Here is a 56870-nt window from a genome sequence, read left to right as displayed (position 1 = left end):
GTTCATATGGGTCGCGACGCAGGTTGATAATCAGAGGGATACGAAGCTCTGTCCACGGTTCGATCCATGCGCGCAGGGTTGCCCATGCTTTCTGCTCAAGGAAGATCAGCTTCCAATCGTCAAAACGCAATGCCGTAAGGTCGCCATCATCCGAGAAATAGAAGATTTCACGACGTGGGCTTTCAGCCGCCTCACCAGTCAACAACGGTAAGATGTTGTATCCATCCAGATGCACTTTGTAGTCACGGCCCATAGCAGCCGAGCTATATCCGGCTTTCAGCTTTTCTTTGATATCTGCGTCACCGGCGACCGCCAGATAGGTTGGCAACCAATCCATATGATGCACGATTTCGTTTGTGACGGAACCGGCTTCGATTTTGCCAGGCCACCGCACCATCGACGGCACACGCCAGCCACCTTCCCAGTTGGTGTTCTTTTCACCCCAGAATGGCGTTGCGGCCGCGTCTGGCCACGTGTTCATGTGCGGGCCGTTGTCGGTCGAGTAATGGACGATCGTGTTGTCGGCGATGCCAAGCTCATCCAGTAAATCCAGCAATTGGCCGACATGCATGTCATGCTCGATCATACCAGCAGTGTACTCGTCTGCCACTCCGCCAAAGATCTCGTTCGCCTGGGCGCGCATTTCGTCTTTGACATGGGTTCGGAAGTGCATGCGAGTACCATTCCACCAAACATAGAAGGGTTGACCCTGTTCGTTCGCGCGCTTGATGAAATCAATTGCCGCAGCGACCGTTTCTTCGTCAACCGTCTCCATACGCTTTTTAGTTAGCGGGCCGGTGTCTTCGATTGTTCCATCGGCTTTGGACTTAATGACGCCTCGGGGACCGTAGGCTTCGCGGAACGTGCGACCGTCAGCAAGAACAGCATCACCGGGGTAGTCTTCATTTTCCGGTTCTTCTTCGGCGTTCAAATGATACAAGTTTCCGAAAAACTCATCAAAACCGTGGTTTGTGGGAAGATGTTCGTCCTTATCGCCAAGGTGGTTTTTTCCGAACTGCCCGGTTACATAGCCGTGGTCTTTCAAAAGCCCAGCTATGGTGGGGTCTTCGACCTGCATACCCAAATCGGCACCCGGCAAGCCAACTTTTGACAATCCAGTCCGGAATACCGACTGACCCATAATGTAGGACGAGCGGCCGGCCGTACAGGATTGTTCGCCGTAATAGTCGGTGAAGATCATGCCTTCCTTGGCTACACGGTCAATATTCGGAGTTTGATACCCCATCAGTCCCATGGTGTAGGCTGAGATGTTGGACTGGCCAATGTCATCGCCCCAGATCACCAGAATATTGGGCTTTTGGTCTTGCGCCCAAGCTGGCAGCGCCAAGGCCACGGCGAAAGTCGCCACAGCAATCCGGCGAAGCCCAATTCGCCAATTCATGGTCGTCAAACGTGGTGGTGACATGGTTTTCTCCCGATCTATATGGGTCGAAGGACCCAAAGAGTCTTGTTGAAAAAAAAGGTTCAACATAAGGAAATTGAACCATTTTAGAAAATTTGCTCGACCTTTTGGCAGAGTAGCTCGTGAAGGAATCGAACTCTTTTACTGTATGGTAAAAGGTGGACTTTAAATTTATCATATGATCACATTGGAAATTACTAATGTTTGATAAAGTTAATAATATGAACCTCTTGCGGGAAGCCACTTGGTTTGCCGAGCGCTCGCAATGTTTCCAGGAAGATTTATTGAACTGCGGGATGGTGCGGGCGTTTGAAACTGGTGAAACGCTGTACCATCACGGTGATCCGGTCAATGGGCTGTACGCTGTGTTGGATGGTGGGGTTTTATTGGCTGTTCCGGCAGATGATGGGCAGGACTTAGTCTTTCACCGCCAAGGAGTTGGTTTCTGGTTTGGTGATCTGGCAATGTTCGCGAACTCATTCAGATTGATGAGTGTAGTGACAACTTGCGAGACTACAGTACTGTTTTTTCCAAGTGCGCGGATCAATAGCCTTGTACAGAAACATCCGGACTATATCCGAGATTTCTACGCATTGACCCACTACAATATGCGGACTGCTTTGAGGGTTATTGCCAACCTTCTTGTAACCGGGGCCGAGAAAAGGGTGGCTCTTCGTTTGCTTCATCTGGACGAGGGAACGTCCAAACACGATGGCTGGATCATAGTATCTCAGGAAGAATTGGCAGAGATGGTGGCTGTTTCCCGTCCTACGCTACACAGAAGCCTACACCGATTAGAGGATTTGGATTTAATTGAAATCGGTTACGGCCGCATCTTGATAAAAGACAGGGCGGCCCTGTTTGCAAATTGCCAAACCTGAACTCAAGGATTTAGCGGCGGAAGTACCGTCGGTTTACGCATTGTGCTCTTTGACAACGAGCCGATAGCCGCGATGGCACCTGACCAATCCGGCTCAGCACCCGATTTCGTTGCAGCGTATCTTGTTGCGGATATCGCAGCCAAGTGGCGTTCCATGACACTGGTGTCAACCGTTTCCACCGTGCGCGACTTCCATAAATCCAATGCTGAATAGGCTTTTGACAGGTCCTGTTCATTTAGCGCAGTTCTTAGTTGCGCTAACGCGAACTCCGGCGACGCATTGTAGATTTGTGCTTGCACCTTGCGCCTGCGTCGATACCACGGAACCAACAAACGAAATACGGCAGCCAAGATTAACGTAAAAAATATAACGTAGGGAGTGACCTGCAGGAGGTTCCGTACGTCAAATTGTTGCTTGGCTGGCCCCGTCAATTGCAGGTCTATTGCTGGTACCTCGGCTGTTTCAACACTGTCGGATTCAAGGTTGTACCAACGCAAGGTTACAGGCGGCAGCGTCGTTTTCCCTGCTGCTTGGGCAAGATAAACCACCTCGTCAACGCGCTGGCCCGAAAGGATTCCACGGTCCTCGGATTCCGAAAACCGCGGGTCTTTCGGGTAAGCCTTCAGCAGCGGATCGTCCGTATCCACCAAAAGCGGGGGTATTAGTATTGAGCTGGTTCCATAAATATTTGCCGTTAACTTGCGCGTAATGGCGTCTCCCGCATGTAGTTCGGAAGGCCCTTCAATGTCTTGGTTTAGTTCAAAGCCGTTGGCGATGATCAGCGGGTCCAACCCTTGTGCGCCTTCCGGCACTTCGACTGACAAAGAGATTTTCGGAAGCGTTACGGTGCTTTGCACGGGCTTGTTCGTGTCAGGATCCGCAAAAGTGACTTCGACATCTTGCTCGCCAAAATCCAATTGGCCGGGTGTCAAAGGGTAAAGTCGATAACTGCGCTGGACCCCGGACCAAGTTTTACCATCAACTGTGTCACTTACTGGGCCCGAGGCGCGCTCAGGCAAACGAACCAGTAGATTTTCTTGTTCAAGGGACGGAAACACCGGCGGGGACGGCATGAAGGTTGGAACAAGAACTTTCACACGAACCAGGGCGGGTTGGCCGACGATAACACTTTCTTCTGGAACTTCGACAGACACGCGTGGTTCACCGGAGCTTTCCGATTGTGGTAGCGCGACTGATGGAGCGACCAAACATATAAGAAAAACCAAATATCTCATTGTTTTTGAGCCTGATTGTCCAGAAGGAAACGGTTGCGCAAGAAATCCTGCATGTCAGTGTCAATCGCACTGATCCATTGATCCGCTGGCAACGGAGCAGACCCGTCTACCGGCGCTTGGGCGGTCGTATCTTGGCCGCGTCCATCCTCATTATCGAAAACGGTGTCGTCCGCTCCGATACCTGCTTCTTCTCCTGTGTCGGACTGCTCTCTGGTGGTTTCAACATAAGCAAGAATAGCCTGTGAAACTTCAAGGTTGTGTTGTGCCTCAGGCCAGCCTGGTTGCCTCTCCAGAGCAGTTTCGAACGCGGAAATTGCAGGCCGGTATTCTCGGTTTCGAATTCTTGCCAAGCCTTCTGCAAATGCGGCCTCTGGGGTGTTTAACTGGGTCAAAACGGTGATCGCCTCGGGGTATTTTCCCGCTTTCAACAGTGCATAACCTTGGTGGTACGGGTCTTCGAATAGGTCAGCAGCCTTTGCAAACTCTTTGTTATTCAATGCGATTTGCCCCTGTTGATCCGGTGTCAGGAACCAATCTCGCCAACCTTCGGCCTGGGCTGGACCTGACGGAGAAGCTAAATAGCAAACCAGCAATACCCATTGTATTACCCAACCGCGCCTGAACCACAGCAAACACATCAAGGCCGCGGGCCAAGCAAAAATCCACCCCTGATCGCGCCATTTCACAAGGTCGTTGTCGTCCAGCGCGTTGGAATAGGCAGACTTGATAAACCTTTGTAATTGCCTGATGTCTTGATCATCGTTTGAGAATTGAACAACTTGTGCACTTTCAAGATTGTCCAATTGAACGATTGTGTCACCCTCAGGAAGCATGGTCAGAAACAAAAGCTGGGCTTCGGTTGTTTTCATGTTTTGCAGCTGCGACGGCTCTATATCATCCAAGACAAAAAGGATGGCTCCTGCCGTTGTGTTGCCTTTCAGTATGTCTTCGCCAATTGCCAAAGCGTCAGTGGCTGAATCCCCGTCTTTGGGCATGACAGCCGGTTCCAAACCTTCAAGTAAGGGGCGTAGGATATTGGCGTCCTCAGTCAAAGGGGCTACGCGGTGCGGTGACCCGGCATAAGCCACGAGCGCGGTCTGAGCAACGGCGCGAGCGTTGATGAGATCGGTGATTTTGAACTTTGCGCGCTCTAACCTGGAGGGCGTTAAGTCAGAATTCTCCATACTTTCCGTTACCTTCAGCGTAATTACTAAAGGAGCGGTATCAGCAATCAATGGGTTTTCCATTCGAGACCAGGTCGGGCCTGCCGCAGCCAATACAATAAATGCGCTCGCTATCATCGCGATGTCAGCTGGGTAAACTCCGCGGGTTTCTGCAGCGCCAACCCGCAACGCTTCTGCAAGGTGCGGGGCGATACTTTCCGAGAAATCCTGTTTCTGTGATTTCTTGGGGCGGGTTATCCCCCAAAGAAAGAGGACTGGGATAAGAAAAAGCAGCCAATACGCTCGAATAAAATGAAATTCCGCCAGTGCCTCAATCATTGGGGCCACCTGCGGTGCTGAAAAACGCTGAGATAGGTTGAGATAGCAAGTATCACAATCACCGCGGCCAACAGTGGGTATTGACCGAGGTTTTCCCTTGGGCGGAAACTTTGTGTTTCTACGATCCTTGGGTTTTGCGCATCGATCTGCTGGTAGACGCCGGTTAGGGCGTCTTCATCGTCTGCAAAAAAGTACTGGCCACCGGTGCGTTCCGCGATATCCCGCAACGCCTGAAGATCTACACGGTCTTCTCCGGTCGCGCTCGGATCGCCGACGCCAATCGTGTACACGACAACACCTTTTTCGGCCGCAATGGCGGCTGCATTGATCGGGGTCATCCTGCTGGATGTGTCAGCTCCGTCGCTTAGGACGATCATCATACGCAGATCAACGTCGCTGGATTCGAACGTACGAATGCCCAAGCCAATAGCGTCACCAAGTGCGGTGTTGGGACCTGCCATTCCAACCGTGGTCTGATCAAGAAAGCCGTTTAAGCTTTTGGTATCCTGCGTAAATGGGGCTTGTATGAAGGCTCTGGTGCCGAAGACTATCAAAGCCATTCGATCACTTTCACGTTCGGATATGAAAGTGCGCATGACATCTTTCACAGCCTCCAACCGTTGTTTCGGCGTGCCGTCGGTTGACGTGAAGTCTCGCTGATCCATTGATCCTGAAATATCGAGCGCCAGAACAACGTCGCGCGCGGATTTTTCGAGTGTTATCGGGTCAGCCAGTCTTTCAGGTCGCGCAAGTGCCAGTACCAGAAGAAACCAGATTAGTATGATTGTAAGCTTGGGTAGTCTGGCGCGATTGCGTATCGACGAACCGGACCGCGGCTCTATGCCACTCGCTTTAGCCACGCGGCGGAAAAAGGGTATTCGGATCGAAGCCGCTTTTTCGCGATATGGCGGAGCGAACCAATAAACGACCGCAGGTACCGGTAAAAGAAGGAAGGCCCAAGGCGCAGCGAAGGAGATCATCAGGACACTCCTTCAACACGATGTGTTTTTATCCATTTTTTCGCAATTTCAGCGACTTCTGGGTCATTCCTCGTCGTTTTGTAGGGCGCTTCGGTAAGAACATGTCCTAGGGCATCGGGAAAGACCGCAGCCGAAGATCGGTTCAGGAAATCAATCCACTCTCGACCATAAAGACCTGCAACCAGCGAGCGCGGATATACCGCCAGTGCCGTTCGGCGCAAAACGTCGGCAATTTGGGCTACATCGCCTTGAGCGTCTTCAATATTTGCTAGAGCCAATCGGCGGTATGCATTCAACTTGCGGCGCCGACGTATCAGTAGCGCCGCGCAAAGAACTGCAAAGATTAGTAAAACCGCCAAAATTAACCACCCCACGGTTTGCGGTGTCATCGCGATCACCTGTGGCTCTGGCGCGGGTTTCAGCATGTCCAGCAGTTCGACAAGGGACTTGCCTTCGACGTCGGCACTCATCTCGGACCTCCGCCATGACCGAACAGTTTCAGAAGTTGTCCCAGCGCTGGTTCAGCAGTTGTCAGCGGAACGGTGGGGAACCCATATCTTAGGGACCATTTGGACAAATGGGCTAAACGATCTTCCATCGCCTCTCGGATTCGTTTTGCCAGTTCGGGGGTCGAGCCATCGATTTCGATCTGCTGTTCTCCGTCCGAGACGGTCAGCCTTGCCTCGCTCGGAACTGTATGTGCGCTGGGATCAGAAATGTTAAACAGGATCAGGTCGTTTGCGTGTGACAGTCTGCGAAACAGGCTTTCCGAGTTCTGGTCCATACCGTCGAAATCAGAAAATACGCAGACAAGCGCATTGGTATGAGCGATACGCGCTGCCTGCTTCAAAACTTCGTTCAACGTAACGGACGTTTCGAACCGCAAATCTGCATTCAGATTGCAGTTCATGGCTCCGACAGAAGTTAGAAATCGCATAAGCGCAGCCGCACGTCTTTGAGGGCGGTGTTCTGCTAGACCAGTGTCACCGAACACAATACCTCCTACGCGGTCGCCCTGCGCCAATACTCGATGCGCTGCGATTGCTGCTGCCTCTGCGGCCACAACAGATTTCATGAATTCCTTGGTTCCGAAGAACATCGAAACCCTTTGATCAACCAACAACAGGACAGGGCGGTCACGCTCTTCGGTGTAAACGCGGACGTGGGGGGCACCTGTTCTGGCGGTAACTTTCCAGTCAATAGTTCGAATATCGTCGCCGGGCAGGTAGTTGCGCAGTTCTTCAAAATTAAGACCGCGTCCGCGCAATCGCGAGGAATGCCGCCCGTTCAGGATCGAACGGGCTGGTTGTTTTGGCAGCAAGCTAAGCCCGGTAGACCTGCCACCAAGTTGCAGCAAGTGCTGCGCAGTCACATGGATGCGGGGATCAGAGGGATATGTGGCGTTTCGGGCCACGGCGCCAGCTTAGGGCAGGGCCACAAGGCGAAGAATTTCTGCGACAACATCGTCAGCCGTTTTCGCCTCGCCTTCGGCTTCGAAACTAAGTGTAATGCGGTGTCTGAAAACGTCATGCGCGATGGCCCGGATATCAGCAGGGTCGACATAGTCGCGCCCGTTCATCCAGGCGTGCGTACGACCGCATTTGTCAAGTGCCAGCGAAGCGCGCGGGCTTGCACCTATCTCGATCAAGTTGGCCAAGTCCTCGCTGAACTTGCCTGGTGTTCGTGTCGCGTGCACCAGATCGGCCATATACCTGTCCATTGCGTCTGACACATGTATTTGTCCAATTTCCGCCCTTGCGGTGAACACAGCGTCTTGAGGGATCGGCGTAGGAGCTTCGGTTCGGGATGAAGAAGCGGTGGCGTTGTCTTCACCGCGCACAAGCCGAATGACCTCGACTTCGTCTTCGACGGGTGGATAAGTGATCTGTACGTGCATAAGGAAGCGGTCCATCTGCGCTTCGGGCAGGGGGTAGGTCCCTTCTTGCTCGATGGGGTTCTGGGTTGCCATCACTATGAATAACGGGTCCATCGTGTGGGTCGTACCCGATACCGTGACCTGACGCTCTTCCATGGCTTCAAGCAACGCGGCCTGAACCTTTGCCGGCGCCCGGTTAATTTCGTCCGCCAGAACAATATTGGCAAAGATGGGGCCCGGCTCGAAGCGGAATGTTCCGCCGTCCGGCGTTTGTTGAAACACTTCAGTTCCGGTGACGTCAGACGGCAAAAGGTCTGGAGTAAACTGAATTCGGCTGAACTGGGCATCCAAATTACGGGCCATTGCTTTGACGGCTCGGGTTTTCGCCAAGCCTGGCAAACCTTCGATTAGCAAGTTTCCGTTCGCCAAAAGTCCGATCAACAGGCGGTCGATCACGTCGGACTGGCCGATTATAGACTGCCCCATCCGAGATTTCAGATCATTTATTTGATTGTGTGCATTCATTGCTTGTTCCAGTTGAAGCTTCATGCTGCAGGGATGCAATTGGGATAGTAACGGTTGCTCGGAATTGCGCTGTTCTAGCATTAAGTTAGCAGCCCGCCGCGTTTCGTTCCACTATGGAATTCTTGCCCTGAGGCGGGCCAGATTAGCGGACAATTCAGAACGAACTGGTCCAAGGTGTGGCTTGTCCCGAAGCGTTTTTACCCAGTGTTCGGGCGGCTGTTTTCCCCCTCCGCGGCTCCATGTCAGGGATTTGAGGATGATCTGCGCATTTGCATCCAGAGCGTCCGGTATTTCATACCCATTTAGCGTTGCCCAAACGCCGCTCCATAGGCGGGCAACTGACCACGGGTTGTAGCCGCCGCCACCTAAAACAAGGAACCGCGGCGCCAATTTCTGCAAACTCGACACTGCCCTCCAATGCGCATTATTGGACAAGGTCAAACGCGAGAGGGGATCTTCGGCCACAGCATCGGCACCGCATTGAAGAAGGATGGCTTGAGGGCGAAACGCAGCGGCGGCGGGTAGTATCAGCTCTTCCAGGATGGCAAAGAACTCGTCGTCATTGAGGCCCCGAGGAACGGGCAGGTTGAAAGCCGCTCCTCCCGCAGTGTCATCCAGTGTTCCACTGAATGGCCAGCGGCGCTCTTCATGAATTGATATCATTCTGACCTTAGTAGAACCGTGGAACGCAGCCTCGACTCCGTCGCAATGATGGGCGTCGATATCGACGTAGACTATCCGGCTCAATCCGTGACGGATGAGGGACTGAATCGCCAAGACAGGATCATTGAGGTAGCAAAACCCGTTGGCTCGGTCGGATAGACCGTGATGAGTGCCGCCGGCAGGGTTAAAAACAATACCGCCATCGCGGATTAGTTCCGCACCCAGCATCGAACCACCGGCAGCGGTAGCTGGTCGACGATACATCTCGGGGAAAACCGGGTTGGACAGGGTGCCCAGCCTGTGTTTTTGTCGGGTTTCGTCTGATACGAATTGCGACGCCTCTGCCTTTTGCAGCGCATCGATGTATTCAGGCGTATGAAACGCGTGCAGCGCTTTTGGTTTGGCGCAGGGGCTCACGCGATAATTTTCAGCCTTTAGCCAGCCCAACGCGCGACACAGATCAATAACTGTTGAAACGCGGGGAATCGCTAGCGGATGTTTCGCACCGTAGGTGGACTTCCGAAAGATTTCGGCACCAATGAAAAGAGGGTGCTGCATCGCTTCAGGTTTCTGTGTTGCCCTGATCATCCCAAATCCGACCGTCCAGCGACATCAAAACCGCGATTGGGCGCAAGGCGGGGATATGGCTGAATACGATCAGGATACAGACCGTTAAAGGCACACTCAGGAACGCTCCTATCATGCCCCAAACTGTTGTCCAGAAAGTCAGAGCCAGGATCACGAGGAAGGTCGACATATTAAGTGACCGGCCCAGCATCGCCGGGTCAAGGAAGTTGCCGATAGCGAATTGAATCGTCCCGCAACCGAATACGATGATCAGGAAAGGGCCGATGGTTTCGAATTGAACCAATGCAATCATGGCCGGAAACACCACCGCAATAATTGACCCGATTGAAGGGATGAAGTTCAGTGCAAATGTCAACACGGCCCATGTTTCGGAATATTCTAGGCTAAGAACTCGGAACACCGAGTAACTGATCCCCGCTGTAATTAGACTGATGAAGGTTTTCACGCCCACATAGCGTTGAAGGCTGAACGAGATCGCATCCAGCACCGCAGCGAACTCGGCACCGGTTTTTGGGTTCCCTGCGGCTAGCCGGATTTTCTTGCGAAAGGCCAGTCTTTCGGCCATCAAAAATGCGACGTAAAGGCTGATCAGGAAGAATTGGTTCAGCAGTGATGTGGCGCTGCCCAGCAGTACGCGCGCGACATAGGTCATGTCGATATTGATCAGATTGTCGCGTATGAAGGTTGTTACATTGTTGCCCACAAGTCCGGTGATCCGATTGACGGCTCCGTCGAATTGGATTTCGTAGTCGCTGATCGAGCGTGCGAACTGCGTCGCCTGACTGCCCAGAATATACATGATCATGAACAACCCTGCCAAAACCACGGTAACGCCTGCAATATTGGCTAACCAGACAGGCGCGCGGGTCAGGGCGATCACCCGGTCGCTAAGCGCTATGATCAGAACGTTGATCAAGAGGGCCATGGTCAACGGGATTAAAAACGCCGCCCCCGCATAAAGCGCAAGCACTGTCAGTGTCGCCACAATGGCCGCGTCGCGCACGACCGCCAATTTTAAACGTGGCGAGGACGTGGAGTTTTCTGGATCCAGGGTCATTCAGCTGCCTGTGACGTTGCAGGTTGGATTACCTTGATCCTGCACAGACCGGAAAATTATGCAATGCATCCAGATGTTTGGGTAAGTTAATTTGCCCATTTTGGGGTTTTGACGGTTCTGTGATCGCGTTGGGCGGGTTAGGCTTTGATCATGATTTCTCAAGTGATTCCTTCGCTGAGTCGCCCAATCCAGGCTTTGTGGCTGGCAATTGGACGGTTCGGTGGCAAAAACGGCCTTGTCATGAGCAGCCATGTCGCCATGTCGTTGATGTTGGCACTGTTCCCATTTGTTCTGTTCACAGTGGCATTGGCCGGGTCCTTGTCACAAGGTTATGTCACCGAAGAACTGATCGAATTGATCTTTGGCGCATGGCCCAAGGATGTAGCCGATCCCATCGTATCCGAACTTCGCGCAGTGCTAGAGCAATCGGGGTCGGGCGTGATTACTTTGGGCGGCCTTTTGGCGATCTTCTTTGCCTCGAACGGGGTGGTTGCTGTCAGGGCGGCTATGAATCAGGCTTATCATGATCAAGACAGTTGGCCATTCTGGAAAACGCGGCTGCTGTGCCTTGGTCTGGTGATCATCGGTGGGGCTACAATTCTGGCTATCGCTGCAGTCGAGGTCATCTTACCGGTTTACACCAAACTGGTTTCGGAAAAGACAGATGTAAACGTATCGCATTGGTTGTCCGTGGATCGCCTGCGCTGGACGTTTACCGTCGCCGTTCCAGCGGGAACTGTCTTTTTGGCGCATTTGATCCTGCCGACACGGCGTCATTCCTTGTCACAAATTCTGCCTGGGGTCTTGTTGACTTTGGCGCTTTGGGCCGCGGGCGGATGGGGCTTTTCAATCTACATCAGCCAATTCGCATCCTACAGTGCCACCTATGCAGGTTTGGCCGGAGCGATGGCTGCCCTGATCTTTTTGTATCTGTGCGCGGCAATCCTGATATTGGGCGCGGAATACAATGGCGCGCTCATGGATTTGCAAGTTGGCGATGATGGGGACCAACCGTGAAAGCTCTTTGGATTATCCTTGGTCTGATGCTGCCGACCTTTGCCGCAGCCCAGGTGCCCGTCTATGTCGGTTCCGATCAATGCAAAGATTGTCACGAGGCTGAGGCCGCGGCGTGGTCGCAATCTCATCACGCCTTGGCCTGGACAGATGTGGAGGACGGTCATGTTGTTGCAGATTTCAATGGTACGCAGTTCGACCATGATGGGATGTCTGTCCATTTCTCCGATGACGGCGAACTGCGCGCCAGGGTCACGGAGAAAGACGGGGTATCAAACGATTACACGGTATACTCGGTAGTCGGTATCGAACCCCTGCAGCAATACCTGTTCGAGACCCAACCGGGGCAATTGCAAAGCTTTGATGTCGTTTGGGACACTGAAGAAAACCGTTGGTTCCACTTATACCCCGATCAGGACCTGCCGCCCGATGATGGGTTGCACTGGACCGGCCCCTATAAAAACTGGAATGCGCGCTGTGCCGAGTGTCACGCCACTGGCTTTGACAAGAACTATGACGCGGGAACGCGCTCATATGCGTCTACCCAGGCGGAAATCGGGGTTGGATGTGAAGCATGCCATGGGCCAGGCTCGGCGCATATTGACTGGACGAACGGGCAGGGGGGCAGCCCCGACCTGACGGAATATGGCTTCACGATGGAATGGGGCGCGGGGCAGACTGAGGCTGAGATACAGCAATGTGCCGGTTGCCATTCCCGCCGCGAGGCGCATGGGGATGGCAACCCGTTGCCGGGCACGGCGTATCACGATGCCTACAACCTGGCGGTTTTACGGCCGGGGCTCTACCACCCGGATGGCCAAATTCTGGACGAGGTCTACGTCTATGGCTCATTCCTGCAGTCGCGAATGTACGCGCAAGGGGTCGGCTGCATGGATTGCCACGAGCCACATAGCGCGATGCTTAAGGCCGAAGGAAACGGGCTGTGTACGCAATGCCATTCGGTTGCGGGGAATGACCGCTTTCCGACCCTCGCCCGCGCAGAATACGACACGTCTGCGCATCATAACCATCCCGATGGCAGCGCAGGGGCACAGTGCAAATCGTGCCACATGATTGAACGGGTTTACATGGGCGTGGATGGCCGTCGCGATCACAGTTTTCGCGTCCCGCGTCCCGATCTGGCACTGGGTCAGGATGCCTGCACCGATTGCCATACGGATCAAAACCAATCCTGGGCTGCCGCACAAATAGCCGATTGGTTTCCGAAATCGTCTCACCGTGGTCCCCAATATGGAACTGTATTCAACGCTGCAATGACGGGGCAGGCCGAAGGACCATCGGCGCTGTTGGGTATTGCGGGTGATCAGACGCAACCGGGTATTGTCAGGGCGACAGCCGCATATCTATTGCAGAACTACGGCTCGGCCGAAGTTGCTGCACAGACTGCAGGACTGCTGTCTGACCAAGATCCTTTGGTCCGCGCGAATGCTGTGGTGTTGCAACGTTCCGCCGAGCTTCGCGATCAGATTGAGCGGCTGGAACCTTTGTTGTCCGATCCGCTGTTGAACGTGCGTATTGCTGTCGCCAAAGAGCTTCTGACCATTCCGCAACAAGCCCTGACCGCAGGGCAACAGTCAAAGGCGGGTCAGGCGATGGCAGAGTGGCAGGATGCCATTTCCAATCGGCTGGACTTTCCAGAAACCCATATGGTGCTGGGCGGGATGGCTTTGACCTTTCGGAACGCGCCAGCGGCCGAACGCGCCTTTCGCGAGGTGATACAACTGGATCCGCAGCGAGCTGAGGCATGGCCCATTCTGGTGCAACTGGTCCAACTCAACAGCGGAACTGAAGCGGCTCTGGACGTCCTAAGCCAAGGGTTGGACCGGGTACCCGATCACCCGGATCTGCTGCAACTGCAAAGGCAGTTGACCCGCTAAAACGGCACCGCTTCGCCTGGTTTCGGCCATTTTCGCGGCAAATTTCACCTGTAACAGGACGGGGCGGGTAGAAAACCCGTTGTGTTAAAAGGTGCCCCATGTCCGACAAACCGGTCCATACGTCGCAACTGCAACGGCCACTTTCCCTCTCCCAACGGATCGAGGAGTTGCGAACGCGCAAGCCGGAATACCTGAACCATGGTGAGGCGCTGTTGATGCAGGGGATTGCTACGGCGTCGCTGCGTCAACAGGTACTGGCGGGTGATTTTATTTCGCTCGAAGATTAAGGTCAGCCACGAAAGCCTGTTGCTACAACAAATTTTTCGGAACTGTCCGACCGTGAAGCGGGCGGTTTTACGTTGGCGACCTTGTTGAACTTCTGTTTTAGCAATTTTTGCAAGTCGCCTTCTGCGCCCCCGGCAAGCACTTTGGCCACAAAGGTTCCACCTTCCTCAAGAACATCAAAGGCGAAATAGGCGGCGGCCTCGCACAACGCCATGATACGCAAATGGTCTGTCTGCTTGTGCCCTGATGAGGCTGCGGCCATGTCCGACATAACCACATCGGCCTTGCCGTCCAACCACTCTTTGACTTTGTTGTCCGCGTCGTCTTCCATGAAGTCCAAAACGTGGGCGATCGCACCTGCGACCGGTTCGACCTCTTGCAGGTCCACACCCAGAACTGTCCCGATGCGCTTACCGCTTTTCTCACCCAGCGCATTCACTCGTTTGACGGCGACCTGCAGCCAGCCGCCGGGAGCACAGCCCAAGTCAACGACACGAGCGCCGGGGACCAAAAAACGGAATTTGTCGTCCAGTTCCAATATTTTGAACGCCGCGCGCCCCCGGTACCCCTCGGCCTGCGCACGCTTGACATACGGATCGTTCAACTGCCGCTCGAGCCAGCGGGTCGAGCTGAGTTTGCGTCCTCGGGCGGTCTTTACCTTAACCTTCAGATCGCGTTGTCCGCGTCCCGAGTTGCTTTTTCCAGTCGGTGTTTTGGCCATGTGTGGTCTCCTGAAGACTGGGGGCGTTTACCGGCTTGGTCTAGGGTTATCAAGTTGATCCTGTCGGTGCGTCCATCAATAGCAGATCGGGCCAAGGAGAAGAAACACCAAAGCCCAGCCAGCCCAGACCGTTTGCCCCCGTGGACAAAACGGAGGACTTCGGAACTTCAGGGTGCGAAACCTCGTTCAAAAACGCCAGCGCATCCAGACCTTGGTTGTAGGGCACTGACAGCGCAATTCCCCCTATGGCCAGAGCATAATGCGGTAGGGTGTTTGCAATCTGAAAACCGGGGCAGAACACGTCAAATCCGGCTGCTTCCAGACAACAAATAGTGGTTGCTGCGGTCGATGTGCGATAGGCTAGGGCAACGACGGTCAGCGGCATCGAAGATATGGTCCTAAAAAGGTCCGTCTTCCAACACACCGTCCGCGCTCATTTGCGCGTACAGCAGACCTTCGCGCAGTCCGCGATCGGCTACCGAAAGACGGTCGGTGGGCCAGCAGCGCAGCAACGCCTGCAAAATGGCCGAGCCCGACATGATCAAAGCCTGTCGGTCATCGCCGATCCTTGGGTCACGGCGCCGCCCCTGAGGACCAAGCTCCAGATACCCGCGTATCACCTTGTCAATCTGATCGCTTGTCATACGCAGACCGTCCACTTTGGTTCGGTCATAGCGCTTTAATCCCAGATGTGACGCGGCAACAGTTGTAACCGTTCCGCTGGTGCCAACGATCTGGAAGCCCTCCCGTGTTTGCTCGTCCTTGTAAGGGGCAAAATCTGCAAGGTTTTCCTCGAAAAACCAGCTCATAAGCGCAAAGCGGGCCGAGTCGTCTTCGACATCGTTGAACTGATCGCGCAGGGTTGCGACACCCAAGGGAACACTGATCCAGTCCACAACTTTGGCAGACGGAAAGGGGTTGTCGGCGGTTTGAAACCCATGATGCAGTCGCATGATCGCTGCGGGCCTATCGCGGCGCAACACCGAAGAAAGGTCGATCCACACAAGTTCTGTCGAACCGCCGCCGATATCAACGACCAGCAACTGCTCGGTCTTGGTCGACACAAGCGGCGCGCATGAGATAACGGCCAGACGGGCCTCTTCTTCGGGCTTGATGATCTCAAGGGTCAGACCGGTTTCCCGTTTGACCTGTCGGATGAAATCGCGCGAATTCTTGGCGCGGCGGCACGCTTCGGTGGCAACCAGCCGCATCCGTTTGACTTTGTTACGTTTCAGCTTCTGCTGGCAGATGCGCAATGCCTGAATGGTGCGCGCCATCGAAGACCGAGACAGCCGTCCGGTCCGTTCGAGCCCCGCGCCAAGCTGCACGGATTTCGAGAAACTGTCGACCACATGAAAGCCGCTGCCCTTGGGCTGGGCGATCAACATGCGACAACTATTTGTACCCAGATCCAGCGCTGCGTATAGCGCATCGGGATCGGGCCTTGCCGGCGCGGGGCTTTCGACCGCTTTCGGGAACGCGCCCGCACCTTTGGGACGCTTGGGCGCCATTCGTAACGCCCTCCGATTTTCGAGTTACCCCGACCATAGGTCGCGTGTTCTGATCGCGCAAGACACTCATTATAGTGATGAGAATTTTGATATGCGTGAACGTTGAACTATTCGTTACAAACCCGCTATCCCATCGTGAGCCAAAAGGTCGTTTGAAATACGCCTTGTGTCGAAAACCGACCGACTTGTGCCCATATAGAAGTCTAGAACCGGTCCATCTGGTTAGGAGGAATCAACAGCGATGCCTGACGTCACCATCGTATACTGGCGCGATATTCCCGCCCAAGTCATCGTCGGCAAAGGCCGGCGGGGCGCAAAGCGGCAATTGGAGGAGCGGTTCGAGCAAGCGATCGACCGGGCGGCCATGAAGGTGAACGCCAAGGATAGCGATGCCTACCTGGCCGAATGGCGCAAAGCCGAGCCTTTTGCGGTTGAGGGCGATCCGTCCGACATCGCCGAGGCCGAGGCAGCGCGCTTGGAAGCTGAATATGATCAGGATCGCATCAAAGCTCTGATCGCGAATGATGGTTGGGCATGAGCCCGAGATCTTTATGGGAGGCCACGATGGCTCTGTTGAACTTCAAGAAACGTGCTGCCGTCGAAAACGGCCCTGTGAACCCGACCGTCGAAGCCTTTTTGAAGGGCTACTCGATTGAAGTGATGCCCCGCACTGCCGAAAAGGTCGAAGACTTCAAAGCGCTGCTGCCAGAAGGCACCCGCGTCTACATCGCTCATATCGAGGGCACGCCTATCGAGGACATGGTCAAGACGGCCAAACGTCTGGCCGATGACGGCTATCCGGTCATGCCGCATTTTCCTGCGCGGATCATCAAGGACGCAGCCACGCTGGAAAACTGGATTTCGATGTATCAGGGCGAAGCGGGTGTTGAGCAGGCTTTGCTGCTTGCTGGCGGTGTCGAAAAACCACATGGCGATTTCGAAAGCTCGATGCAGTTGCTGGAATCTGGCCTTTTCGACAAAGCTGGTTTCAAACGCTTGCACGTGGCTGGCCACCCCGAGGGTAACAAGGACATCGACCCTGACGGCTCAACCAAAAATGTCGATGACGCGCTGCGCTGGAAACAGAAATTCAGCGAAACGACGGATGCCGAAATGGCGCTGGCCACGCAGTTCGCCTTTGATGCCAAGCCGATCATCGCATGGGCGGATGGCTTAAAAGAGGCGGGCATCGACCTGCCGATCCATATCGGTATCGCGGGTCCGGCCAAGCTGCAGACTCTGATCAAATTCGCTATCGCGTGCGGCGTTGGTCCCTCGCTGAAGGTGCTGCAGAAACGCGCCATGGACGTGTCCAAGCTGCTGTTGCCCTATGAGCCTACCGATGTTCTGAGCGAGTTGGCCAACCACAAGGCGGCCAACCCCGATTTCAACATCACCAACGTACACTTCTTCCCGCTGGGTGGCATCAAGACCAACGCCACCTGGGCGATCAATAACGGTGGCGCTTCGGCAAAACCTGCAAACTCCTAAGGAACGGATATGACCCGTACAGTCGTAGAATCAAAAACAAAAACCGCCGTTCTGGGCTTTGATGAACCCTTCTGCGTGATCGGTGAACGGATCAATCCCACCGGCCGCAAGAAACTGGCTGCGGAACTGGAAGCGGGCGATTTCTCCACTGTCGAGAAAGACGCCATCGCGCAGGTTGCAGCAGGGGCAACCGTTCTGGATATCAATGCGGGCGTCGTCTACAACTCGAACCCCAACCCGAACGAGACCGAGCCGCCGCTGATGACCAAGATCGTCGAGCTGGTGCAGGGTCTGGTCGATGTGCCGCTGTGTATCGACAGCTCGGTTCCTGGTGCGCTTGAGGCGGGCCTTGAGGCGGCTGAAGGCCGTCCGCTGCTGAACTCGGTCACGGGAGAGGAAGAGCGTCTGGAGCTAGTGTTGCCGCTGGTCAAGAAGTACAACGTACCGGTTGTGGCGATCTCGAACGACGACACTGGGATTTCCGAAGACCCGGATGTGCGGTTTGCCGTGGCAAAAACCATTGTTGAACGGGCTGCCGATTACGGGATCCCCGCCCATGACATCGTGGTTGACCCGTTGGTCATGCCGATCGGTGCGATGGCGACCGCTGGCCAGCAGGTGTTTGCTCTGGTCCGTCGTCTGCGCGAAGAACTGGGCGTGAACACCACCTGCGGTGCGTCCAACATCTCGTTCGGTCTACCCAACCGTCATGGCATCAACAACGCGTTCCTGCCGATGGCGATGGGCGCTGGCATGACTTCGGCGATCATGAACCCGGTGGCCTTGCCGGTTGGCCCCAAGAAACTGGCAGAAAAGAAGGCCGAGGTTGAAGCTAAGGGCATCGTGCTGCCCGCGGATATGGACGATGAGACCTTCTGCCAGTTGTTCGGACTGGGCTCGACCCAACCGCGTGCCGGTAAGGAAATGGAGGCCATCCGCGCCGCCAATCTGTTGACCAACAATGACCCGCATGGCGGGGCGTGGATCAAATTCAACAAGTCGCCTGAAGAAGCCGCTGCAGCCGGTGGGGCAGGTGGCCGTCGCGGCGGTGGCCGCCGGCGCCGCGCCTGATCTACCGGGAACGACCTTCAAGGCCGGGCCAAGTGCCTGGCCTTTTTCGTTTTGACACCGATCAAGGCTGCTTGCGGTCGTTATTGCGACACTGCCCATGATTATTACCAGATCAGGGCATTGAAATGACCAAACACTTTCCTCCGAAACTGGCCGAGGCCGATCTGTCGCTGCGGTTGGGCAAGAAAGACTATTTCGAAGAGCTGGTCGATCTGCAGGCGCAGCTGGCACTGATTCAGCAGGCATTTCTGTTTCACGGGCTCAAGGGCGTGTTGGTGTTCGAAGGCTGGGACGCGGCGGGCAAGGGCGGCACGATCCGCCGTATCAGTCAGGCTTTGGACCCGCGCAGTTTCAAGGTGTGGCCCATCGGGGCACCCCGCAATTACTATCTGAACCGTCACTATCTGCTTCGGTTTTGGGAGAGGCTGCCGCCCGAGGGCGCGATCTCGGCCTTTGACCGCAGCTGGTACGGGCGGGTACTGGTCGAGCGGTTGGAAAAGTTCACGCCGGAACACCGCTGGCGTGCCGCCTATGCCGAGATCAACGATTTCGAACGGATGCTGGTGGATGACGAGACGCGGATCGTAAAGCTGTTCTTTCACATCTCACCCGAGGAACAGATGGCGCGTTTCACCGAACGCCTGCGCAATCCGATGAAACGCTGGAAACTGACCTATGAGGATTTCCGCAACCGCGAACGCTGGGCCGAGGCCGAGGTGGCGGTGGACGAGATGCTGGCGCGTACCTCAACAGAAATCGCGCCGTGGCATGTGATCCCCGCCAACAACAAGAAATACGCGCGGATCAAAGCGATGCGCGCGATTGTTGATACGTTCTCGGACGGGATCGACCTGAACCCGCAGCACCTGGATCAGCGCACGCTGGACGCGGCCAGCGAGGCCTTGGACGTGGAACAATCGTTGATAGACAGCCTGCGTGCCCGTACGGAATAATCGCGTGTTAGTCTGCGGAATGGCGCTTGCGGTCTGGTCGCGCGGGATGTTATCCCGATCCAAGCGGCGGGTATGGTGAAAAGGTATCACACGAGCTTCCCAAGCTCTTGTTACGGGTTCGATTCCCGTTACCCGCTCCAGATCAGCCCGGCCTGCGTGCCTGAAACAGGTTTATCAGGGCCGGTATTTCAACAATATCTCCAGCGACATAGGGCCTGAACTCCTCGGCCACAGCCTGCCGAATTGCAGAGACATCTTCGGGCGTTCCGTCGAAATGGGCGATCACTCGTGCGGCGGGTCCTATCCGGGTACACAGCGCCGCGCAGTCCTCAAGCGTGCCTTGAACGGGCAGGGTGAGGGGAACGGCATCGACAGTGATGTCGGTCAGGCTAGCCTGCGCCAGCAATCCGCTGACGCGATCCTGATCGTGGAAAGCCAAGGGGCCAGGGGCGTTGCGGTCGACTTTGGGCGGCGTGCCAAGCCGTTCGGTTGCCGCGATATGGGGCAGGCGGAACCACGGGTTGCCCGATAGCGGCCCCCAAGCCGCGAAACACATCCGACCGCCGGGTTTCAGTGCGCGCGCCATGTTGGCGAAGGCGGCCACGGTATCCTCGAAGAACATCACCCCGAAGCGCGAAATCATGATATCGCGGTCCCCCTCCTGAAACGGATGGGTCTGCGCGTCGGCAAATTGAAAACCGATATTAGTGTGGCCGTCGGCCTGCGCGCGCTCGGCAGCGCGATCCAGAAAAGGCTGCGAGAAATCGGCAGCCAGAACATGCCCGTCTGGCCACACCGCCTGCGCCGCCAGAACCGTGCTGGCCCCTGTGCCGCAGCCGATATCCAACACGCGCTGCCCCGGTTTCAGGGCGGCGCGCTCTAGCACCAGATCAAGGACCGGAGCCAGAAGCGCATCCATCTGGTCCTCATAGGTCAGCCATTTCGCACCCGAGGGTGAGTTGCCCCAGAACTCGGCCTGTTCTTCGTTTGCTATGGTCATGGTGCCTCCTGCCGGAGACTATGACCTGCGGCGACGGCGACGGCCAGATTTTTCCTCATCCCCGCCGCCGGTGTTGAACGAGGGTGAGGGCAGCGTGACCACCTGCGCCAGTTCCGGGAACGGGTCGGTCTTGTGCGGGATAGCGTTGGCGGCGACGAAATGGTCCTGAAATTTTGGCTCGATGGCGGTTTCGACCTTGGTGATCTCGCGCACGACACGCTCGATTTCCTTACGCGATCCGATGTTGCACAGCGCGATCCGCGCGCCGGTGCCAGCGGCGTTGCCCGCGCTTGAGACCTTGTCCAGCGGTGCGTCGGGGATCATGCCCAGCACCATCGCATGTTTGGTCGAGATATGCGCGCCAAACGCCCCGGCCAGAACCACGCGATCCACGGCGTCGACCTTCATCTCGTCCATAAGCAGGCGCGCACCGGCATAAAGCGCCGATTTCGCCAGTTGGATGGCGCGGATATCGCCTTGGGTTACGGTGATACGCGGGCCGCCTTCGGCGCTGGCATCGTGGATCAGATAGGAATGCGTGCGGCCTTCGGGGATGCAGCGCGCGGTGCCGGTTTGTTCAGCCGAGCCAATCAGGCCGCTTTCATCCAGCAGCCCGGCGATACGCATTTCGGCAACAGCCTCGATAATGCCCGAGCCACAGATGCCGGTGATCCCGGTGGTGGCGATATCAAGATCGAACCCGTCCTCATCAGACCACTTGTCCGACCCGATGATGCGGAAGCGGGGTTCCTTGGTGACGGGATCAATTTCGATGCGCTCAATCGCTCCCGGAGCGGCGCGCTGGCCGGAACTGATCTGCGCGCCCTCAAACGCGGGGCCGGTGGGTGAGGAACAGGCGAGCACGCGTGTGGTGTTGCCCAGCAGGATTTCGGCATTGGTGCCCACATCGACGATCAACACGAGGTCTTCGGACTTGCCGGGTTCCTCGGAGAGCGCAACGGCGGCACAGTCGGCGCCCACATGTCCCGCAATACAGGGTAGGATATAAACCTGCGCGCGCGGGTTCATCTTGGTCAGGTCCATCTCACGCGCGGGCAGGGACATGCTCTCGGATGTGGCCAGCGCGAATGGAGCCTGCCCCAGTTCGACCGGGTCCAGACCCAGCAGCAGGTGGTGCATGACCGGGTTGCAGACGAAAACCGTCTCCACGATCAGCGCGGTGTCGATCCCGGCCTCATCCGCGATCGAGGTGGTCAGGTCGTTGATCGCCTCGCGCACGGCGCGGGTCATTTCCTGATCACCGCCGGGGTTCATCATGGCGTAGGACACGCGGCTCATCAGGTCTTCACCAAAGCGGATCTGCGGGTTCATCAGGCCAGACGAGGCCTTGACCTCACCGGTCTCCAGATCGGTCAGGTGGGCAGCGATGGTGGTTGAGCCAAGGTCGATGGCCAGACCGTACAGCCCTTGTTCATGCAGGCCGGGCCAGATTTCCACGATCCGTGCGACCTCATCCTTGTGGCCTTTGTGGACGGCTACCGTGACCTCCCATTTGCCTTTGCGCAGCACCGGTTGCAGCTTGGCCATCAGCGACAGATCGGCGGTGACGGCCTCAATGTTCCACTGCTGGCGCAGGGCGCGTTCCAACCGCTCGAGATCGCCGGTTGGCGAGTGCATGTCGGGTTCCTCGACCACCACGAAATACAGCCGCGTCGCCGGGTCCATGGTGATGGCGCGTGCGGCAGCCGCTTTGCGGACGACCTGACGATGGACCTGAGACTCAGGCGGCACGTCGATCACGATATCGCCCTGAACCGTCGCCTGACAGCCCAGACGGCGGCCAGGCTTGAGCCCGCGCTTGTCGTCATAGCGTTGTTCAACCGCGTTCCATCCGCTCAGCGCGTCCTCGGATACCGTCACGCCGTGCTTGGGGAACTCGCCGTAGCTGGGCGTGATCTGGCACTTCGAACAAATCCCGCGTCCGCCGCAGACCGAATCCAGATCGACACCCAACTGCCGGGCGGCGGTCAGAACCGGGGTGCCAACGGGGAAATGCCCGCGTTTGCCCGAGGGGGTAAAGACAACAAGGGGGTCGGTGGTCATGTCGGGCCTGCCTTTTGTATTCGCGCGTATGCCGGGGAAGATATGGGTTTGTGCGCAAAGGGAAAGGCCAATCAGCGGCAGGTTTTGCGCAACTTGCGTCGTTTTTCAGCGTGGCATCGGCTCGCGTTGGACAACTAGTTTAGGTCAGGGGCTTTTCCTTAGCTGCAATCCATGTCATAGGGTCGCCGTCAAACGGGGTTTTGCATGGGGTTAGCAGATGCAGATTCGTGAGGCACTCACCTTTGACGACGTACTTCTGGTTCCGGGCGCATCTTCTGTGCTGCCCGCAACGGCGGATACGACCACGCGTGTGACGCGCGAGATTACCATGAACATACCGCTGCTCAGCTCGGCTATGGACACGGTGACCGAGGCGCGAATGGCGATTGCTATGGCGCAGGCCGGTGGGATCGGTGTGATCCACAAGAACCTGACGACCGAGGAACAGGCCCGCGAAGTGCGCCGGGTCAAGCGGTTCGAATCCGGTATCGTTTATAACCCCGTGACATTGCGCGCCGATCAGACGCTGGCCGACGCGCAGGCGCTGGTCGAACGCTACAATTTCACCGGCTTCCCCGTCGTTGATTCCGATGGTCGCGTCGTGGGTATCGTGACCAACCGCGACATGCGCTTTGCAACCTCGGACGACACGCCGATCCACGCAATGATGACCACCGACAATCTGGCAATGCTTCAGGAACCGGCTGATCTGGAAGAAGCCAAAAGTCTGATGAAGGCGCGCCGGATCGAAAAGCTGCTGGTCGTAGATGGCGCAGGCAAGCTGACCGGCCTGCTAACCCTGAAAGACACCGAACAAGCAGTGCTGAACCCCACAGCCTGCAAAGACCGTCTGGGCCGCCTGCGTGTTGCAGCGGCGACTTCGGTCGGGGACGCAGGTTTTGAGCGGTCAGAGCAATTGGTGGATTCAGGCGTCGACATCATCGTTGTGGACACCGCGCATGGCCACTCGCAAGGCGTGCTCGACGCGGTGCGGCGGGTGAAAACCCTGTCGAACGAAGTTCAAATCATCGCGGGCAATGTCGCCACCGGTGACGCGACCAAGGCGCTGATTGATGCCGGTGCGGACGCGATCAAGGTTGGGATCGGGCCGGGCTCGATCTGTACCACGCGGATGGTGGCCGGTGTGGGTGTGCCGCAGCTGACGGCGATCATGGATTGTGCCTCGGCCGCCGGAGACGTTCCGGTGATTGCCGATGGCGGCATCAAGTTCTCGGGCGATTTCGCCAAGGCGATTGCGGCGGGGGCGTCCTGCGCCATGGTCGGTTCAATGATCGCGGGCACCGATGAAAGCCCCGGTGAGGTCATTCTGTATCAGGGCCGCTCGTTCAAATCCTATCGCGGCATGGGCAGCCTGGGCGCAATGGCGCGTGGCTCGGCGGATCGCTATTTCCAGAAGGACGCCGCCAACGATAAGCTGGTGCCCGAAGGGATCGAGGGGCAGGTGCCCTATAAAGGGTCTGCCAGCGCTGTTGTGCACCAACTGGTCGGCGGTCTGCGCGCAGCCATGGGATATACCGGTTGTGCCACCGTGGAAGAGATGCGCAGGAACTGCAATTTCGTAAAGATCACTGGCGCAGGGCTGAAAGAAAGCCACGTGCATGACGTGCAGATCACTCGTGAAAGCCCGAACTATCGGGTGATGTAACCTGATTTAAATTGCATTGCGGCGTCCCGTTCGGGCGCCGTTTTGTGTTTCTACATACGCATGGGACGACTTTATGACCCCCGCAGCCCGCATTCAGGCCTCTATTGAAATCCTTGACGAAATTCTCAGGGATGTTCCGGTCGAAAAGGCCCTGACAGGATGGGCGCGGCGCAGCCGTTTTGCCGGTTCTAAGGACCGGGCGGCTGTTCGGGATCACGTGTTCGGAGCGTTGCGGTGCAAGCGGTCTTTCGCGGCGTTGGGCGGGGCCGAAACTGGGCGTGGCTTGATGCTTGGGGCCCTGAGGGCGGCAAGGAGTGACCCGAGCGATCTGTTCACGGGAGTTGGTCACGCCCCTTCGCCTGTTGGAGAGGACGAAACTGGGCGCGCATTCCTGTCTGACGCCGAGCAATACGACATCCCCGACTGGTTGTGGCCAGTGTTTCAAGCCTCTTTGCAGGACCAGGCAATCAACGTAGCGCAAGCCTTGCAAACCCGTGCTCCGGTGCATTTGCGTGTCAACCTGATCAAATCGGATTCGGATCGCGCGATTGCTGCGTTGGCGGCAGATGGTATCACTGCCCGCACGCATGACGCCTGCGACACGGCGTTGGAGGTTCTGGATGGCGCGCGTAAAGTCGCCCAGAGTCAGGCGTTTTTGACTGGGCTGGTCGAACTGCAAGACGCAGCTAGTCAAGCCATCGTTGCCGATCTGAATTTGCAACCAGGTCAGCGCGTTTTGGACTATTGCGCGGGCGGAGGTGGAAAATCACTCGCCATTGCGGCGCATGTCGGGGTCGAAGTTTTTGCGCATGATGTTAATCCTGCGCGAATGAGAGATTTGCCTGATCGGGCCAAGCGCGCAGGGGCGCAAGTCACAATCCTGACGCCTGATGCGGTGCGGTCGCAAGCACCTTTCGATGTGGTGCTTGTTGATGCTCCATGTTCGGGCAGCGGTTCCTGGAGACGCGCCCCGGCAGGAAAATGGGCTTTGACCCCGGAGCGTCTAAAGGAGTTGAGCGCGCTGCAATTAAGCATTCTCGAGGAAACATCTGGTTATGTTTCCCCTGACGGAACGTTAGCTTATGCGACCTGTTCTATGCTGAACCCGGAAAACCAAGAAGTCGTTGAAAATTTCCTCGGTTCGCATTCCGGCTGGAACATGTCCTATCAGAAATTGTGGCTCGCAGCACACGGAACAGACGGTTTCTTCACCGCACACTTGACGCGGTAGTTTTAATGAAAATAGCAAGCATAGGTGGAGTGGCCGCGATTTCGTTAAGCGGTCTTTAACCTTATTTGGGCTCACTGGCGACAGGCCCAACATGCTGAGTTCTTAATGACTGAAGTTTCAAGTTTTTTGTCGGATCCTTCCATAAGGAAATCTCCGATTCCACTGCGACTGATGTCCGTGTTGGTATTTGGCATCGTCATCGGACTTGCACCTCTCACAAATGTTTTGCCGACGGGCTGGAAGACTGAGTTCGCCGTCGCCGGAATTTCATTGTTCACGGCAGGAGTTCTGGTCGCGCTCAAGGGTTGGTTTGCGGATTGGTCTATCCGACGTGCCATTGAAGTTATGAATACTTTCACTGAACAGGACTTGTTTCCAGACGTCATTGCCAATGCGGACGGGCTTGTTCTTTCGTCAAACGCAGCGGCCAGAATCCAGTTACACGCTTTCCCCGGTAACCGGTTGGAAAACTGCTTGATGTCAGTTTTCGCCAATCCAGCGTCAATCCTTTTACGTCTTCAGTCTCTGGCTGAGATTCACGGAAAGTCCAGCGAAGATGTGGTGACTATCGGGTCTACTATCCCGGTGACAGTATTCTCGGTCGGGCACGATCTGTATTGCTGGCGGTTTCACCTTGGGGTTGAAGGCCGTTGGGATGATGTGGCGGTTCCTGTTTTGACACTTGGGCGAAATGGAACTGTGCTGAGGGCTAATGGAATGGCCGAGCATGTATTGGGCTACAAACCGGAAAACACAGATCAAGTCTTCAATTCCGGCCAACCTGCACCGGGTGAGATCACACAGGCCACGCCTCAAGCGACCCGTTGAATGTCACCGTGGCAGAGCTTTCTCGTTCGGGGTCTGCGCGTGAAATGCTGGTTCTGCCTGTCCAAGTGACCACGCCACCGACAACAGAAACACGTTTTGCGGACTTGCCGGTCCCAATCATGTGCATTGCACCGGACGGGGTCGTTCTGGATGCAAACAGATTGGCAATCAAACTGGTTGGCGACTTTCAGACAGGCGAGACGAATGTCTCACAAGTGATGCAGGGATTGGGTTACCCGATTCAGGAGTGGTTGTCGCGCGCCGCTGTCGAGGACGCCACCCCCAAATCCGAATTTTTGCGCCTGACACGGCAAGACAAAGACGTATTCGTTCAGGTGACGCTGAACAGAGTGGTTAATGATGGTCAGGTGTGCCTGATTGCCGTGCTCAACGATGCGACCGAGCTTAAGACACTTGAGGCTCAGTTTGTGCAGGGACAAAAGATGCAGGCTGTCGGGCAGCTTGCCGGTGGTGTCGCGCATGATTTCAACAACTTGCTGACAGCAATATCTGGTCATTGTGACCTGCTATTGCTGCGGCACGATCAGAATGACCCGAACTACGGTGATCTGGTGCAGATAAACCAGAATGCGAACAGGGCGGCTGCTCTGGTCAGTCAACTGTTGGCTTTTTCGCGCAAGCAAACACTTCAGCCAGAGGTTCTGGACCTGCGCGACACAATTTCGGATCTGATTCACTTGTTGAACCGGCTGGTCGGTGAGAAAGTGCGTTTGACACTCAGCCACGATCCAGTCCTAAAGCCCGTGCGCGCCGACAAAAGACAGCTTGAACAGGTGTTCATGAACCTTGTGGTCAATGCCCGTGACGCGATGCCCGAAGGCGGGGAGGTTCGGATCGAAACCGAAGTCGTTTCGCTGACGGATTCTTTGCGCCGCGACCGCGCGACAGTTCCGCCGGGCGAGTATGTGACTGTAAAAGTCGTCGACAGTGGGGTGGGTATACCGGCAGACAAGCTGCAAAAAGTCTTCGAGCCGTTCTATACCACAAAAAGAACCGGCGAAGGTACGGGTCTGGGTCTTTCGACGGTGTATGGCATAGTCAAACAGACGGGCGGGTTTATTTTCCTCGACAGCGTGCAAGGGCAGGGCACGGAATTTACGGTGTTCTTGCCGATTTCAGCCACGCCGCAGAAGATCGAGCCCAGCCAAGACGTACAGCCCGAAGTTCTGAATGCCCGCCAGGGCGAAGGCGTCGTCTTACTGGTTGAGGATGAAGCACCGGTTCGTGCGTTTGCTACGCGGGCTCTGCGCTTGAAAGGTTACACGGTGCTCGAGGCCGACTCGGGTGAAGAAGCGTTGAGACTGCTAGAAGATGAAACATTGCATGTAGATGTGTTTGTAACCGATGTCGTGATGCCCGGACTCGATGGTCCAACCTGGGTACGAACTGCGATGGAAAAGCGCGCAGATGTGCAGGTTATCTTCATGTCCGGTTACACCGAAGGCGCGTTCGGAGATTCGGGACCTGAGATCGCAAACTCGGCCTTTTTGCCGAAACCATTCTCATTGAACCAATTGACCGAAGCGGTGTTTCGGCAAATGAACTGATACGCTACTGCGCTTTTTCGTGGCACTCAAATTCCAGCGCATGACGTTTGCGGAACTTCTGTTCAGTCTTTGCACTTAGCGCCAAGTCACGGGTTGGAGAGACGTTTTCGCGCTGCAGAGCAATCTTCATGTCCAGTCGGTTTTCCAGAAAATCCAGAATCTTGTCTTGATTCTCGTATTTGAACACATGATCCGCACCGCGGCCATTGCTGCGCGTGCGGAAAAACTGACTCTGACTGCCGACATCTGCGTATTCGGGGCGGGGTGACTTCATATAGGCCTGAACGTAGTCATCGAAGCTCATGTCGCGGGTCGAGTGCGGATGCCCAATCCGTTCGTCACGGCTACGAAACTTGTACCAACTGCCTAACCAGTCGATTGGTTCCCGGACGACGACCATGATCTCCATGTCAGTGTCATACATTTTTCGGAAGATATTCTGAAAAAACCTGTCATATCGCCGAACTGGAGCGTGTTTCAATGCGGGAGGACCGGTCACGACAAGGTCCGCCCGGTCTTTCAGCGCTGAGTGATATGCGGTGCTGCCGGTTTTGGGAACAGCCAGAAACGCCAGGCGTTCCTCATAGAAAACAAGCATTTATGTGTCCGCCAGAACGAGTGGTTATCTTTGTACAGTGGCGTAAACGACTCTTTAACACAATTGCCCAAGAGTAAATATTGTAAGTTTTAGTTGAAATGTTCTCTTTTTGATCTCATAAGGAACAAGAGGCGAACAAAGCAGTGATTGCCGCCCGTTCAAGGGTGTGACACAAGGGAAGGCGACAGGACAATGGCGGATCTTCTGACGATGAGCGACAAGAAAAACGCAGACAAGCAAAAGGCGCTCGACAGCGCGCTGGCCCAGATTGAACGGCAGTTCGGCAAGGGTTCGATCATGAAGCTGGGCGAGGATTCCAAACAGGATATCGAGGCCAGCTCGACCGGCTCGCTGGGTCTGGATATCGCGCTGGGAATCGGCGGCTTGCCGATGGGCCGGATTGTTGAGATTTACGGGCCAGAAAGCTCGGGCAAGACGACGCTGACGCTGCATTGTATTGCAGAACAGCAAAAGCGTGGCGGTGTCTGTGCGTTCGTTGACGCGGAACACGCGTTGGACCCGCAATATGCTCGTAAGCTGGGTGTCGATCTGGATGAGTTGCTAATCTCGCAGCCCGACACTGGAGAACAGGCGCTTGAGATCACCGATACGCTGGTCCGCTCGGGCGCGGTGAACATGGTTGTGGTCGACTCGGTCGCAGCGCTGACGCCAAAATCCGAGCTTGAGGGCGACATGGGCGACAGCAACGTTGGCGTGCAGGCCCGTCTGATGAGTCAGGCGATGCGCAAGCTGACCGGCTCGATCAGCCGCTCGAACTGTATGGTGATCTTCATCAACCAGATCCGGATGAAAATCGGTGTCATGTTTGGCAGCCCGGAGACGACTACTGGTGGTAACGCGCTGAAATTCTACAGCTCGGTGCGTCTGGACATTCGTCGTATTGGCGCGATCAAGGACCGCGATGAGGTTGTCGGCAACCAGACCCGCGTCAAGGTGGTCAAAAACAAGGTGGCGCCGCCGTTCAAGCAGGTGGAATTCGACATCATGTATGGCGAAGGCATCAGCAAGATGGGCGAGCTGCTGGATCTGGGCGTTAAGGCCGGTGTGGTTGAGAAGTCGGGTTCATGGTTCAGCTACGGCGATGAGCGGATCGGGCAGGGGCGTGAGAATGCCAAACAATATCTGCGCGATAACAGCCGATCGGCGTTGGAGATTGAGGACAAGATCCGCGCCGCGCATGGGTTGGACTTCGACATGCCGCCCGGTGCCACTGAGGATGACGATATTCTTGAAGCCTGACGGCATCCCGGAATTGTGAACGCGGGGCGGTCCAACGAGGCCGCCCTGTTTCGTTTGCGTGGCCTCCCCTGTGGACTATCCGCAGGGACAGCGATAAACCCATTTTCGAACAAGATGATTGCGCGCTGAGAGAGCCTTATGCCCACGCTGAACGATATCCGATCGACCTTTCTGAACTATTTCGCCAAACAGGGGCATGAGGTTGTCGCCTCCAGCCCGCTGGTGCCGCGCAATGACCCGACCCTGATGTTCGTGAACTCGGGCATGGTGCAGTTCAAGAACCTCTTCACCGGGCTTGAGACGCGCGACTACAGCCGGGCGACCACTGCGCAGAAATGTGTGCGTGCGGGTGGCAAACACAACGATCTGGACAATGTGGGCTATACCGCGCGCCACCACACATTCTTTGAGATGCTGGGGAATTTCTCGTTCGGGGACTATTTCAAGCATGAGGCGATCCCCTTTGCGTGGGAGCTGATCACCAAGGAATTCGGCATCGACAAGAACCGCCTGCTGACCACGGTCTATCACACCGACGATGAGGCATTCGAGATCTGGAAAAAGGTCGGCGTGCCCGAAGACCGGATCATCCGCATCGCCACCAGTGACAATTTCTGGCAGATGGGCCCGACCGGTCCCTGTGGTCCATGCACCGAGATTTTCTATGACCATGGCGACCACATCTGGGGCGGCCCTCCGGGTTCGGCCGAGGAAGACGGCGACCGCTTCATCGAAATCTGGAACATCGTGTTCATGCAGAATGAGCAGTTTGAGGACGGCTCGATGGTGGAACTGGACATGCAGTCCATCGACACTGGCATGGGGCTGGAACGGATCGGTGCTCTGCTGCAGGGCAGCCATGACAACTATGACACCGACCTGTTCAAAACGCTGATCGAAGCGTCTGCCGATGCCACCGGCGTTGATCCTTATGGCGATCAGAACGTGCATCACCGCGTGATTGCGGATCACCTGCGGTCGACCTCGTTCCTGATTGCCGATGGAGTGATGCCCAGCAATGACGGGCGCGGCTATGTTCTGCGTCGGATCATGCGCCGTGCCATGCGCCATGCGCATCTGCTGGGCGCGAAAGATCCGGTAATGCATCGCCTCGTGCCCTCGCTGGTGCAGCTTATGGGTGCGCAATATACGGAACTGGGACAGGCGCAGGCGCTGATCGAAGAAACACTGCTGCTTGAGGAAACTCGGTTCAAGCAGACCTTGGATCGCGGTTTGAAACTGCTGGATGATGAGGTCTCGGGCCTGCCCGAAGGTGAGGCTCTGCCCGGTGATGCGGCGTTCAAGCTCTATGACACCTATGGCTTCCCGCTGGATTTGACGCAGGATGCGCTGCGTGAAAAGGGCCGGACCGTGGATACCGACGGGTTCGATGCAGCCATGGCCGAACAAAAGGCCAAGGCGCGCGCTGCGTGGGCGGGCTCGGGCGAGGCGGCGGATCTGGCCGTTTGGTTTGACGTGCTGGACAGCGCCGGGGCCACGGATTTCCTTGGCTATGATACCGAAAAAGCCGAAGGGCAGGTGGCTGCTCTGGTCGTGGATGGCGCGCTGGTCGACACCATCGAGCAGGGTGGCACCGGTTGGGTCATCGTGAACCAGACCCCGTTCTATGGTGAGGCCGGTGGCCAGATCGGGGATACCGGTGGAATCCGGCGTCTTGAGAATATGCAGGATGTGGCCACGGTCGAAGACACGCGCAAATTTGCTGAAGGTAAGGTCTATGCGCATAAGGTGACCGTCAGCCAGGGCGCGCTGTCCAAAGGCGACGGGGTCGAGCTTGAGGTCGATCACACCCGCCGCAGCGCGATCCGGGCCAACCACTCGGCCACGCACCTGCTGCACGAGGCGCTGCGCGAAACGCTGGGCGACCATGTAGCGCAGCGCGGCTCTTTGAACGCGGCGGACCGGCTGCGGTTCGACTTCAGCCACTCCAAAGCGCTGAGCGTCGAAGAACTGCAAAAAGTCGAGCGTGAAGTGAACGCATTCATCCGCCAGAATTCGACCGTCGAGACGCGGATCATGACGCCCGACGACGCGCGTGATCTGGGCGCGCAGGCGCTGTTTGGTGAGAAATACGGTGACGAGGTGCGGGTTGTCTCGATGGGCAAGGCGCCCACGGGTAAAGGTCAGGATGGCGAAACATGGTCGATTGAACTGTGCGGCGGCACCCATGTGCGCCAGACCGGGGACATCGGTACGTTCGTCGTGCTGGGCGACAGCGCCAGCAGCGCCGGCGTGCGCCGGATCGAAGCCCTGACCGGGGATGAGGCGTTCCGCCACCTGTCGGCGCAGGATCAACGGTTGGGCCAGATTGCGTCCGAGTTGAAGGCGCAGCCTGATGATGTGGTTGGCCGCGTGAAGTCCCTGCTGGACGAACGCAAAGCGCTGCAGAACGAAGTGGCCCAACTGCGCCGTGATCTGGCGATGGCGGGCGGCTCGGGGCAGGGCAGTGCCGAGGCGAAGGACGTGAACGGTGTGCCGTTCTTGGCGCAGGCGCTGACCGGCGTTTCTGGAAAAGACCTTCCCGCGCTGATCGATGAACACAAAAGCCGCTTGGGCACGGGCGCGGTTCTGCTGATCGCGGATGCGGGTGGCAAGGCAGCTGTAGCGGCTGGAGTGACCGCGGACCTGACCGAAAAGGTCTCGGCCGTGGATCTGGTGCGCGCCGCAGTGGTCGAGCTGGGGGGCAAGGGCGGCGGTGGACGCCCGGACATGGCGCAAGGCGGTGGCCGAGATGCGTCGAACGCGGATGCGGCCATCAAGGCCGCCGAACAGGTATTGGAGGGGTAACATGCCCGCACTTTGGATCGCACATGTCACTGTGACGGACAATGAGGCTTACGGAAAATACGCCGAGTTGGCGGGTCCGGCGATTGCCGCCCATGGGGGGCAATTCATTGCACGTGCTGCACGCTATGTGCAGCTTGAGGGAAAAGAGCGCCCGCGTAATGTAGTAGCCAGATTCCCTTCGGTCGAAGCTGCTGTCGAGTGTTACAATTCGCCCGACTACCAAAAGGCCCTTGACCACGCACGTGGTGCGAGTGAACGCGAATTGGTCGTCGTCGAAGTCACCGAATAGAATCATGAAGGCCGTCTGGTGAATGCTGCCGGACGGCCTAAAGAATGCGCGGATTTCGGCCTATATGTTATCTGACCGTTTCAGTGAATTTAATATTGAGACTTTTTTCGGTTTTTTAAATAATAACAACATCTTGTAATTTTTAAATGCACTTTTCGGTCTCGTTGGTTGCCTCAATTGTGGCAGTAACCCGACAAATTCAGCGCGAAATGGTCATGAAAAGTGACGAATTTCCGCCTCTTTTTCCATCCACCTTAAGCCAGATTGCGCTGCCGCGTCCGTTTACCGATAGTTTCCTAAATCGGAATACGGTCCTGTCTGTCGACAATCGTTCGGAGAGACCAGGATCGAGGGACAGGCATGAATTCGTTTGTAGAGCAGGCGTTCACCGCGACAGGCAAGGTTTTGGGTGTTTGCGCGATTCTCGCGGCGGTCAGTGTCGTTGGGAAATCTGCGGAAGCCAGCGAAGGAGACTTCATCAGAAGCGTGGCATCTACACCTCCGCCTGCCGGAGCAAGACAGCTGTGTCGCCAATACTCATGGGCATGTTCCAGCACTGCTTCGGTGGCGATGACAAGCCAGCAGGAATTGCAGATTGTTAAACGTGTGAATCGTAAGATCAATCGGACCACGCGTGAAGTTACGGACCAATCTCAGTATAGAACCGTAGAGAGATGGGCGTTGCCGACCAGACGTGGTGGGGACTGCGAAGACTTTGCTCTTTTGAAAAAAAGAGATCTAATTCGCGCGGGAATTGACCCAAGTAAATTGCTGATTGCGACGGTGCTGGATACGCGAAGAAATGCGCATGCCGTTTTGGTTTACAGATCCGCAGCGGGTGATCTGGTGCTAGATAATTTGACCAACACGATCAAACCGTGGTCGGATACCCGGTATCTTTTCTTACGGATGCAAGACCCACGACAGCCAGAGAATTGGGTGGGTGTCTACCGCCGTAGTTAATTTGTGACCACTCGGTCGATGGAGATTACCAAATAAACGGGGCGCCAATTTTGGCGCCCCGTTTATTTTGATCTTTGTTTGTATTGTCCGCAACAAGAGTGTTTTACAACCCTCATTGCGTTCAACCAGAGTCAGTTAGTTGAAAACACCACCTGACCCGCCGTTGCCGCCGCCGACACCACCGACATTGCCACCATTGCCGTTGCCGTTGGTGCCGCCGCTGTTGCCGTTGTTGTTGCCGCCGTTTCCGGAACCTTGGCCTGAACCATTTGTGTTACCGCCGCCGTTGCCGGAATTGGGGTTATTCCCGTTGCCATTTCCGGGTCCGCCAAAGATGCTGCCACCGTTTCCGTTGCCGTTCCCGTTTCCGGTCCCGTTGCCACCACCATTGCCATTGCCATTGTTGCCGCCACCATTGCCGGTGCCGGGGCCGGACCCTCCGGTGTTGCCACCGCCGTTACCGGGGTTGGGGTTGTTACCATTACCATTTCCTGGGCCGCCGGTTCCACCGCCGCCGCCGCCAGTTCCGCCACCGCCGCCGCCAGTTCCGCCACCGCCGCCGCCGGTTCCACCACCGCCGCCGCCGGTTCCACCACCGCCGCCGCCGGTTCCGCCACCGCCGCCGCCGGTTCCACCACCGCCGCCTGGATTAGTTGGGCCACCGCCTGGGTTCGTTGGGCCACCGCCTGGATTAGTTGGGCCACTGCCTGGATTAGTCGGGCCAACGCCTGGATTAGTTGGACCACTGCCACCGGTACCACCGCCGAAAGTTAGGCCCTCGCCAGGATTTGCGTCGCCATCACCGGATCTTTGATTGTTTGAAATGCTGGCGGTGGGAATATCAGTCAACACGGCTGCGAAAGCCGGACAACTTTCCAACGTTCTGGCCAAGATGTCATCAAAATCAGGCCTGCGTTGCAGGTACTTCAACATCCTGGATTCAACGACCTCACACGCACAGAGGGTTTCCGTGTCAACGGACTGGCGAGCTGTTTTAACAGTGCACCTCTCGGCAGCCGTAGCTGCCGTTGTCGACACAATTGGAATAGTTGCTGACACAAAAACAATAGATAATAAACGACTTTTAACGCGCATGATTACGCCCCCTGGTACTCTTTAACCTGTGCTACCTGAGCACACCGTTGCCACAATTTAAACATAAATAGATCAATCCCTCGCCGTATTTTCAAGATGTGTGACAACAAGAAAACGGGAAAAAACTCCCGTTATGGTGGAACGATATTGAAAAACAAAAGAAAAGCCCGCCGGAGTGGCGGGCCTTGTTTTTGTTAATTTTGCATTAATGTACGCAAAAATGTCACTAATGGGGCAATGTTTCCAATCAGTGAACTATTTCACTGAAAGGTCTAAGCAGATTTTGCCATGCGCTTGCGTTCGTGCGGATCCAAAAAGCGTTTGCGCAACCGGATGGCATTAGGCGTCACCTCAACCAGTTCGTCATCGTCGATATAAGCGATGGCTTCCTCCAGTGAGAACTGAACATGAGGTGTCAGGCGGACGGCGTCATCCGATCCGCTGGCACGTACGTTGGTCAGTTTTTTGCCCTTAAGTGGGTTCACTTCCAGATCATTGTCTCGTGAATGCTCTCCGATGACCATGCCTTGATAAACATCCGTCTGCGGACCCACAAACATGCGGCCACGCTCTTCGAGGTTCCACAGGGCGTAGGCGACGGCCTGTCCGTTCTCCATCGAGATCAAAACCCCAGCGCGGCGGCCGGGAATCGTGCCTTTGTGTGCCGCCCAGCCGTGGAACACGCGGTTCAGAACACCGGTTCCGCGCGTGTCTGTCAGGAACTCTCCGTGATAGCCGATCAGTCCGCGCGAAGGCACATGCGCGATGATGCGGGTCTTTCCTGCACCGGCGGGGCGCATTTCGACCAGCTCGCCTTTGCGCGCGCCAGTGATCTTTTCAATCACAGCACCGGAGTATTCATCGTCAACGTCAATCGTGACTTCTTCAATAGGCTCCAGACGCTGGCCATCTTCTTCGCGGAACAGAACCTGCGGGCGAGAGATGCTGAGCTCGAACCCCTCTCGGCGCATGTTCTCGATCAGAACACCCATCTGCAATTCGCCGCGGCCTGCAACCTCGAAGGCTTCGCCGCCGGGAGTGTCGGTGATGCGGATGGCGACGTTCGATTCGGCCTCTTTCATCAGGCGGTCGCGGATCACACGGGACTGCACCTTTTTGCCGTCACGACCGGCCAGAGGCGAGTCGTTGATGCCGAAAGTCACGGTGATAGTCGGCGGGTCGATCGGTTGGGCGGGCAGGGCCTCTTCGACCTGAGGTGCGACCAGTGAGTCGGCTACGGTGGCTTTGCTCATGCCCGCGATGGTGACGATGTCACCAGCTTCGGCCACGTCGATGGGCTGTTGCGCCAGGCCGCGGAAGGCCAGGATTTTCGAAGCGCGGAAGTTTTCGATCAGCGTGCCGTCGCGCGACAGCGCCTTGAGGCTGTCGCCCGCCTTCAGCGTACCGCTTTCCACACGGCCGGTCAGGATACGGCCGATGAACGGGTCGCTTCCCAGCGTGGTGGCCAGCATACGGAACGGCTCGTCTTTCTTTTCGGCTTGTTTGGGGGCCGGGACGTGATCCACGACCAGATCAAACAGCGCGGTCAGGTCCTTGCGGGGGCCGTCCAGTTCCATATCTGCCCAACCAGACCGGCCCGAGGCATACATGGCTGGGAAGTCCAGCTGATCGTCATCGGCACCGAGGTTGGCGAACAGGTCGAAGCACTCATCCAGTGCGCGGTCAGGTTCGGCGTCGGGCTTGTCGACCTTGTTCAACACCACGATCGGGCGCAGGCCCAGAGCCAGCGCTTTCGAGGTCACAAACTTGGTCTGGGGCATCGGGCCTTCGGCGGCATCGACCAGCAGAACAACACCGTCGACCATCGAAAGGATACGCTCAACCTCGCCACCGAAATCGGCGTGGCCGGGGGTGTCAACGATGTTGATACGGGTGCCTTTCCACTCGACCGAAGTCGCTTTGGCAAGGATGGTAATCCCGCGCTCGCGCTCCAGATCGTTGCTGTCCATGGCGCGTTCCGCCACAGCCTGATTTTCCCGGAACGCGCCGGATTGTTTAAGCAGCTCATCCACCAGGGTCGTTTTGCCGTGGTCAACGTGAGCGATGATTGCGATATTGCGCAGGTCCATGAGGTCAGCCTTTGAACGGGAAGTTGCCGCGCGCATAACGCGACGCGGCAAAATATGCCAGCCCTAACCGCCCGTCAGTGACCCGTAGTGTTGGAAAACAGGTGAATAACCAGAATTCCAGACAAAATCATGACCAAACCTATCACTGCAGGCCAGTCCAGCCTCTGCCCAAAAACGATAAAACCGATCACAGCAATCAGCACAATGCCCAAGCCCGACCAGATGGCATAAACGATCCCAACTGGCATGAACTTTAGAGTCAAGCCAAGCAGATAGAACGCGATTGCGTAGCCAACCACGACCAATACAGAGGGCCAGAGCCGCGTGAATTGCTGACTGGCTTGCAACGCGGTTGTGCCAATCGTTTCTGCGACCACTGCAAAAAGCAGGAAAAGATAGGCTTTAGGCAAAATAAGTCTCGGATTGAGTGTTGTTGAGCTCGTTGAACACAGATTTCAGGCATCTGGCAAGTCGTTTCGTTTGTTCCTGTGTACAAGTGAGGTGAGGTCAGGATAACCATACTGTTTTTACACGAGCTTTTAGAGATACTGTTCGACCAGTTACCAGTGTTTTTTTAATCAGTAAGCTATGACGAACTTTGCTAAATCTGTCATCGTCGTATCGGCGATTGTTGTGGCGCTTGGGTGGCTAGCTGGCGGGGGGTCCGCTGAGAGAAGCGCAGCCAAAGATGTTGAGCGGGTAAACGGTTCTCAGGTTTGAGCGTCCGCTGGTACTTGGGGGGAAAGAGGCGACGTGCCTCTTTCTCTTTTACCATTCAAGTGGTCAACTTTTCTGAGAAATAGTTCTTGAGCTGTGGTTCCAACCAATTCCAGAGTTGCGGTGCGCCACGGGTAATCGGGGTGCCAACGCGCGACTCGATCTGCGCGAATGTCACATCGTAGTCGACCCATGATCCGCCACCGGTGGCAAGGTTGCCAACAGGTGTTTGAAAACGGTCGACGGCCTTTGCAAATTTGGCATCGGGGCTCTCGGCGGCTTCAAACTCAAGCCACAAGGCTAGACATTCAGTTCTTTGCTGGTTCGGCAATAGCCCGAACAGCCGATCGGCCGCCGCTTGTTCCTCGGCTGCTTGCGCCGCGTGGTCGACATGACCATGAATTGGATGATCACCTGCGTCGATTTCGACGATGTCGTGCAGCAGCAACATCCTTAAAACGCGACCAATGTCGACGTCAAATTCGGCGCAGTTTGCCAAGACCCAAGCGAACAGCATGATGTGCCACGAATGCTCGGCCGAGTTTTCAAATCGATCACCAGACAAAAGCCTGGATGCGCGATAGACGGATTTCAGTTGATCGCATTCCGCAAGGAACGGCAGCCGATCCGAAAACTCTGAACGTGGGGCAGGTTGGCCGTCGAACAAAGAGTAAGCGGCCTTGAAAGCGTCAGGAAGAGCGGTCTCGAGATAGGCCGCGCGTCCACCGTTCAGATTGTCGCGGACGACCGCCAGATGCTCTGGTTTAGGTTCCGGAGCGTTTAGGACCTGAAACAGAGGTTGGCAGCGATCAAGGCATTTTGCGAATTTCGCATCGGGCGTAGAATCCGCTTCGAACTCCTGCCAAAGCGTCAGAAAAGCGTCGGATTGGTCATCGGGTAACATTCCGAACAGTTCCTGAGCGGCGTTCTGTTCTGCGCGCTCAACCGCCTTCCAGTCGGTTTTCAGATGGATGGGATGGTCACCGACGATGATTTCGACCAGATCATGCAGCAAAAGCATCCGAATGACCCGGTCAATCCGAACATTTGCGTCGGCAAGGGGGGCCATTACCAGTGCCCACAGCGCCAGATGCCAACTGTGTTCCGCCGAGTTTTCTTGCCGGGATTGATCCAGCAGCGTGTTCGCGCGTTCGACCGATTTCAGCTGGTCCGCGCGTTTCAGGAATTCTATCTGCGCGGAAAGCCGATCCATCATTTTTTTTCTATCGCCTTAACTTTCTTGCGATGTTCTGCAAGGCGCTGGATCACGAATTGGCGGGCCTGACGCTCGGACAAGCGCACTCGAATTTCGGTCAGAAATGCCTCTTCCAGCGACTGAGAGGATGCCCCAAGCAGCTCGCCAACTTCGACATAAAAGCGATCCTCGCCGGTTTCATCCATCACCTTCAACGTGTCTTCGGCCAGTCTGCCGGCAAGTATGGTGACTGTATCCGACATCAGCGTGTGTTCTCGGTCAGGCGGCGCTTCACGTAGTCACTGACATCTGTGATCAACGTGTCCATGTGGCGATCCTGGAAGAAATGGTCGGCGCCTTCCACTTCATTATGAGTGATTGTGATGCCTTTTTGCTCGTGCAGCTTGTTGACCAAGGCAGTGGTGTCTGCGGGCGGGGCCACGCGGTCCGACGACCCATTGATGATCAAGCCTGAGGACGGGCAGGGTGCGAGGAACGAGAAATCATACATGTTCGCCGGAGGAGACACGCTGATAAAGCCAGTGATCTCGGGTCGGCGCATCAGCAGTTGCATCCCGATCCACGCCCCGAAGGAAAACCCTGCAACCCAGCAGTGTTTCGAGTTGTTGTTCATCGATTGCAGGTAATCCAGTGCGGATGCCGCATCGCTGAGCTCACCCACGCCCTGATCGTACTCACCCTGGCTGCGACCCACACCACGGAAGTTGAACCGCAGAACGGTGAACCCCATGTTGTAGAACGCGTAGTGCAGGTTGTAGACCACCTTGTTGTTCATCGTCCCGCCGAATTGAGGATGCGGGTGAAGCACGATCGCGATCGGTGCGTCTTTTTCCTTTTGCGGGTGGTAGCGGCCTTCCAGGCGGCCTTCTGGTCCGGGAAAAATCACCTCGGGCATGTGTGCGATGGTCCTGTCTTTTTCTTCTGGGTGCCCGGAAATACTTGACGATAATCGTCGGACACCTTAGAACGGTTCTAATTGTGATACTGGGCGCATGAGCGCTGCTTGTCGGAGATACGCACTGGCAGCGGCGGCGTCAATGATTTCGCGCGTAAACTGCCATGAGGGAATGCAAATGAAGCTGTCGACCAAGGGTCGTTATGCGATGGTGGCTCTTGCCGATATCGCCCTTCAGCCCTCGGACGGGCTGGTGACACTCAGCGAGATTTCAGCACGGCAAGACATTTCTCTGCCTTACCTCGAGCAGTTATTCGTCAAGCTACGCAGGGCCGAGCTGGTGTCTTCGGTTCGGGGGCCGGGTGGTGGTTATCGCCTTGCCCGTCCAGCGTCCGAAATTCGCGTTGTTGAGATTCTGGCCGCCGTTGATGAAACAGTCGATGCTTTGCAAAAGGGCGCTGGCGCAACCGGAGCTTTGTCCGGCAGCCGGGCGCAATCCCTAACCAATCGTTTATGGGAGGGCCTGAGCGCCCATGTGTATGTGTTCTTGCATCAAACTCGCCTTTCTGACGTGATCAAGAATGACCTGGCACCTTGTCCGGCCGTACCCAGCCTTTTTGCAGTTGTGGACGAATAGGATGGCATTTGCTGAAATCGAACTTCTGCGCTCTGAAAAGGTGAATCTGTGAATCGTATTTACCTGGATCACAATGCCACCACACCTCTGCGTCCAGAGGCTCGCGAGGCGATGATCTCCGCAATGGAGATTTGCGGCAATCCATCCTCGGTCCACGCTGAAGGGCGCGCAGCTAAGGCGCTTGTCGAGCGCGCAAGATCACAGATTGCGGCTGCCTTTGGGGCCGAAGGGGCTGATGTCGTGTTTACTTCGGGTTCGACCGAAGGGGCTGCGCTGACACTAGAGGGGCGGGGCCTGCATGGGGCTGCAATCGAACATGATGCGGTCCGCGCGTGGACAGTGGAAGATTTGAGCGTGTCGAAAGAAGGTATGGTTGCGGTTTCAGCGCCGGACCAATCGACGCTGCAATACGCGAATTCCGAGACGGGTATCGTTCAATCATTGCCAGCAGGGTTGGCGGTGACCGATGCGACTCAGGCGTTTGGAAAATTACCAATCGCGTTCAACTGGCTGGATGCCCAGATGGCATTGATCTCGGCCCATAAGCTTGGCGGTCCAAAAGGCGTTGGCGCGGTTGTGATGAAGCGCGGCACGGATTTGCCCGCCCGGATCAAGGGTGGCGGTCAGGAAATGGGACGTCGCTCCGGGACAGAAAATGTTATTGGAATCTCAGGGTTAGGGGCCGCAGCTGAAGCGGCCGCGCGCGATCTGTCCAATGGTGTTTGGGAGCAGGTCAAAGAATTTAGAAATATTCTAGAAAAGGCCCTTGAGGCCGGTTCTAAATCTACTATTTTTGTCGGGAAAGATCAGGAACGCCTGCCGAACACTTTGTGCTTCGCCACGCCCGGTTGGAAGGGTGAGACGCAGGTCATGCAGATGGATCTGGCTGGATTTGCGATTAGCGCAGGTTCGGCCTGCTCCAGCGGCAAGGTACGCGCAAGTGCGGTACTGACCGCGATGGGATTTGACGAGGTCACAGCTGCCAGCGCAATTCGCGTCTCGCTGGGGCCTGCGACAACGGAAGAAGATGTGCTGCGTTTCGCTGAAACGTGGCTTGAAAAAGAGAAAAAGCATCGCGCGCGGGCCGCGTGATCAGACGGAGGGTGTCTTATGGCCGCTTTGGACCAGACCCAGGTAAAAGAGGGTGTCGATCAGGAAACCGTGGATGCGGTGCGCGAGGTCGGAACCTATAAATACGGCTGGGAAACCGATATTGAGATGGAATACGCGCCCAAGGGCGTGAACCCTGATATCGTCCGACTGATCTCGGAAAAGAACGAAGAGCCAGAGTGGATGACCGAATGGCGTCTGGCCGCGTTCGAGCGCTGGACTCAGATGGATGAGCCGAACTGGGCGATGGTCAGCTATCCCAAGATCGATTTTCAGGACCAGTATTACTATGCCCGTCCCAAGTCGATGGAGGAAAAGCCCAAGTCCTTGGATGAAGTCGATCCCAAGCTGCTGGCTACTTACGAAAAGCTGGGTATCCCTCTGAAAGAACAGATGATTTTGGCGGGCGTCGAAGGTGCCGAGGATGCCCCGGCTGAGGGCCGAAAGGTTGCCGTGGACGCGGTGTTCGACTCGGTTTCTGTTGGAACCACGTTTCAGGAAGAGCTGAAGAAAGCAGGTGTCATCTTCTGCTCGATCTCTGAGGCGATCAAAGAGCACCCCGAATTGGTCAGGAAGTATCTGGGTTCGGTGGTTCCGGTCTCGGACAACTTTTATGCCACGCTGAACTCGGCCGTGTTCTCGGATGGCTCGTTCGTTTACATCCCGCCGGGCGTGCGCTGCCCGATGGAGCTGAGCACGTATTTCCGTATCAACGCGGAGAACACAGGTCAATTTGAACGCACGCTGATCATTGCCGATAAGGGCTCGTATGTGTCCTATCTGGAAGGCTGCACCGCACCCCAGCGCGATACCGCACAGCTGCACGCGGCTGTGGTCGAGATCATCATCGAAGAAGATGCCGAGGTTAAATACTCGACCGTCCAGAACTGGTTCCCCGGTGATGAGAATGGCAAGGGCGGCATCTATAACTTTGTGACCAAACGCGCCGATTGCCGGGGCGACCGGTCCAAGGTGATGTGGACACAGGTCGAGACCGGTTCGGCCGTGACGTGGAAATACCCGTCCTGCATCCTGCGGGGCGAGGAAAGCCAAGGCGAGTTCTATTCGATTGCCATCGCCAACAACTATCAGCAGGCCGACACCGGCACCAAGATGGTCCATCTGGGCAAAAACACCAAGTCACGCATCGTGTCCAAGGGCATCAGCGCGGGTAGGGCGCAGAACACCTATCGTGGTCTGGTCTCGATGCATCCCAAGGCTAAGAACAGCCGCAACTATACCCAGTGTGACAGCTTGCTGATCGGCGACAAATGCGGGGCGCACACAGTGCCTTACATTGAGGTCAAGAATAACTCATCGCGCGTTGAGCATGAGGCGACCACATCCAAAGTGGACGACGATCAGCTGTTTTACTGCCGACAGCGCGGCATGGACGAGGAAGAGGCCGTGGCGCTTGTCGTCAACGGGTTCTGCAAGGACGTGTTGCAGGCGCTGCCGATGGAGTTTGCCATGGAAGCACAACAGCTTGTTGCGATCAGCCTTGAGGGTTCGGTCGGCTAAAGCCGCATCATTTCGAAATTCACAAAATATCGGGGCCGCGCGGTCCCTTGCGCTACGCAAAAGGGTAAAAAATGCTTGAAATCAAGAACCTGCACGTGAAGCTTGAGGAAGAAGAAAAGCAAATCCTCAAAGGTGTCGATCTGACGGTCGAGGACGGTAAGGTGCACGCGATCATGGGGCCGAATGGCTCGGGCAAGTCGACGCTCAGCTATGTGCTTTCGGGGCGCGACGGGTATGAAGTGACCGATGGGTCGGCGACTCTGGACGGCGAAGATCTGCTGGAGATGGAACCGGAAGAGCGCGCCGCCGCTGGTGTCTTTCTGGCGTTCCAATACCCGGTCGAAATTCCGGGCGTGGGCAACATGACCTTCCTGCGCACCGCCGTGAATGCCCAGCGCAAGGCGCGCGGCGAGGATGAGCTGTCGGCGGCTGACTTCCTGAAAGAAGTCCGCGCCAAGGCCAAGTCGCTGAAGATCGACGCAGACATGCTGAAACGCCCTGTCAATGTTGGCTTCTCGGGCGGTGAGAAAAAGCGCAACGAGATCCTGCAAATGGCGATGCTCGAACCCAAGATGTGCATCTTGGACGAAACCGACTCGGGTCTGGATGTGGACGCGATGAAGCTGGTGGCCGAGGGTGTGAACGCGTTGCGCGACGAGGGACGTGGGTTCCTGGTGATCACGCACTATCAGCGTTTGTTGGATCACATCAAACCGGACGTTGTGCACATCATGGCGGACGGCAAGATCGTCAAAACCGGTGGCCCCGATCTGGCGCTGGAGGTTGAAAACAACGGTTACGCAGACATTCTGGCCGAGGTGAACTGATGGCATTGCCCGAAGTGAAACAAACCGCAACCGAGGCGCGGCTGGCCAATCTGGTCATGCCCGACGCCGGTTGCACTCGAGCCGCGCGCGAAGACGCGCTGGCCCGTGTGCTGGAAATGGGTCTGCCCGGTCGCCGGGATGAGTATTGGAAATACACCCGCCCGGATACGCTGGTAGCGCCCGAGGCCCCTCGGGCCGCGCTGTTCGACCCGGATGAGGCCATGCTGTTCGCCGATCTGGACCGTTTGAAGATCGTTTTCGTTGATGGTGTTTTCAGCCCCGAACAGTCTGATGATTTGACGCTGGAAGGTGTCACTATCGATCGGATCGAGGATATCTGTTTCAAGGATATTCATTGGGCGAAAGAGCTGTACGGCGTGCTTGAAGCGCGTGGTCAATCGCCTGTGCAACGTCCTCTTGCGGCGCTGAACACGGCCTTCGCGGCGGATGGGATAGCGATCCATGTCTCGGGCAAACCGTCCAAGCCGATCAGCTTCATCTATCGCCATGCCTCTGAAACCTCGGACGCGATGCTGCACCATATCATCCGTGTCGAAAGCGGGGCCGAGGTGACGATCCTTGAAAACGGCCCGGCGGCTTCGCGTTTCAACAAATGCATGGAGATCGACATTGCCGATGGTGGGGTGTTGCATCACGTGCGGGCGCAAGGCCGCGATCACGAGCGTCGTGCCGCGACCCACATGTTCACGCGTCTGGGGCAGGAATCGGTCTACAAATCCTTCACCCTGACCGTGAATGGCGTGCTGACGCGCAACGAACAGGTGGTCGAGCTGACCGGAGACGATGCGGTAGCCCATGTTGCCGGTGCGTGCGTTGGTGACGGCGATTTCCATCACGACGATACCGTCTTCATCACTCATGACGCTGTGAATTGTGAAAGCCGTCAGGTGTTCAAGAAAGTGCTGCGCAACGGCGCGACAGGTGTGTTCCAGGGCAAGATCCTTGTGAAGGAGGGCGCTCAGAAGACCGATGGTTATCAGATCAGCCAGTCTCTGCTGTTGGATGATGACAGTCAGTTCCTCGCCAAGCCCGAGCTTGAGATCTATGCGGATGACGTGGCGTGTTCGCACGGCTCGACCTCAGGTGCGATTGATGAAACGGCGCTGTTCTATCTGCGCTCGCGCGGGGTTCCGACCAAGGAGGCAACCAATATGCTGACGCTGGCGTTTCTGGCCGAGGCCGTGGACGAGATCGAGGACGATGCCCTGTCGCAGGCCATTGTCGATCGCCTTGAAGGCTGGATGTCGCGGCACAGCTAATGCCGGTAACGTCGGATATAGTGGCCACGTATCGGGGGCCGGGGCGCGTTGTGCGCCGGCTTCTTGAACTGGGACAGCGCGAAGATCGGGCTTTGGTCTTTGTGATGGCGTTTTGTGTGGTCGCGTTCATCGCGCAACTACCCAGTTTGTCCCGCCGCGCGCATCTTGAAGGTCTTGAGTTGAACATGCTTATGGGCGGTGCGCTATTGGGCACTGTTATCATCCTGCCGCTGTTTTTCTACGCATTGGCCTTTGTGTCTTACGGCGCGGCACGGCTGCTCGGAGGCAAAGGATCAGCCTATGGCGCCCGTGTGGCGCTGTTCTGGGCGCTTTTGTCGTCGACACCTTTGGTGTTGCTGAATGGCCTTGTGGCAGGCTTTATCGGGCCGGGTCCGGCATTGACGGGTGTTGGATTGATTTGGTTTGTGGTCTTTCTGTGGTTCTGGCTCTCGGGCCTCAGACAGGCGCAGAGGGTGTCGCAATGACAGTTCAGTCCGTACTAAACCTAGCTGTTCTAACAGTGACCAAACCTTCTGATGCCGCGCGGCGATTATTGGCTTTGCAGCCAGGGCGCGAGGTTCTTTGGCTGGCATTTTTCCTGGCTATTGTGATGAACAGCTTGGGCCAGGTTGGTATCCAGCAGCTTGTCCCGGTGCCGCCAGGTGAAATCGCCTTACCACCCGAGCCTATTGTCCTGGGTTTGCTGAGGTCGGCCGGGGCAATGATGTTCAGTATCGTTGCGTTTCTTGTGATCGGACGCTTTCTTGGTGGGGTGGCCACGTTCAACGACTTCATGATCCTGATGGTCTGGTTGCAGTTCCTTCAGGTTGCAGCGCTGGTCTTAACGCTGGTGGTTTCGTTGGTGTTGCCCTTCTTGCTGGTGATGTTTGTGGTGGCGACTTTGATAATCAGCCTTTACGTCACACTCCATTTCATCAATGAAGCGCATAAGTTCGGTTCGATCTTAAAATCCTTTGGGGTCATCGTGTTGTCTGCACTGGTTGCAGTCCCATTTGTCCTCATGTTGGTGCCCAGCGGCCCTGTCTAGGGAAGAAAATACCATGTATGACGTACATAAAATCCGTGCGGACTTTCCGATCCTGTCCCGAGAGGTGAACGGAAAGCCACTGACATATCTGGATAACGGAGCATCGGCGCAAAAGCCGCAGGTTGTGATTGATGCAGTCACACGCGCCTATGCCGAGGAGTACTCCAACGTACACCGTGGACTGCACTATCTGTCCAATCTGGCGACCGAGAAATACGAATCCGTGCGCGGCACCATTGCGCGCTTTCTGGGCGCGGCGGATGAGGATGAGATCGTTCTGAACTCGGGTACGACCGAAGGCATCAATCTGATCGCCTATGGCTGGGCGATGCCGCGCCTGGAGGCCGGGGATGAGATCGTGCTTTCCGTGATGGAACACCACGCCAACATCGTCCCTTGGCATTTTCTTCGGGAACGGCAGGGCGTTGTCCTGAAATGGGTTGATGTGGATTCTGAAGGAGGGCTGGACCCTCAGGCGGTCATCGATGCCATTGGCCCCAAGACCAAACTGGTCGCCGTCACTCAGTGTTCGAATGTTTTGGGCACTGTGGTTGATGTAAAGGCGATCACCCAAGGCGCGCATGCCAAGGGTGTCCCGGTTCTGGTCGATGGCAGCCAGGGTTCAGTACATATGCCGGTCAATGTTCAGGACATCGGTTGTGACTTTTACGCGATCACTGGGCACAAGCTCTATGGCCCATCCGGGTCTGGTGCGATCTACATAAAGTCCGAACGTATGGCTGAGATGCGTCCCTTTATCGGGGGCGGCGACATGATCAAAGAGGTCAGCAAGGATCAGGTGATCTATAATGATCCACCGATGAAGTTCGAGGCCGGAACGCCGGGTATTGTGCAAACTATCGGGTTGGGCGTGGCGCTGGACTACATGATGGATTTGGGGATGGAGAACATCGCCTCCCATGAAGCGGGTATTCGTGATTACGCGATGGAGCGGCTGACGGGGCTCAACTGGTTGCAGGTTCAGGGCACCCGTGCTGACAAGGCCGCCATTTTCAGCTTTACGCTGGACGGGGCGGGGCACGCGCATGATGTTTCCACCATTCTGGACAAGAAAGGCGTCGCGGTGCGCGCTGGTCATCATTGCGCCGGTCCGTTGATGGATTTCTACGGAGTCACTGCCACCTGCCGGGCGAGCTTTGGCCTCTATAACACAAAAGAAGAGGTCGACACACTGATCGACGCGCTGGAATTGGCGCATGATCTGTTTGCGTGAAACCTGACTTATCCGGGCAGATTTGCAGTTGCACCCGGATCGGAACAAGGTTAGCTAACAGCCAAGGCACCTGTAGCTCAGCTGGATAGAGCGCTGCCCTCCGAAGGCAGAGGCCAGAGGTTCGAATCCTCTCAGGTGCGCCATAATTCCGATAAAACCGCGTTGAAAAGATTGGGTGTTTCCATTTTGGGAATTCCCGTTGAATTTGATTTTTCGGAAAACTTGCGGGCTTTCGGGAAAAGCTCTTGTTCGGTCTCTATCAAGGGATCAACGGAACTTTGAGGTTCGACTGTCGATGTTGAGCGAGAAACACCAGCCACATGTGGCGACTATTTGAAAAGGGCCCGCATGAGCGGGCCCTTTGTTGGTTTACATCTACCGGTGTTTCACTCTTCGTAGACGATCTTCCATGCTCCGTTCTCCACAACGCTCACATAGACCGAGTCTGCGCCCTGGTGATCATCGGGGCCGTAGGTGATATGGTTGCCAACCAGCTCGTCCTGATAGTCCAGAGATTCCATTGCGGCGATAAAGCTCTCATGAGTCAGGTCGGGACCGGCGGCCTCAAGCGCCTTGACCATCATTTCGGCGGCCGAATAGCCCAGCATGGAAAAGCCAACCGGGTCTTCGCCGGTCGCAGCTTTGTATTCTTCGATGAAGGCGGCCGGGGCAGGCTCATCAGCGCGCGCCCATAGATCTTGCCAGGACGCGGCCGCATAGAACCCGTCTGTAACACCGCCGGGTACCTGCGCCACAACGGTCAGAAAGCTGGCGGACGTTCCGAGGAACTTCATATCGGCCAAGCCCATCTTCTTGGCCGTTCCAACCACGGTGATCGCCTGCCGTACGCCCAGCGCCATGGTGACGATATTGCATTCTTCTTCCTTGAGTTTGCTCAAAGATCCAACGAAGTCCGTTTCATCCGGCTTATGTGTGGTTTCCGCCGCAAAGGCGATCCCGGCCTCTTCGGCACCGGCTTTGCTGCCTTCCAGAATTTCCTCACCGAAATCGGTTGGCAAATACATGGTGCAGACCTTTTGACCTCCGAATTGCTCGGCCAGGTATTTCACGCCCACGCGGCTTTGGTCGAAATAGGTCGAGAAGGACGTGAATTTGTTGTCCATTGGTTCCTGCAGCATCTGCCGCGCTGCGGTCAAGGGTGCAACATTGGGAATGCCTTTAGGGTCTAACAGCTTGAACCCAGCAACGTTCATGGGTGTGCCCAGCGATTGCAGCATCGCAAACACTTTGTCGCGGTTCAGCAGCTTGTTGTAGCCCTGCATCGCACGCGGCATCTGGTACCCGTTATCCTCGACCACGAAACGGATTTTGCGACCATGCACGCCGCCTTCGGCATTTACGCGGTCAAACACCACATTCGCGCCCTTGGTTGCGGGAACACCCACAGCGGCGAAAATACCGCTCAGGTCGTTGACCGACCCGATGACGATTTCATCGTCGCTCACACCTTGCGTCTCGGCATTTGCGATTGTTGCCGCAGCCGTCAAAGCGGTGGCGGCCGCCAGTCGTTTGATCACGTTCCTCATGTTTTTCCTCCCTTTGGGTAGACCCTTATCTATTTGTACATGTCTTCAATCAGATGTGCGTGTTTCTTCTCAACAAAGCTGCGTTTGAGCTTCATCGTGGCGGTCAGTTCTTCGTCATCAGCGGTCAGCAGCACGTTGATCAGGCGGAAGTCCTTGATCTGCTCTACCCGCGCGAATTCCTTGTTAACGGCGTCGACCTCGGCCTTGATCTGATCCAGCACCTCGGGCGCGGCGCAGAGTGAGGCAAAGTTCGAAAACGGCACCTTGCGATCCTGCGCGAATTTCTCGACATTTTCTTGATCGATCATGATCAGCGCCGTCAGATATTTGCGCGCATCTCCGATGATCACCGCGTCCGAGATATAGTGGCTGAACTTCAGGCGGCTTTCAATTTCGGCCGGGGTGATATTCTTGCCGCCTGCCGTGATGATGATGTCCTTGAGGCGGCCGGTTATGGTCACAAACCCGTCGGCGTCGATCTTGCCCATATCGCCGGTGCGCAGCCAGCCATCGGCGGTGAATGTTTCAGCGGTTTTGGCATTGTTGCGCCAATAGCCCTGAAAGATGTTCAGACCCTTAATCTGGATTTCACCGTCATCCGAGATGCGCACGTCATTGCCCGGCACCGCACGGCCGATGGTGCCGACCTTGTTATCTTCGGTGGTGTTCAGCGTCGCCAGGCCCGAGGTTTCGGTCATCCCGAACCCTTCGACCAGTGGCACACCAATGGCCCAGTACCATTTCAGCAAATCGGCCGAGATGGGCGCGGCCCCGCTGCCCCCGCGCCGCAGCCTGTCCATCCCCAGCATCCGCCGCAGATTGCGCAAGACCAGCCGATCCCACAGCCAGAACTGGGCGGCTACACCAGCGGGCACCGGTTTGCCGGCCAGCAGGTATTCGGCCCGTGCAAACCCTGCTTTCAGTGCCATGCCAAAGGCGGCGCGGCCTGTGGGGGTGGCCTCTTGCGTCAGGATTTTGACCTGCGAATAGATCTTTTCCCAAACGCGTGGCACGGCGGTGAATGTGCTGGGCGATACCTCTTGCAGGTTGGCAAAGACGGTTTCGGGGCTTTCGGCGAAATTCACCACGCATTTCGCGGCCAGCGGGAAATACACCGACACGTCGCGTTCAAGGATGTGGCACAGCGGCAGGAAACACAGCTGCTCATCGGTTTCGAATGTGGGCAGGGAGTGCGCTCCGGCCTCGATCGCGGCCAGAATGTTCTCATGGCTCAGCATCGCGCCTTTGGGCGCCCCGGTGGTGCCCGAGGTGTAAACCAGCAAGGCCGTATCCTGCGGCGAGGCCAGCGCGATCTCGGCGTCGAACCGGGTGGGGTCTTCGGCCTCGGCCTGCCGCCCGATCTCGTAGAGGTCGGCAACCATCATGCAGCGGTCGTGGTTCAGATCGTGCAGGCCCTCATCCTCAAGGATGATGACGTTCAGCAGGCTGGGAAGCTCGGCCTCAACCTCGAAAAACTTGTCCAGCTGCTCCTCGTTCTCGACGATCAGGAACCGGCTGTCGCTGTCATTCACGAGGTATTTCAACTGCTTGGCGGAATCCGTGGTATAGACGCCCGAGGCAATCCCACCAACGCATTGAATGCCCATATCGAACCACGCCCATTCCTTGCGGTCCTCGGACAGGATCGAGACAACCTCGCCGCGTTGCAGACCTAGTTTGCGCAGGGCCAGTCCGATCCACTTGGCATGTTGCCAGTAGTCGGCCCAGGAATAAGACTTCCAGATGCCGAAATCTTTCTCGCGATGCGCGGTACGGTCGCCCAGATCGGCGCAGCGTTTCTGGAACAGGTGACACAGTGTCGTGCATTCATCCACCAGCACCGGTCGTTGTCCGGGGGTGGCGTTGAACTGGATGCCGTTGATCTTGGTCTGAGGGGGCAGGGTGCTGATATTCATGCCGGTCACCTCCACGTCTTTTTGCGCTTCCAGCGGCGGTTTTCTCGCGCGCCTTCTTCCTGCACGCCCAGATAGAAGTTCTGGATGTCCTCGGATTGCATCAACACATCCGCCGCGCCGTCCATAACGATGCGCCCGACCTCCATCACATAGCCATGATGGGCCAGTTCCAGAGCTGCATTGGCGTTCTGTTCGACCAGCATCATGGTCATGTTCTGTTCGTCATTGAGGCGTTTGAGGATGCCGAAAATCTCCTGCACCAGCAGCGGCGACAGACCCAGCGAAGGTTCGTCCAACAGCATGATCTTGGGGTTCGCCATCAGCCCGCGCCCAATGGCCAGCATCTGCTGCTGCCCGCCCGAGAGGGTTCCAGCCTCTTGATTGCGGCGCTCTTTCAGGATCGGGAAGTACGAGAACACGAGCTCGCGGTCATGGTCGATCTGCCCCTTGTCCTTTGCCGTATAGGCCCCAAGGCTGAGGTTTTCGTCCACGGTCATCAGGGGGAACACCTCACGCCCTTCGGGGACATGGACGATGCCTTTTTGCACGACCTTATGCGGCTCGGACCCTTGGATTTCGTCGCCATCGAAGGTGATCTTGCCCTTTTCGGGGTCCATCACGCCGGACACGGTCTTCATCAGCGTCGTCTTGCCCGCGCCGTTCGCACCCAGGATCGACACGATCTGCCCCGGATGCACGTCCAGCGACACGCCGCGAATGGCCATGATGGGGCCATAGAAGCTTTCGACATTGCGGATGGTCAGGATCGGCGCGCTCATGAGGCTTTCCCCAGATAGGCTTCGACTACCGCCGGGTGGGACTGCACCTGAGCCGGAGTCCCCAGAGCTAACATCGCACCATCGGCCATCGCCAACACCCGGTCGGACACGCCGGAGACCAGCCCCATGTCATGTTCCACCATCAGCACCGTGATCCCCATCTGCCGCCGGATATCGTCAATCCACCAGCGCATGTCCGTCGTCTCCTCGACCGACAAGCCCGATGCCGGTTCGTCCAGCAAAAGCAACTTGGGATCGGTGGCCAGCGCGCGGGCGACCTCGACCACTTTGCGGACGCCATAGGGCAGGCCCGAGATCATCTTGTCGCGATAGGCCTGCAGGTCGAGGAAATCGATGATCTCTTCGACCTTTTCACGGTTTTCCAGCTCTTGCCGCCGGGCCGAGGGCAGGAACAGAACCTCGGACACCAAGTTGGTCTTGCGATGGCGATGCCGTCCGACCAGCAGGTTCTGCAGTACGGTGGCATGTTCGAACAGTTCGATATTCTGGAACGTCCGTGCCACTCCATAAGTCGCCACGCCCGAGGGTTTGACCTGCAGCAGATCATGCCCGTCAAATCGGATCGACCCTTCAAACGGGTCGTAGAACCGTGAGATCAGGTTGAACACCGTTGATTTGCCCGCACCATTGGGGCCGACGATGGCAAAGACCTCGCCCTCTTCGACCGAAAAGGACAGGTCATTCACCGCCGTCAGGCCGCCGAATTTCAGGGTTACATTCTCGAACGCCAGCAGGCTCATCTCAGGCGCTCCGTCTTGAGGTAGGATTTCTGACGTTTGAACATGTCCTTGCGGTAGAACGGGAACAGCTCGAACCAGGTTCGGATTTTGAGCCAGCGGCCATACATGCCCATGGGCTCAAACAGGATGAAACCGATCAGGATCATGCCGAAAATGCCGAATTCCAGCCCCGGAATGGCGACGGTACTGCCGCCGAACAGGGCACCCACATATTCCTTTGAGATCGACAGGAATTGCGGCAGGAACCCGATTACGATGGCGCCCAGAAACGCGCCGTGAATCGAGCCCAGCCCGCCGATCACGATCATCATCAGCAGCTGGATCGAGATCAGGACGCTGAACGTTTCGTTGTTGAACGCACCCGCATACATGCCCATCAGAACGCCCGCCCAACCGGTGACGGCGCAGGACAGCGCGAATGAAATCATCTTGGTGCGCGCGATATCCACGCCCATCGCCTGCGCTGAAACTTCTGAATCGCGCACCGCGATAAAGCTGCGCCCCAAGGGCGCGCGCAGCAGGTTTATATAGCCCAGCGTCACCAGAAATGCGACCGCCAGCACCAGCCAGAAAAACGGGGCGGGGGTGCCCCAGCGGTCGATCGTCAGGCCAAATATATCGACGCCGCCTATGAACTTGCCACCAACGCCGCCGGTGATCGGCTCGGCCAGGACGATGACATCATCCATCAGGATCGACAGCGCCATGGTGAAAATCGCCAGATAGATGCCGTGCAGTCGCAGAGCAGGGATGGCCACCGTCACACCTGCGATGCCGGTCAGGATACCGGCCAGCGGAAAGGCGATCAGGAAGGGCACGCCCGCCTCAAGCAGGATGACATTGGCATAGCAGCCAAAGGCCAGAAACGCCGCGTGGCCTAGGCTGACTTGCCCTGTGTGGCCTGTCAGAACCATCAGCCCCAGACCGGCGATGGCCCAGATCAGGACATTTGTCAGCTCACCCAAATAGAAATCGTCCAGCAACCATGGGGCTGCGGCCACTACGACCAGAAGGATCAAGTAGAGGGTCAATTGATAGCCGTCTTTCCACGGCCGGATATCCTGCATGTAGTCGGTTTTGAATACAATCCGCATCTGCCTAAACCTTCTTGACCCGAACCTGACTAAACAGCCCGTTGGGGCGGAAGATCAGCACCGCCAGCAACAGCGCATAGGGTGCGATCTGGCTGTATCCGGCGGCGATATAGCGGCTGGCAAAGGGCTCGATAACGCCGACGATCAACCCTCCGGCCAGTGCGCCGGGCAGGCTGCCGAACCCGCCGATCACGGCGGCGGCAAACGCCTTGATCCCCAACAAGCCCGTGGTCGGATCGACCGAACCCTTGGCGGCAAACAGGATACCCGCAATCCCAGCAACCACGCCCGCCAGCCCCCAGATAAAGCCCTGCACACGCTTGACGGGAACGCCCATGTAGTAGGCGGCCAGCTGGTTCTGCGAGGCGCCCTGCATTGCCAGTCCCAGCTTGGTCCGGCTGAAAAACACATACAGTCCCCACGTCAGCAGGATGGTGACGATGATGACGGCCACATCCTCCATCCCCAACACCAGCCCGCCGAACCGCACCTCTTTCCCGGCCAGCGGGTTCTGCAACGTCTGCGGCTCGTGCCCCCAGATCAGCCCGGCGACAAATCGGATCACGAAGCCAAGGGCGATTGTCAGGATCACCACTGCCGTTTGGCTTTCGCCGAACAGCCGCCGAATGATCAGCCGATCCACCAGATACCCCAACGCCCCCATGATCCCCAATGAGATCGGCAGCGCGAGCCAGAAGGGCAGCCCCATATATTCGGTATTGGTCAGCCCGATGGTGACAAAGGCCCCCAGCATCATGAAATCGCCTTGCGCGAAATTCACCGCTTCGGTCGCCTTGTAGATCAGAACAAAACCGAGCGCGATTAGGCCGTAGACACAACCATTCGCCAGCCCGCTGATCAGCAGCTGTGCGTTATCCAAATTCACCTCCCAATGCCGGTTTGTCCGGCTTTTTGGTGCCTCTGACCATCCTCCTTGGTCCGAAGCGTTATTCTACTATGGCGTGATGATCACCTTTCCGTCACCCTTTTTTAGAGCATTAGCCAGATTTTTAATCACATCCTTCAACGCAACCCTCTGGGAAACGTCGGTTTTCCAGCGCCCATCGGCGAACCGCGCCTGTACCTCGGCTACCACGCGCATCTGATCGGCGGGTGGTGTGGTGGTCATCCACTGCGTCAGCCAGAACCCCTCGATCCGCTTGCCCATAAAGATCAGTTGACCCATCTGTGTCAGCTTGGGCAGATCCGAGCTGAGCTTGCCGTAACACACCCAGCGCGCGCCGTTGGGCATGGCGCAAAAGACCTGTTCTGATATCTGATCGGCCACGGCATCCAGAAATACACGAGGCTTCAGGGCGTGGCTAAGCGCGACCAGTTTCGTTCGCATCTCGGGGTCGGACGTGACCAGAACCTCATGTGCGCCCAGGTCTTTCAAGAGTGCAATCGCATTGTCGAGGCGGACAAGCGCGATGGGCTTCAACCCCAGGTCTCGGCCCAGACTGCACATCAGTTTGCCCAACTGGCTGGTCGCGGCGGAAACGATAAAGGCATCTCCTGCATTTCGCGCGATATCTACCATCGCCATAGCGGTCATTGGGTTCACGATCTGCGCCGAGCCGTCCTCGTCCGAGATGTCGGGGCGCAGTGGTATACACATCATCGCTGGTGTCGTGATGTACTCGGCCCATGCCCCCGCCTGCGCGGCCACAAAAGCCACGCGCTGTCCTTGCAGGGCTTCAGCCCCTGCTCCGGTTGCAACTACGTCGCCGCAGCCCTCGAACCCGGCGGCTGTGCCTTGAACGCGGGGCTGGCCGTATTCACCCTTGATGAAGTGAATATCCGACGGATTAACAGAAGCCGCGCGCAATTTGATAAGAACCTCTCCGGGGCCTGGCACAGGAACTTGCATCTCGGCTGTTGCCAGCCAGTCAGCGGCGTCATCAATGGTCGGACCGGTAGCCGTTTCGGAATAGCCATCATGGGTTTGAACAACCGCGTACATGGTCGAGGGAAGGGTGGTCATGATCTATCCAGTACTTGTATAGGGCCGCCCCTTGTACTCGGCAGATTGCATCGAAAAGGGACGGCACCAAGTTTGAATAGCCAAGCAAACGTTTATCGAAACGTCAACTTTGCTGCTTGGTGACGTTACAGGAGGTCTGCCTGAAACTCTGATTTGCAGGCAAACTCTGCGCCTTCGCCGGTCGTGATCACTGTTGGGTAAGAAGTGCCCTCAGTTCCTCGAGCTTTGCGGCAAACACTTCGGGAGAAGCCTTGATTTCATCCAGAATGGCTATCGCGCGAGTTTTCAGGTCATTGGTCAGTGCGCTGTCCTTCACTGATGCAACCATTTTGTCATAGTCAAAGTTCTGAACGGCCAACGTGCCGTCCTCGATCCAGCTGTTCAAAAGATCCTGACCTTGACTGGCCAAGGCGGCGACATCTTCGGACGCCTGATTTGCCAAGTCGGTCGCGGATTGCTCGACCTGGTCGGACGCGTTTGCAGCCTGTTCTGCAACGGATTCAACAGCGTCGCTGACCGCATCACCTGCGTCCTGAGCCGCGGATTGCAACTGTTCGGCCGGCGTAGGCTCGGGTTGTGTGAGATAATAGTAAATACCGGCGCCAATACCAGCGACGAGAACGCCGAGAACAAGAGTACGTGACATAGTAGTCTCCTGATTTATGAATAAGAATGAGATGTGAAAACGCTAAGAGGAATTTAAGGGGAAAACCTTAAGCACCGCAGCAATTTAGAAAAATGAGCCATGCTACGCCCATTGCTTGTCAGCGCGTGGCAAGAAAGTGCCGCAAATTTGCCTCGAGTCCAAGCCATTGTACGAAGCATGGCGGACAGATGGCGACTCGAACCGTGTTGGGACTTGCACACATGACGGTTTTCGAGACCCTTTTCGAAATCAAATCAGACGTTCTCGCATCAAAAAAACGGTTTTAGTGGCCATAAAATAGGCAGGTTGGGCTCAGGAAACTGCGTCACGCTATTTTCTAAAGTCCGTAGTGGCGAAGGTTTAACGCTCTGGAAACCAAATTGCTTGAAACTTTTATTGACAATATCTTTCCGTAAAATAATTTTAGTAACTAAAATAAAATATGGGTGGTTTGAAAATGTATCTCGGTCTGGACTTGGGAACATCCGGTCTTAGGGGAATTCTTGTCAACGACGCGGGTATCG

Annotated in this window: 54 protein-coding genes and 2 tRNA genes (2 of these 56 running past the window's edge); 27 read left to right on the top strand and 29 right to left on the bottom strand. The window is 56.5% G+C overall.

Annotated features, from left to right (window positions below; all coding sequences use genetic code 11):
• Positions 1-1402, bottom strand: the 5' portion of a protein-coding gene (locus tag ACR0DX_RS12455) for an arylsulfatase (RefSeq protein ID WP_170354430.1). It extends 185 nt beyond the left edge of the window; only the first 1402 of its 1587 coding nucleotides appear in the window; its start codon is at positions 1400-1402; the stop codon falls past the left edge of the window.
• A 221-nt stretch (positions 1403-1623) separates the two neighbouring features.
• On the opposite strand from ACR0DX_RS12455, the gene ACR0DX_RS12450 reads away from it, so the two are divergent.
• Positions 1624-2304: a Crp/Fnr family transcriptional regulator gene (locus ACR0DX_RS12450; RefSeq protein ID WP_170354253.1), complete on the top strand. Its 681-nt coding sequence runs from the start codon at positions 1624-1626 to the stop codon at positions 2302-2304.
• A gap of 2 nt (positions 2305-2306) precedes the next feature.
• Here the strand turns inward: ACR0DX_RS12450 and ACR0DX_RS12445 are convergent, their stop codons facing one another.
• From ACR0DX_RS12445 to ACR0DX_RS12410, 8 genes are all read right to left on the bottom strand, one after another.
• On the bottom strand, positions 2307-3458 hold the full coding sequence (locus tag ACR0DX_RS12445; RefSeq protein ID WP_480846301.1) for a hypothetical protein: 1152 nt from the start codon (positions 3456-3458) through the stop codon (positions 2307-2309).
• 77 nt (positions 3459-3535) lie between these two features.
• A complete protein-coding gene (locus ACR0DX_RS12440; RefSeq protein WP_480846299.1) occupies positions 3536-5041 on the bottom strand; it encodes a VWA domain-containing protein in 1506 nt (501 codons plus the stop codon).
• A complete protein-coding gene (locus tag ACR0DX_RS12435) occupies positions 5038-6021 on the bottom strand; it encodes a vWA domain-containing protein (RefSeq protein WP_170354250.1) in 984 nt (327 codons plus the stop codon). Before ACR0DX_RS12435 ends, ACR0DX_RS12440 begins: the two co-directional genes overlap by 4 nt.
• Positions 6021-6491, bottom strand: a complete 471-nt coding sequence (locus ACR0DX_RS12430) for a DUF4381 domain-containing protein (protein ID WP_170354249.1) — start codon at positions 6489-6491, stop codon at positions 6021-6023. Before ACR0DX_RS12430 ends, ACR0DX_RS12435 begins: the two co-directional genes overlap by 1 nt.
• Positions 6488-7435 carry a DUF58 domain-containing protein gene (locus tag ACR0DX_RS12425; RefSeq protein WP_480846297.1) on the bottom strand — a complete coding sequence of 316 codons (948 nt, stop codon included), beginning with the start codon at positions 7433-7435 and terminating at the stop codon, positions 6488-6490. Before ACR0DX_RS12425 ends, ACR0DX_RS12430 begins: the two co-directional genes overlap by 4 nt.
• A 9-nt stretch (positions 7436-7444) precedes the next feature.
• On the bottom strand, positions 7445-8422 hold the full coding sequence (locus ACR0DX_RS12420; RefSeq protein ID WP_170354429.1) for an AAA family ATPase: 978 nt from the start codon (positions 8420-8422) through the stop codon (positions 7445-7447).
• A 111-nt stretch (positions 8423-8533) separates the two neighbouring features.
• Positions 8534-9643 carry an acetoin utilization protein AcuC gene (locus ACR0DX_RS12415; protein ID WP_170354247.1) on the bottom strand — a complete coding sequence of 370 codons (1110 nt, stop codon included), beginning with the start codon at positions 9641-9643 and terminating at the stop codon, positions 8534-8536.
• Positions 9644-9647: 4 nt separating this feature from the next.
• Entirely contained in the window at positions 9648-10730 is a 1083-nt protein-coding gene (locus tag ACR0DX_RS12410) for an AI-2E family transporter (RefSeq protein WP_170354246.1), read from the bottom strand.
• Positions 10731-10880: 150 nt separating this feature from the next.
• Here ACR0DX_RS12410 and ACR0DX_RS12405 point away from each other — a divergent pair, with 150 nt between their 5' ends.
• The 3 genes from ACR0DX_RS12405 (at position 10881) to ACR0DX_RS12395 (ending at position 13929) form a co-directional block, all read left to right on the top strand.
• A complete protein-coding gene (locus ACR0DX_RS12405; protein ID WP_170354245.1) occupies positions 10881-11747 on the top strand; it encodes a YihY/virulence factor BrkB family protein in 867 nt (288 codons plus the stop codon).
• A complete protein-coding gene (locus ACR0DX_RS12400) occupies positions 11744-13642 on the top strand; it encodes a cytochrome c3 family protein (RefSeq protein WP_480846293.1) in 1899 nt (632 codons plus the stop codon). Before ACR0DX_RS12405 ends, ACR0DX_RS12400 begins: the two co-directional genes overlap by 4 nt.
• A gap of 98 nt (positions 13643-13740) precedes the next feature.
• On the top strand, positions 13741-13929 hold the full coding sequence (locus tag ACR0DX_RS12395; RefSeq protein ID WP_170354244.1) for a hypothetical protein: 189 nt from the start codon (positions 13741-13743) through the stop codon (positions 13927-13929).
• A gap of 2 nt (positions 13930-13931) precedes the next feature.
• On the opposite strand, the gene ACR0DX_RS12390 is transcribed toward ACR0DX_RS12395, so the two are convergent.
• Genes ACR0DX_RS12390 through ACR0DX_RS12380 form a run of 3 tightly spaced genes read right to left on the bottom strand, consistent with a single transcriptional unit; the run spans position 13932 to position 16159 of the window.
• The gene (locus ACR0DX_RS12390) at positions 13932-14648 is read right to left on the bottom strand and encodes an RlmE family RNA methyltransferase (protein ID WP_170354243.1); all 717 of its coding nucleotides are present in this window, start codon (positions 14646-14648) and stop codon (positions 13932-13934) included.
• 49 nt (positions 14649-14697) lie between these two features.
• On the bottom strand, positions 14698-15033 hold the full coding sequence (locus tag ACR0DX_RS12385) for a hypothetical protein (protein WP_170354242.1): 336 nt from the start codon (positions 15031-15033) through the stop codon (positions 14698-14700).
• Positions 15034-15046: 13 nt separating this feature from the next.
• Positions 15047-16159, bottom strand: coding sequence for a Ppx/GppA phosphatase family protein (locus ACR0DX_RS12380; RefSeq protein WP_170354241.1), 1113 nt, complete (start codon positions 16157-16159; stop codon positions 15047-15049).
• 241 nt (positions 16160-16400) lie between these two features.
• Here ACR0DX_RS12380 and ACR0DX_RS12375 point away from each other — a divergent pair, with 241 nt between their 5' ends.
• The 5 genes from ACR0DX_RS12375 to ACR0DX_RS12355 all read left to right on the top strand — a co-directional run bounded on the left by ACR0DX_RS12375 (position 16401) and on the right by ACR0DX_RS12355 (position 19814).
• On the top strand, positions 16401-16697 hold the full coding sequence (locus ACR0DX_RS12375) for a virulence factor (RefSeq protein ID WP_170354240.1): 297 nt from the start codon (positions 16401-16403) through the stop codon (positions 16695-16697).
• A gap of 26 nt (positions 16698-16723) precedes the next feature.
• Positions 16724-17650 (top strand): methylenetetrahydrofolate reductase, encoded by a 927-nt coding sequence (locus tag ACR0DX_RS12370; protein ID WP_170354239.1) that lies wholly within the window; start codon positions 16724-16726, stop codon positions 17648-17650.
• A 9-nt stretch (positions 17651-17659) separates the two neighbouring features.
• On the top strand, positions 17660-18721 hold the full coding sequence (locus ACR0DX_RS12365) for a methyltetrahydrofolate cobalamin methyltransferase (protein WP_170354238.1): 1062 nt from the start codon (positions 17660-17662) through the stop codon (positions 18719-18721).
• Positions 18722-18846: 125 nt separating this feature from the next.
• Positions 18847-19674, top strand: a complete 828-nt coding sequence (locus ACR0DX_RS12360) for a polyphosphate kinase (protein WP_170354237.1) — start codon at positions 18847-18849, stop codon at positions 19672-19674.
• A gap of 66 nt (positions 19675-19740) precedes the next feature.
• Positions 19741-19814: transfer RNA gene (locus ACR0DX_RS12355), tRNA-Gly, on the top strand.
• A 2-nt stretch (positions 19815-19816) separates the two neighbouring features.
• Here the strand turns inward: ACR0DX_RS12355 and ACR0DX_RS12350 are convergent.
• The gene (locus tag ACR0DX_RS12350; RefSeq protein WP_480846289.1) at positions 19817-20674 is read right to left on the bottom strand and encodes a class I SAM-dependent methyltransferase; all 858 of its coding nucleotides are present in this window, start codon (positions 20672-20674) and stop codon (positions 19817-19819) included.
• A gap of 18 nt (positions 20675-20692) precedes the next feature.
• Positions 20693-22738, bottom strand: coding sequence for an ASKHA domain-containing protein (locus tag ACR0DX_RS12345; protein WP_170354235.1), 2046 nt, complete (start codon positions 22736-22738; stop codon positions 20693-20695).
• Positions 22739-22955: 217 nt separating this feature from the next.
• Between ACR0DX_RS12345 and guaB the strand changes: the two genes are divergently transcribed.
• The 4 genes from guaB to ACR0DX_RS12325 all read left to right on the top strand — a co-directional run bounded on the left by guaB (position 22956) and on the right by ACR0DX_RS12325 (position 28031).
• Positions 22956-24404, top strand: coding sequence for an IMP dehydrogenase (guaB, locus tag ACR0DX_RS12340; RefSeq protein ID WP_170354234.1), 1449 nt, complete (start codon positions 22956-22958; stop codon positions 24402-24404).
• 73 nt (positions 24405-24477) lie between these two features.
• Complete coding sequence (locus tag ACR0DX_RS12335; protein ID WP_170354233.1) at positions 24478-25635, top strand: RsmB/NOP family class I SAM-dependent RNA methyltransferase; 1158 nt, start codon at positions 24478-24480, stop codon at positions 25633-25635.
• Positions 25636-25806: 171 nt separating this feature from the next.
• Positions 25807-26463: a hypothetical protein gene (locus tag ACR0DX_RS12330; RefSeq protein WP_480846286.1), complete on the top strand. Its 657-nt coding sequence runs from the start codon at positions 25807-25809 to the stop codon at positions 26461-26463.
• A gap of 119 nt (positions 26464-26582) precedes the next feature.
• Positions 26583-28031 carry an ATP-binding protein gene (locus ACR0DX_RS12325; RefSeq protein ID WP_480846284.1) on the top strand — a complete coding sequence of 483 codons (1449 nt, stop codon included), beginning with the start codon at positions 26583-26585 and terminating at the stop codon, positions 28029-28031.
• Positions 28032-28035: 4 nt separating this feature from the next.
• Here the strand turns inward: ACR0DX_RS12325 and ACR0DX_RS12320 are convergent, their stop codons facing one another.
• Positions 28036-28629, bottom strand: coding sequence for a sulfotransferase family 2 domain-containing protein (locus tag ACR0DX_RS12320; protein WP_170354231.1), 594 nt, complete (start codon positions 28627-28629; stop codon positions 28036-28038).
• A 192-nt stretch (positions 28630-28821) separates the two neighbouring features.
• On the opposite strand from ACR0DX_RS12320, the gene recA reads away from it, so the two are divergent.
• The 4 genes from recA to ACR0DX_RS12300 all read left to right on the top strand — a co-directional run bounded on the left by recA (position 28822) and on the right by ACR0DX_RS12300 (position 33949).
• The gene (gene recA / locus ACR0DX_RS12315; RefSeq protein ID WP_170354230.1) at positions 28822-29889 is read left to right on the top strand and encodes a recombinase RecA; all 1068 of its coding nucleotides are present in this window, start codon (positions 28822-28824) and stop codon (positions 29887-29889) included.
• Positions 29890-30027: 138 nt separating this feature from the next.
• Positions 30028-32697, top strand: coding sequence for an alanine--tRNA ligase (gene alaS / locus ACR0DX_RS12310; RefSeq protein ID WP_170354229.1), 2670 nt, complete (start codon positions 30028-30030; stop codon positions 32695-32697).
• A 1-nt stretch (position 32698) separates the two neighbouring features.
• Positions 32699-32986 (top strand): DUF1330 domain-containing protein, encoded by a 288-nt coding sequence (locus ACR0DX_RS12305; protein ID WP_170354228.1) that lies wholly within the window; start codon positions 32699-32701, stop codon positions 32984-32986.
• 360 nt (positions 32987-33346) lie between these two features.
• Positions 33347-33949, top strand: coding sequence for a transglutaminase-like cysteine peptidase (locus tag ACR0DX_RS12300; RefSeq protein ID WP_170354227.1), 603 nt, complete (start codon positions 33347-33349; stop codon positions 33947-33949).
• Positions 33950-34084: 135 nt separating this feature from the next.
• On the opposite strand, the gene ACR0DX_RS12295 is transcribed toward ACR0DX_RS12300, so the two are convergent.
• The 6 genes from ACR0DX_RS12295 to ACR0DX_RS12270 all read right to left on the bottom strand — a co-directional run bounded on the left by ACR0DX_RS12295 (position 34085) and on the right by ACR0DX_RS12270 (position 39962).
• On the bottom strand, positions 34085-34801 hold the full coding sequence (locus ACR0DX_RS12295) for a hypothetical protein (protein ID WP_480846280.1): 717 nt from the start codon (positions 34799-34801) through the stop codon (positions 34085-34087).
• A gap of 515 nt (positions 34802-35316) precedes the next feature.
• Entirely contained in the window at positions 35317-37134 is a 1818-nt protein-coding gene (gene typA / locus ACR0DX_RS12290) for a translational GTPase TypA (RefSeq protein ID WP_170354427.1), read from the bottom strand.
• 74 nt (positions 37135-37208) lie between these two features.
• Positions 37209-37544, bottom strand: a complete 336-nt coding sequence (locus ACR0DX_RS12285; protein WP_170354226.1) for a DMT family transporter — start codon at positions 37542-37544, stop codon at positions 37209-37211.
• 365 nt (positions 37545-37909) lie between these two features.
• Positions 37910-39067, bottom strand: a complete 1158-nt coding sequence (locus ACR0DX_RS12280) for an HD domain-containing protein (RefSeq protein WP_480846278.1) — start codon at positions 39065-39067, stop codon at positions 37910-37912.
• Positions 39064-39309, bottom strand: a complete 246-nt coding sequence (locus ACR0DX_RS12275; RefSeq protein ID WP_170354224.1) for a hypothetical protein — start codon at positions 39307-39309, stop codon at positions 39064-39066. The genes ACR0DX_RS12280 and ACR0DX_RS12275 overlap by 4 nt, the downstream gene beginning before the upstream one ends.
• On the bottom strand, positions 39309-39962 hold the full coding sequence (locus ACR0DX_RS12270) for an alpha/beta hydrolase (protein WP_142633729.1): 654 nt from the start codon (positions 39960-39962) through the stop codon (positions 39309-39311). Before ACR0DX_RS12270 ends, ACR0DX_RS12275 begins: the two co-directional genes overlap by 1 nt.
• Before the next feature lie 178 nt (positions 39963-40140).
• Between ACR0DX_RS12270 and iscR the strand changes: the two genes are divergently transcribed.
• From iscR to ACR0DX_RS12225, 9 genes are all read left to right on the top strand, one after another.
• Positions 40141-40599, top strand: a complete 459-nt coding sequence (gene iscR, locus ACR0DX_RS12265) for a Fe-S cluster assembly transcriptional regulator IscR (RefSeq protein ID WP_170354223.1) — start codon at positions 40141-40143, stop codon at positions 40597-40599.
• A gap of 48 nt (positions 40600-40647) precedes the next feature.
• Complete coding sequence (locus ACR0DX_RS12260) at positions 40648-41691, top strand: cysteine desulfurase family protein (RefSeq protein WP_480846275.1); 1044 nt, start codon at positions 40648-40650, stop codon at positions 41689-41691.
• 18 nt (positions 41692-41709) lie between these two features.
• Positions 41710-43230: a Fe-S cluster assembly protein SufB gene (gene sufB, locus ACR0DX_RS12255; RefSeq protein WP_170354221.1), complete on the top strand. Its 1521-nt coding sequence runs from the start codon at positions 41710-41712 to the stop codon at positions 43228-43230.
• A 71-nt stretch (positions 43231-43301) separates the two neighbouring features.
• Positions 43302-44057, top strand: a complete 756-nt coding sequence (sufC, locus tag ACR0DX_RS12250) for a Fe-S cluster assembly ATPase SufC (protein WP_170354220.1) — start codon at positions 43302-43304, stop codon at positions 44055-44057.
• A complete protein-coding gene (locus ACR0DX_RS12245) occupies positions 44057-45337 on the top strand; it encodes a SufB/SufD family protein (RefSeq protein WP_170354219.1) in 1281 nt (426 codons plus the stop codon). The genes sufC and ACR0DX_RS12245 overlap by 1 nt, the downstream gene beginning before the upstream one ends.
• Positions 45337-45822, top strand: coding sequence for a YIP1 family protein (locus ACR0DX_RS12240; RefSeq protein WP_170354218.1), 486 nt, complete (start codon positions 45337-45339; stop codon positions 45820-45822). The genes ACR0DX_RS12245 and ACR0DX_RS12240 overlap by 1 nt, the downstream gene beginning before the upstream one ends.
• Positions 45819-46385 carry a YIP1 family protein gene (locus ACR0DX_RS12235; protein WP_170354217.1) on the top strand — a complete coding sequence of 189 codons (567 nt, stop codon included), beginning with the start codon at positions 45819-45821 and terminating at the stop codon, positions 46383-46385. The genes ACR0DX_RS12240 and ACR0DX_RS12235 overlap by 4 nt, the downstream gene beginning before the upstream one ends.
• A 13-nt stretch (positions 46386-46398) precedes the next feature.
• On the top strand, positions 46399-47619 hold the full coding sequence (locus ACR0DX_RS12230; RefSeq protein WP_170354216.1) for a cysteine desulfurase: 1221 nt from the start codon (positions 46399-46401) through the stop codon (positions 47617-47619).
• Between the two features lie 66 nt (positions 47620-47685).
• Positions 47686-47762, top strand: a tRNA-Arg gene (locus tag ACR0DX_RS12225).
• A 243-nt stretch (positions 47763-48005) separates the two neighbouring features.
• Here the strand turns inward: ACR0DX_RS12225 and ACR0DX_RS12220 are convergent.
• The 8 genes from ACR0DX_RS12220 to ACR0DX_RS12185 form a co-directional block, all read right to left on the bottom strand.
• Complete coding sequence (locus ACR0DX_RS12220) at positions 48006-49166, bottom strand: ABC transporter substrate-binding protein (protein ID WP_170354215.1); 1161 nt, start codon at positions 49164-49166, stop codon at positions 48006-48008.
• A gap of 29 nt (positions 49167-49195) precedes the next feature.
• Positions 49196-51082 carry an AMP-dependent synthetase/ligase gene (locus ACR0DX_RS12215; protein ID WP_170354214.1) on the bottom strand — a complete coding sequence of 629 codons (1887 nt, stop codon included), beginning with the start codon at positions 51080-51082 and terminating at the stop codon, positions 49196-49198.
• A gap of 5 nt (positions 51083-51087) precedes the next feature.
• A complete protein-coding gene (locus ACR0DX_RS12210; RefSeq protein WP_170354213.1) occupies positions 51088-51861 on the bottom strand; it encodes an ABC transporter ATP-binding protein in 774 nt (257 codons plus the stop codon).
• Positions 51858-52622 (bottom strand): ABC transporter ATP-binding protein, encoded by a 765-nt coding sequence (locus ACR0DX_RS12205; protein ID WP_170354212.1) that lies wholly within the window; start codon positions 52620-52622, stop codon positions 51858-51860. Before ACR0DX_RS12205 ends, ACR0DX_RS12210 begins: the two co-directional genes overlap by 4 nt.
• A complete protein-coding gene (locus ACR0DX_RS12200) occupies positions 52619-53716 on the bottom strand; it encodes a branched-chain amino acid ABC transporter permease (RefSeq protein WP_170354211.1) in 1098 nt (365 codons plus the stop codon). The genes ACR0DX_RS12205 and ACR0DX_RS12200 overlap by 4 nt, the downstream gene beginning before the upstream one ends.
• A 4-nt stretch (positions 53717-53720) precedes the next feature.
• Positions 53721-54596 (bottom strand): branched-chain amino acid ABC transporter permease, encoded by an 876-nt coding sequence (locus ACR0DX_RS12195; RefSeq protein WP_170724298.1) that lies wholly within the window; start codon positions 54594-54596, stop codon positions 53721-53723.
• Between the two features lie 75 nt (positions 54597-54671).
• Positions 54672-55700: a zinc-binding dehydrogenase gene (locus ACR0DX_RS12190; protein ID WP_170354209.1), complete on the bottom strand. Its 1029-nt coding sequence runs from the start codon at positions 55698-55700 to the stop codon at positions 54672-54674.
• Positions 55701-55887: 187 nt separating this feature from the next.
• The gene (locus tag ACR0DX_RS12185) at positions 55888-56346 is read right to left on the bottom strand and encodes a hypothetical protein (RefSeq protein WP_170724299.1); all 459 of its coding nucleotides are present in this window, start codon (positions 56344-56346) and stop codon (positions 55888-55890) included.
• A gap of 457 nt (positions 56347-56803) precedes the next feature.
• On the opposite strand from ACR0DX_RS12185, the gene xylB reads away from it, so the two are divergent.
• A protein-coding gene (gene xylB / locus ACR0DX_RS12180) for a xylulokinase (RefSeq protein WP_170354426.1) crosses the window boundary here: on the top strand, positions 56804-56870 show its 5' portion. The gene runs 1391 nt beyond the window's last position; only the first 67 of its 1458 coding nucleotides appear in the window; its start codon is at positions 56804-56806; the stop codon falls past the right edge of the window.

The sequence above is a fragment of the Ruegeria sp. D3 genome, from assembly GCF_056534465.1.
The sequence above is the reverse complement of the archived record's forward strand: the minus strand, read 5'-3'. Positions and strand labels throughout refer to the sequence as shown.

Excerpts from the sequence above, each read along its gene's own strand:
- ACR0DX_RS12200 (WP_170354211.1), bottom strand. The coding sequence starts at position 53,716 with ATGCGGATTGTATTCAAAACCGACTACATGCAGGATATCCGGCCGTGG.
- ACR0DX_RS12410 (WP_170354246.1), bottom strand. The coding sequence starts at position 10,730 with ATGACCCTGGATCCAGAAAACTCCACGTCCTCGCCACGTTTAAAATTG.
- ACR0DX_RS12300 (WP_170354227.1), top strand. The coding sequence starts at position 33,347 with ATGAATTCGTTTGTAGAGCAGGCGTTCACCGCGACAGGCAAGGTTTTG.
- ACR0DX_RS12220 (WP_170354215.1), bottom strand. The coding sequence starts at position 49,166 with ATGAGGAACGTGATCAAACGACTGGCGGCCGCCACCGCTTTGACGGCT.
- ACR0DX_RS12280 (WP_480846278.1), bottom strand. The coding sequence starts at position 39,067 with ATGATGGATCGGCTTTCCGCGCAGATAGAATTCCTGAAACGCGCGGAC.
- ACR0DX_RS12230 (WP_170354216.1), top strand. The coding sequence starts at position 46,399 with ATGTATGACGTACATAAAATCCGTGCGGACTTTCCGATCCTGTCCCGA.
- ACR0DX_RS12350 (WP_480846289.1), bottom strand. The coding sequence starts at position 20,674 with ATGACCATAGCAAACGAAGAACAGGCCGAGTTCTGGGGCAACTCACCC.
- guaB (WP_170354234.1), top strand. The coding sequence starts at position 22,956 with ATGCAGATTCGTGAGGCACTCACCTTTGACGACGTACTTCTGGTTCCG.
- ACR0DX_RS12275 (WP_170354224.1), bottom strand. The coding sequence starts at position 39,309 with ATGTCGGATACAGTCACCATACTTGCCGGCAGACTGGCCGAAGACACG.
- ACR0DX_RS12215 (WP_170354214.1), bottom strand. The coding sequence starts at position 51,082 with ATGAATATCAGCACCCTGCCCCCTCAGACCAAGATCAACGGCATCCAG.
- iscR (WP_170354223.1), top strand. The coding sequence starts at position 40,141 with ATGAAGCTGTCGACCAAGGGTCGTTATGCGATGGTGGCTCTTGCCGAT.
- ACR0DX_RS12330 (WP_480846286.1), top strand. The coding sequence starts at position 25,807 with ATGTCCGTGTTGGTATTTGGCATCGTCATCGGACTTGCACCTCTCACA.
- ACR0DX_RS12235 (WP_170354217.1), top strand. The coding sequence starts at position 45,819 with ATGACAGTTCAGTCCGTACTAAACCTAGCTGTTCTAACAGTGACCAAA.
- ACR0DX_RS12335 (WP_170354233.1), top strand. The coding sequence starts at position 24,478 with ATGACCCCCGCAGCCCGCATTCAGGCCTCTATTGAAATCCTTGACGAA.
- ACR0DX_RS12420 (WP_170354429.1), bottom strand. The coding sequence starts at position 8,422 with ATGAATGCACACAATCAAATAAATGATCTGAAATCTCGGATGGGGCAG.
- ACR0DX_RS12405 (WP_170354245.1), top strand. The coding sequence starts at position 10,881 with ATGATTTCTCAAGTGATTCCTTCGCTGAGTCGCCCAATCCAGGCTTTG.
- sufC (WP_170354220.1), top strand. The coding sequence starts at position 43,302 with ATGCTTGAAATCAAGAACCTGCACGTGAAGCTTGAGGAAGAAGAAAAG.
- ACR0DX_RS12385 (WP_170354242.1), bottom strand. The coding sequence starts at position 15,033 with ATGCCGCTGACCGTCGTTGCCCTAGCCTATCGCACATCGACCGCAGCA.
- ACR0DX_RS12430 (WP_170354249.1), bottom strand. The coding sequence starts at position 6,491 with ATGAGTGCCGACGTCGAAGGCAAGTCCCTTGTCGAACTGCTGGACATG.
- ACR0DX_RS12210 (WP_170354213.1), bottom strand. The coding sequence starts at position 51,861 with ATGAGCGCGCCGATCCTGACCATCCGCAATGTCGAAAGCTTCTATGGC.
- ACR0DX_RS12245 (WP_170354219.1), top strand. The coding sequence starts at position 44,057 with ATGGCATTGCCCGAAGTGAAACAAACCGCAACCGAGGCGCGGCTGGCC.
- ACR0DX_RS12270 (WP_142633729.1), bottom strand. The coding sequence starts at position 39,962 with ATGCCCGAGGTGATTTTTCCCGGACCAGAAGGCCGCCTGGAAGGCCGC.
- ACR0DX_RS12395 (WP_170354244.1), top strand. The coding sequence starts at position 13,741 with ATGTCCGACAAACCGGTCCATACGTCGCAACTGCAACGGCCACTTTCC.
- alaS (WP_170354229.1), top strand. The coding sequence starts at position 30,028 with ATGCCCACGCTGAACGATATCCGATCGACCTTTCTGAACTATTTCGCC.
- ACR0DX_RS12375 (WP_170354240.1), top strand. The coding sequence starts at position 16,401 with ATGCCTGACGTCACCATCGTATACTGGCGCGATATTCCCGCCCAAGTC.
- ACR0DX_RS12320 (WP_170354231.1), bottom strand. The coding sequence starts at position 28,629 with ATGCTTGTTTTCTATGAGGAACGCCTGGCGTTTCTGGCTGTTCCCAAA.
- ACR0DX_RS12305 (WP_170354228.1), top strand. The coding sequence starts at position 32,699 with ATGCCCGCACTTTGGATCGCACATGTCACTGTGACGGACAATGAGGCT.
- ACR0DX_RS12325 (WP_480846284.1), top strand. The coding sequence starts at position 26,583 with ATGTGCATTGCACCGGACGGGGTCGTTCTGGATGCAAACAGATTGGCA.
- ACR0DX_RS12450 (WP_170354253.1), top strand. The coding sequence starts at position 1,624 with ATGTTTGATAAAGTTAATAATATGAACCTCTTGCGGGAAGCCACTTGG.
- ACR0DX_RS12415 (WP_170354247.1), bottom strand. The coding sequence starts at position 9,643 with ATGCAGCACCCTCTTTTCATTGGTGCCGAAATCTTTCGGAAGTCCACC.
- ACR0DX_RS12440 (WP_480846299.1), bottom strand. The coding sequence starts at position 5,041 with ATGATTGAGGCACTGGCGGAATTTCATTTTATTCGAGCGTATTGGCTG.
- ACR0DX_RS12185 (WP_170724299.1), bottom strand. The coding sequence starts at position 56,346 with ATGTCACGTACTCTTGTTCTCGGCGTTCTCGTCGCTGGTATTGGCGCC.
- sufB (WP_170354221.1), top strand. The coding sequence starts at position 41,710 with ATGGCCGCTTTGGACCAGACCCAGGTAAAAGAGGGTGTCGATCAGGAA.
- ACR0DX_RS12370 (WP_170354239.1), top strand. The coding sequence starts at position 16,724 with ATGGCTCTGTTGAACTTCAAGAAACGTGCTGCCGTCGAAAACGGCCCT.
- ACR0DX_RS12365 (WP_170354238.1), top strand. The coding sequence starts at position 17,660 with ATGACCCGTACAGTCGTAGAATCAAAAACAAAAACCGCCGTTCTGGGC.
- ACR0DX_RS12435 (WP_170354250.1), bottom strand. The coding sequence starts at position 6,021 with ATGATCTCCTTCGCTGCGCCTTGGGCCTTCCTTCTTTTACCGGTACCT.
- ACR0DX_RS12345 (WP_170354235.1), bottom strand. The coding sequence starts at position 22,738 with ATGACCACCGACCCCCTTGTTGTCTTTACCCCCTCGGGCAAACGCGGG.
- ACR0DX_RS12205 (WP_170354212.1), bottom strand. The coding sequence starts at position 52,622 with ATGAGCCTGCTGGCGTTCGAGAATGTAACCCTGAAATTCGGCGGCCTG.
- ACR0DX_RS12360 (WP_170354237.1), top strand. The coding sequence starts at position 18,847 with ATGACCAAACACTTTCCTCCGAAACTGGCCGAGGCCGATCTGTCGCTG.
- recA (WP_170354230.1), top strand. The coding sequence starts at position 28,822 with ATGGCGGATCTTCTGACGATGAGCGACAAGAAAAACGCAGACAAGCAA.
- ACR0DX_RS12380 (WP_170354241.1), bottom strand. The coding sequence starts at position 16,159 with ATGGCGCCCAAGCGTCCCAAAGGTGCGGGCGCGTTCCCGAAAGCGGTC.
- ACR0DX_RS12240 (WP_170354218.1), top strand. The coding sequence starts at position 45,337 with ATGCCGGTAACGTCGGATATAGTGGCCACGTATCGGGGGCCGGGGCGC.
- typA (WP_170354427.1), bottom strand. The coding sequence starts at position 37,134 with ATGGACCTGCGCAATATCGCAATCATCGCTCACGTTGACCACGGCAAA.
- ACR0DX_RS12190 (WP_170354209.1), bottom strand. The coding sequence starts at position 55,700 with ATGACCACCCTTCCCTCGACCATGTACGCGGTTGTTCAAACCCATGAT.
- ACR0DX_RS12390 (WP_170354243.1), bottom strand. The coding sequence starts at position 14,648 with ATGGCCAAAACACCGACTGGAAAAAGCAACTCGGGACGCGGACAACGC.